40 protein-coding genes and 1 pseudogene are annotated in these 57,671 nt (G+C 69.3%); 15 read left to right on the top strand and 26 right to left on the bottom strand.

Features of this window, described 5'->3' with window-relative positions:
• Positions 1 to 364: 364 nt before the first annotated feature.
• From tkt to AC0ZLC_RS32075, 3 genes are all read left to right on the top strand, one after another.
• Positions 365 to 2,575: a transketolase gene (tkt, locus tag AC0ZLC_RS32065; RefSeq protein ID WP_476755450.1), complete on the top strand. Its 2,211-nt coding sequence runs from the start codon at positions 365 to 367 to the stop codon at positions 2,573 to 2,575.
• A 975-nt stretch (positions 2,576 to 3,550) separates the two neighbouring features.
• Positions 3,551 to 3,703, top strand: a complete 153-nt coding sequence (locus AC0ZLC_RS32070) for a hypothetical protein (RefSeq protein WP_476755451.1) — start codon at positions 3,551 to 3,553, stop codon at positions 3,701 to 3,703.
• Positions 3,700 to 4,392: a pyridoxamine 5'-phosphate oxidase family protein gene (locus AC0ZLC_RS32075; RefSeq protein WP_476755452.1), complete on the top strand. Its 693-nt coding sequence runs from the start codon at positions 3,700 to 3,702 to the stop codon at positions 4,390 to 4,392. The genes AC0ZLC_RS32070 and AC0ZLC_RS32075 overlap by 4 nt, the downstream gene beginning before the upstream one ends.
• Here the strand turns inward: AC0ZLC_RS32075 and AC0ZLC_RS32080 are convergent.
• A complete protein-coding gene (locus tag AC0ZLC_RS32080) occupies positions 4,318 to 4,962 on the bottom strand; it encodes a dihydrofolate reductase family protein (protein WP_476755453.1) in 645 nt (214 codons plus the stop codon). The two genes, AC0ZLC_RS32075 and AC0ZLC_RS32080, sit on opposite strands and share 75 nt — an antisense overlap.
• 352 nt (positions 4,963 to 5,314) lie before the next feature.
• Positions 5,315 to 6,955 (bottom strand): phosphoglucomutase (alpha-D-glucose-1,6-bisphosphate-dependent), encoded by a 1,641-nt coding sequence (pgm, locus tag AC0ZLC_RS32085; RefSeq protein WP_476755454.1) that lies wholly within the window; start codon positions 6,953 to 6,955, stop codon positions 5,315 to 5,317.
• 498 nt (positions 6,956 to 7,453) lie between these two features.
• Between pgm and AC0ZLC_RS32090 the strand changes: the two genes are divergently transcribed.
• Entirely contained in the window at positions 7,454 to 8,629 is a 1,176-nt protein-coding gene (locus AC0ZLC_RS32090; protein WP_476755455.1) for a spore photoproduct lyase family protein, read from the top strand.
• A 108-nt stretch (positions 8,630 to 8,737) separates the two neighbouring features.
• On the opposite strand, the gene AC0ZLC_RS32095 is transcribed toward AC0ZLC_RS32090, so the two are convergent.
• A complete protein-coding gene (locus tag AC0ZLC_RS32095; RefSeq protein ID WP_476755456.1) occupies positions 8,738 to 9,463 on the bottom strand; it encodes an acetoacetate decarboxylase family protein in 726 nt (241 codons plus the stop codon).
• A 447-nt stretch (positions 9,464 to 9,910) separates the two neighbouring features.
• Entirely contained in the window at positions 9,911 to 10,159 is a 249-nt protein-coding gene (locus AC0ZLC_RS32100) for a hypothetical protein (RefSeq protein ID WP_476755457.1), read from the bottom strand.
• Between the two features lie 296 nt (positions 10,160 to 10,455).
• On the opposite strand from AC0ZLC_RS32100, the gene AC0ZLC_RS32105 reads away from it, so the two are divergent.
• Both AC0ZLC_RS32105 and AC0ZLC_RS32110 read left to right on the top strand, forming a co-directional pair.
• On the top strand, positions 10,456 to 11,655 hold the full coding sequence (locus tag AC0ZLC_RS32105; protein ID WP_476755458.1) for a hypothetical protein: 1,200 nt from the start codon (positions 10,456 to 10,458) through the stop codon (positions 11,653 to 11,655).
• Positions 11,656 to 11,666: 11 nt separating this feature from the next.
• Positions 11,667 to 12,257, top strand: a complete 591-nt coding sequence (locus AC0ZLC_RS32110) for a hemerythrin domain-containing protein (RefSeq protein WP_476755459.1) — start codon at positions 11,667 to 11,669, stop codon at positions 12,255 to 12,257.
• Positions 12,258 to 12,397: 140 nt separating this feature from the next.
• Here AC0ZLC_RS32110 and AC0ZLC_RS32115 read toward each other — a convergent pair whose 3' ends face one another.
• From AC0ZLC_RS32115 to AC0ZLC_RS32160, 10 genes are all read right to left on the bottom strand, one after another.
• Positions 12,398 to 12,706, bottom strand: coding sequence for a hypothetical protein (locus AC0ZLC_RS32115; protein ID WP_476755460.1), 309 nt, complete (start codon positions 12,704 to 12,706; stop codon positions 12,398 to 12,400).
• On the bottom strand, positions 12,703 to 13,218 hold the full coding sequence (locus AC0ZLC_RS32120; RefSeq protein WP_476755461.1) for a hypothetical protein: 516 nt from the start codon (positions 13,216 to 13,218) through the stop codon (positions 12,703 to 12,705). Before AC0ZLC_RS32120 ends, AC0ZLC_RS32115 begins: the two co-directional genes overlap by 4 nt.
• A gap of 93 nt (positions 13,219 to 13,311) precedes the next feature.
• Positions 13,312 to 13,491, bottom strand: coding sequence for a DUF6480 family protein (locus AC0ZLC_RS32125; RefSeq protein ID WP_476755462.1), 180 nt, complete (start codon positions 13,489 to 13,491; stop codon positions 13,312 to 13,314).
• 167 nt (positions 13,492 to 13,658) lie between these two features.
• Positions 13,659 to 13,991 (bottom strand): putative quinol monooxygenase, encoded by a 333-nt coding sequence (locus tag AC0ZLC_RS32130; RefSeq protein WP_476755463.1) that lies wholly within the window; start codon positions 13,989 to 13,991, stop codon positions 13,659 to 13,661.
• A 283-nt stretch (positions 13,992 to 14,274) separates the two neighbouring features.
• Positions 14,275 to 15,354, bottom strand: a complete 1,080-nt coding sequence (locus tag AC0ZLC_RS32135; RefSeq protein ID WP_476755464.1) for an ABC transporter ATP-binding protein — start codon at positions 15,352 to 15,354, stop codon at positions 14,275 to 14,277.
• Between the two features lies 1 nt (position 15,355).
• Entirely contained in the window at positions 15,356 to 16,444 is a 1,089-nt protein-coding gene (locus tag AC0ZLC_RS32140) for an ABC transporter ATP-binding protein (RefSeq protein ID WP_476755465.1), read from the bottom strand.
• Entirely contained in the window at positions 16,441 to 17,286 is an 846-nt protein-coding gene (locus AC0ZLC_RS32145; RefSeq protein WP_476755466.1) for a carbohydrate ABC transporter permease, read from the bottom strand. Before AC0ZLC_RS32145 ends, AC0ZLC_RS32140 begins: the two co-directional genes overlap by 4 nt.
• The gene (locus AC0ZLC_RS32150; RefSeq protein ID WP_476755467.1) at positions 17,283 to 18,161 is read right to left on the bottom strand and encodes a carbohydrate ABC transporter permease; all 879 of its coding nucleotides are present in this window, start codon (positions 18,159 to 18,161) and stop codon (positions 17,283 to 17,285) included. Before AC0ZLC_RS32150 ends, AC0ZLC_RS32145 begins: the two co-directional genes overlap by 4 nt.
• Positions 18,162 to 18,241: 80 nt before the next feature.
• A complete protein-coding gene (locus tag AC0ZLC_RS32155; protein WP_476755468.1) occupies positions 18,242 to 19,843 on the bottom strand; it encodes an extracellular solute-binding protein in 1,602 nt (533 codons plus the stop codon).
• 18 nt (positions 19,844 to 19,861) lie between these two features.
• The gene (locus AC0ZLC_RS32160) at positions 19,862 to 20,887 is read right to left on the bottom strand and encodes an NAD(P)-dependent alcohol dehydrogenase (RefSeq protein WP_476755469.1); all 1,026 of its coding nucleotides are present in this window, start codon (positions 20,885 to 20,887) and stop codon (positions 19,862 to 19,864) included.
• 292 nt (positions 20,888 to 21,179) lie between these two features.
• Between AC0ZLC_RS32160 and AC0ZLC_RS32165 the strand changes: the two genes are divergently transcribed.
• On the top strand, positions 21,180 to 22,853 hold the full coding sequence (locus AC0ZLC_RS32165) for a sigma-54-dependent Fis family transcriptional regulator (RefSeq protein ID WP_476755470.1): 1,674 nt from the start codon (positions 21,180 to 21,182) through the stop codon (positions 22,851 to 22,853).
• A 39-nt stretch (positions 22,854 to 22,892) separates the two neighbouring features.
• Here AC0ZLC_RS32165 and AC0ZLC_RS32170 read toward each other — a convergent pair whose 3' ends face one another.
• Complete coding sequence (locus AC0ZLC_RS32170; protein WP_476755471.1) at positions 22,893 to 23,756, bottom strand: peptidoglycan-binding domain-containing protein; 864 nt, start codon at positions 23,754 to 23,756, stop codon at positions 22,893 to 22,895.
• A 795-nt stretch (positions 23,757 to 24,551) separates the two neighbouring features.
• On the opposite strand from AC0ZLC_RS32170, the gene AC0ZLC_RS32175 reads away from it, so the two are divergent.
• A complete protein-coding gene (locus AC0ZLC_RS32175) occupies positions 24,552 to 25,253 on the top strand; it encodes an SCO2400 family protein (RefSeq protein WP_476755472.1) in 702 nt (233 codons plus the stop codon).
• 80 nt (positions 25,254 to 25,333) lie between these two features.
• On the opposite strand, the gene AC0ZLC_RS32180 is transcribed toward AC0ZLC_RS32175, so the two are convergent.
• From AC0ZLC_RS32180 to AC0ZLC_RS32205, 6 genes are all read right to left on the bottom strand, one after another.
• Positions 25,334 to 26,209, bottom strand: a complete 876-nt coding sequence (locus AC0ZLC_RS32180; protein WP_476755473.1) for a potassium channel family protein — start codon at positions 26,207 to 26,209, stop codon at positions 25,334 to 25,336.
• Between the two features lie 125 nt (positions 26,210 to 26,334).
• The gene (locus AC0ZLC_RS32185) at positions 26,335 to 26,595 is read right to left on the bottom strand and encodes an integrin alpha (RefSeq protein WP_476755474.1); all 261 of its coding nucleotides are present in this window, start codon (positions 26,593 to 26,595) and stop codon (positions 26,335 to 26,337) included.
• Positions 26,596 to 26,754: 159 nt separating this feature from the next.
• Complete coding sequence (locus tag AC0ZLC_RS32190) at positions 26,755 to 30,573, bottom strand: non-ribosomal peptide synthetase (protein ID WP_476755475.1); 3,819 nt, start codon at positions 30,571 to 30,573, stop codon at positions 26,755 to 26,757.
• A 4-nt stretch (positions 30,574 to 30,577) separates the two neighbouring features.
• Positions 30,578 to 39,409 carry a non-ribosomal peptide synthetase gene (locus tag AC0ZLC_RS32195; RefSeq protein ID WP_476755476.1) on the bottom strand — a complete coding sequence of 2,944 codons (8,832 nt, stop codon included), beginning with the start codon at positions 39,407 to 39,409 and terminating at the stop codon, positions 30,578 to 30,580.
• 402 nt (positions 39,410 to 39,811) lie between these two features.
• Complete coding sequence (locus AC0ZLC_RS32200) at positions 39,812 to 40,027, bottom strand: MbtH family protein (protein WP_476755477.1); 216 nt, start codon at positions 40,025 to 40,027, stop codon at positions 39,812 to 39,814.
• 541 nt (positions 40,028 to 40,568) lie between these two features.
• Complete coding sequence (locus tag AC0ZLC_RS32205; RefSeq protein WP_476755478.1) at positions 40,569 to 41,966, bottom strand: glycoside hydrolase family 43 protein; 1,398 nt, start codon at positions 41,964 to 41,966, stop codon at positions 40,569 to 40,571.
• A gap of 383 nt (positions 41,967 to 42,349) precedes the next feature.
• Here AC0ZLC_RS32205 and AC0ZLC_RS32210 point away from each other — a divergent pair, with 383 nt between their 5' ends.
• Positions 42,350 to 43,495, top strand: a complete 1,146-nt coding sequence (locus AC0ZLC_RS32210) for an alkane 1-monooxygenase (protein ID WP_476755479.1) — start codon at positions 42,350 to 42,352, stop codon at positions 43,493 to 43,495.
• 287 nt (positions 43,496 to 43,782) lie between these two features.
• Here the strand turns inward: AC0ZLC_RS32210 and AC0ZLC_RS32215 are convergent.
• Positions 43,783 to 43,914, bottom strand: a pseudogene (locus tag AC0ZLC_RS32215) (RNA polymerase subunit sigma-24); the annotation flags it as partial.
• Positions 43,915 to 44,565: 651 nt separating this feature from the next.
• Here AC0ZLC_RS32215 and AC0ZLC_RS32220 point away from each other — a divergent pair.
• A complete protein-coding gene (locus AC0ZLC_RS32220) occupies positions 44,566 to 47,415 on the top strand; it encodes a PQQ-dependent sugar dehydrogenase (protein WP_476755480.1) in 2,850 nt (949 codons plus the stop codon).
• A 16-nt stretch (positions 47,416 to 47,431) separates the two neighbouring features.
• Positions 47,432 to 49,207, top strand: coding sequence for a ThuA domain-containing protein (locus AC0ZLC_RS32225; RefSeq protein ID WP_476755481.1), 1,776 nt, complete (start codon positions 47,432 to 47,434; stop codon positions 49,205 to 49,207).
• Between the two features lie 390 nt (positions 49,208 to 49,597).
• Here AC0ZLC_RS32225 and AC0ZLC_RS32230 read toward each other — a convergent pair whose 3' ends face one another.
• On the bottom strand, positions 49,598 to 50,476 hold the full coding sequence (locus tag AC0ZLC_RS32230; RefSeq protein ID WP_476755482.1) for a helix-turn-helix transcriptional regulator: 879 nt from the start codon (positions 50,474 to 50,476) through the stop codon (positions 49,598 to 49,600).
• Between the two features lie 218 nt (positions 50,477 to 50,694).
• A complete protein-coding gene (locus AC0ZLC_RS32235; protein WP_476755483.1) occupies positions 50,695 to 51,456 on the bottom strand; it encodes an SDR family oxidoreductase in 762 nt (253 codons plus the stop codon).
• Positions 51,457 to 51,725: 269 nt separating this feature from the next.
• Here AC0ZLC_RS32235 and AC0ZLC_RS32240 point away from each other — a divergent pair, with 269 nt between their 5' ends.
• On the top strand, positions 51,726 to 52,340 hold the full coding sequence (locus AC0ZLC_RS32240; protein WP_476755484.1) for a flavodoxin family protein: 615 nt from the start codon (positions 51,726 to 51,728) through the stop codon (positions 52,338 to 52,340).
• Positions 52,337 to 53,410: an NAD(P)H-dependent flavin oxidoreductase gene (locus AC0ZLC_RS32245; RefSeq protein ID WP_476755485.1), complete on the top strand. Its 1,074-nt coding sequence runs from the start codon at positions 52,337 to 52,339 to the stop codon at positions 53,408 to 53,410. The genes AC0ZLC_RS32240 and AC0ZLC_RS32245 overlap by 4 nt, the downstream gene beginning before the upstream one ends.
• A gap of 277 nt (positions 53,411 to 53,687) precedes the next feature.
• Here AC0ZLC_RS32245 and AC0ZLC_RS32250 read toward each other — a convergent pair whose 3' ends face one another.
• Positions 53,688 to 54,326 carry a response regulator transcription factor gene (locus tag AC0ZLC_RS32250; protein WP_476755486.1) on the bottom strand — a complete coding sequence of 213 codons (639 nt, stop codon included), beginning with the start codon at positions 54,324 to 54,326 and terminating at the stop codon, positions 53,688 to 53,690.
• Positions 54,323 to 55,426: a sensor histidine kinase gene (locus AC0ZLC_RS32255; protein WP_476755487.1), complete on the bottom strand. Its 1,104-nt coding sequence runs from the start codon at positions 55,424 to 55,426 to the stop codon at positions 54,323 to 54,325. The genes AC0ZLC_RS32250 and AC0ZLC_RS32255 overlap by 4 nt, the downstream gene beginning before the upstream one ends.
• 222 nt (positions 55,427 to 55,648) lie before the next feature.
• On the opposite strand from AC0ZLC_RS32255, the gene AC0ZLC_RS32260 reads away from it, so the two are divergent.
• Together AC0ZLC_RS32260 and AC0ZLC_RS32265 are read left to right on the top strand one after the other, a co-directional pair.
• Positions 55,649 to 56,929 carry a tannase/feruloyl esterase family alpha/beta hydrolase gene (locus tag AC0ZLC_RS32260; protein WP_476755488.1) on the top strand — a complete coding sequence of 427 codons (1,281 nt, stop codon included), beginning with the start codon at positions 55,649 to 55,651 and terminating at the stop codon, positions 56,927 to 56,929.
• A gap of 52 nt (positions 56,930 to 56,981) precedes the next feature.
• Positions 56,982 to 57,557 (top strand): hypothetical protein, encoded by a 576-nt coding sequence (locus AC0ZLC_RS32265; RefSeq protein ID WP_476755489.1) that lies wholly within the window; start codon positions 56,982 to 56,984, stop codon positions 57,555 to 57,557.
• Positions 57,558 to 57,671 lie beyond the last annotated feature (114 nt).

Raw genomic sequence — 57,671 nt, forward strand, 5'->3', positions numbered from 1 at the left:
CCCACCCCCACACACACCCAACCCAAACCCCCACCCCCCACCCGAGACACCCCCCATCAGCCAATCCGAAGACTGACCGGCTCGCCTGTCGGCCGATAACTAGTCGAAGAAGAGCAAACGACAACAAAGGATGCACAACGAACGACCCGGACGGCCGTGCCCCGGAGCCGGCGGGCCTCCGCGGGCACGAGGCCTGTTTGCCCGCGTGCCCATGGGTACTCGGAGAGGGCACGCCGACAAGGCATGGCTGTACATCGTGATCTTGACCGTCGGTTGCACGACCGACCGAGGTTGGTCAGGTCCGGCTGCCGCGACGCCTACCACGACAACCGCTGAGCGGAACCGATTCGTCAGGAGCATCTGCATGGCAGGCAAGGAGTCGAGCATCCAGCGGAAGAGGTCGGTGCCCGGGCCGCTGGCGGAGCGGGCCGGCTGGGACGCGGTGGACCTGCGCGCGGTCGACACCGCGCGGCTGCTGGCGGCCGATGCGGTCCAGAGGGCAGGCAACGGCCATCCCGGGACAGCGATGAGCCTGGCCCCGCTCGCGTACCTGCTCTTCCAGAACGTCATGCGTCACGACCCGAACGACGACCAGTGGCTGGGGCGCGACCGGTTCGTCCTCTCCTGCGGACACTCGAGCCTGACGCTGTACATCCAGCTCTACCTCTCCGGGTACGGGCTGGAACTCCCCGACCTGGAGTCGTACCGGACCTGGGACTCGGCCACCCCCGGCCACCCGGAGTACCGTCACACCCGCGGCGTGGAGATCACAACCGGCCCGCTGGGCCAGGGTCTGGCGAGCGCCGTGGGCATGGCGATGGCCGCGCGCCGTGAACGCGGTCTGCTGGATCCCGACGCCGCGCCGGGCGCCAGCCCGTTCGACCACCACGTCTACGTGATCGCCTCGGACGGCGACATGATGGAAGGCGTCACCTCCGAGGCCGCCTCACTGGCCGGCCATCAGGAGCTGGGCAACCTGATCACGTTCTACGACTCCAACCACATCTCCATCGAGGACGACACCGACGTCTCCTTCAGCGAGGACGTTCCCGCCCGGTACGCCGCCTACGGCTGGCACGTGCAGACCGTGGACTGGACGCGCACCGGCTCGTACGTCGAGGACGTCGACGCGGTACTGGCCGCCGTCGAGGAGGCCAGGCGCGAGACCGGCCGCCCGTCGCTGATCATGCTGCGCACCCTGATCGGCTGGCCCGCGCCGAACAAGCAGAACACCGGGAAGGCGCACGGCTCGGCACTGGGCGACGACGAGGTCGCTGCCACCAAGCAGGTGCTCGGCTTCGCCCCGGAGCGCACCTTCACCGTGGAGGACGACGTGCTGCGCCGGGCCCGCGCGGTGGCCGACCGGGGCCGTGAAGCGCATGCGGAGTGGGAGCGCGGCTTCGCCGCGTGGCGGGAGTCTCACCCGGACCGTGCCGCGCTGCTCGACCGGCTCCAGGCGCAGGAGCTGCCCGAGGGCTGGGCCGACGCTCTGCCGACGTTCCCGCCCGACGCGAAGGGCATGGCCACCCGAAAGGCGTCCGGCCAGGTCCTCAGCGCACTGGCGCCGGTGCTGCCGGAGCTGTGGGGCGGCTCGGCGGACCTGGCCGAGAGCAACAACACGACCATGGACGGCGAGCCCTCCTTCGTCCCCGCCGACCGGCAGACCAAGGAGTGGAAGGGCGGCCCGTACGGCCGCACACTGCACTTCGGCATCCGCGAGCACGCGATGGGTTCCATCCTCAACGGCATCGCCCTGCAGAGCCTGACCCGCCCCTACGGCGGCACCTTCCTCACGTTCTCGGACTACATGCGCCCCGCCGTACGCCTGGCCGCGCTGATGAAGCTGCCCGCCATCTACGTCTGGACCCACGACTCCATCGGTCTGGGCGAGGACGGCCCCACCCACCAGCCCGTGGAACACCTGGCGGCCCTGCGCGCCATCCCCGGCCTGGACGTGGTGCGCCCCGCCGACGCGAACGAGACCGCAGTCTGCTGGCACACCGTCCTGGAACACACGGACCGGCCCGCCGGTCTGATCCTCACCCGGCAGAACCTGCCCGTCCTCGACCGCGACACCGGAGAGTACGCCCCCGCGCACGGCGCGGCCCGAGGCGCATACGTCCTGGCCGACACGGCGGACGGCGCCGCGCCGGACGTCATCCTGATCGCGACAGGTTCCGAGGTCCAGATCGCCCTGGACGCCCGCGAACTGCTGGCGGCCGACGATCTCGCGGTGCGGGTGGTGTCGATGCCGTGCCGCGAGTGGTTCGCCGCCCAGCCCCTCTCCTACCAGGACGAGGTCCTGCCACCGTCCGTACGCGCACGGGTCAGCGTCGAGGCCGCGGTCGGACAGGGTTGGCGCGAGGTGGTCGGCGACGCAGGACGGATCGTGAGCCTGGAGCACTACGGCGCCTCCGCCGACTACCAGCGCCTGTACGCCGAGTTCGGGATCACGCCGCAGGCGGTCGCCGAAGCCGCCCACGACAGCGTGCGCGACACCCGCCAGGCACCACGTCCCGGCGGCCACCAGCGCACCTCCGCCCCCACCGACGGCGGCACCGGCGACCACCCCTGACGGCCCGCCTCACGGCCGGTTCGGCGGGACACGCCCGCCTGGCGGGCATCCGAGGACCCACACCGACAGAATGAGCGGACGCCCGGCACCCGCGCGCAAAGGGAATTCGACTTTCCGCCTGGCCGGGGTGTGCCACCACCCCGGGGGACTCGGTCGAATACACCAAAAAAGCCGGTGCGCTACCACCTCGGAGGGGAGACCGCCGCCATGCGGGCGGACAGCGTGACCGAGACGACGACCAGGCTCGTCGTCTTGTTTCAGGATGACCGCGCAAAGTGCGGCGAAGCCCCCGGCCTACGAGCGGTCCAGGTGACGGCCGGCGTTCCAAGCAGGCCACCCCGCGATGCCGGCGGGGCTCATGGACCAGTGGGGTACCGCGACCTCTGTGCTGTCGATCTCCTCCTCCCGGCATCCACTTCGGTGACGACGCAGTCGCCCTCGCACTGACCCGGCACGTCAACGAAGCGGGCAACGACCTCAAGCGCGGCCGCCCCGACCGGTTTGGACACTTCGCGTCCCTGCCTGTTGCGGAGGCTGAGGCCGTCACAGCGAACTGCGCCAGGAACTGCAGGCAGCACCGCCGGCTTTGACCGGCAGTCAGCCGCCGGCCGGTTCAAGGTGGCTGGCGGCGCGCCGGTCCGGGTCGTCGACGCCGAATCTCGTGCCAGGGCTCGCCGCGCGTCAGCCGAAGCGGAGTCTCGACCGGGTTGCTCGGCCCGCGGCCGGCCCGGTCAAGGGCGCTTCTAGGATGGTCGGTGGTTCGCTCGGGTTTCGCTTGTGGTTTGTGGCCCAGGTGTTTGTAGTAGGTATCGGCGCCCTTCGAAGGGCAAGACGGGGAGGATGTTGCGCATGGCCCACGCCCCACCGGTTGTCCGTCCACGCCACTGTCTCCCACCAGAGCATCCCCGGTCAGCGAGGCACGTCGGCGCAGGTTCTGTACGAAGCCGGACCCTGGAACCGGCACGAGGCATTCCTGTGCTGCCCGCCCACCACGGTGGCCACAGCCTGGAAGGCCTCCTGTACCAGGGCACACCACGGGCCCACATCCGCCACGAACCGATCGCCACTCCCGTCCTCACCGCCCCCTTCACGCCGGCCAGGCCCAGTCAGGAGAACGACTCGCTGTGACGTACCACGATGCCATCCCCTCACAGGGCGAGCGACGACTGCAGACCCGACTCGGCACCGGCGAACGCGCCGAAACTTTCTACGACCGACAGGTCCACGCACACCTCACCGACGCCATGCGTGACTTCATCCGTCGCCAGTCCATGGTCTTCCTGTCCACCGCCGACGCCCAAGGCCACTGCGACGCCAGCTTCCGCGCCGGCCCCCCGGGTTTCGTCACCGTCCTGGACGACCACACCCTGACCTACCCCGAGTACCGCGGCAACGGTGTCCTGGCCAGTGCCGGAAACGTCACCGAGAACCCGCACATCGGTCTGCTCTTCATGGACTTCACCCACGACCACATCGGGCTGCACGTCAACGGCTCGGCCCGGCTCCTCACCGACGAGGAACTGCGTACCGTCCACCCTGAGATACCCGCAGACACCGCCCCCGGGCGCCAACCCGCGCTATGGACGCTCATCACCCTCCACGAGGCCTATGTGCACTGCTCCAAACACATCCCGCATCTCGAACCCGCCCCCCGCACCCTGAAACTCGCGCGCACACGCCCCAAGGACGCCGACTATTTCACCGAAACCCCCGGGGTGGAGGTCGAGGCACACTCCCCCGCGTCACCTCCGCCAGAACAGGTGGTGCGTCACGCCGCTCGGGCTGGGCACGGTCTCCAGGTGGAACCGGTCGAGTAGCTCATCCGGGGACTGCCAGAGTTGTAGTCCGAACCCGAGCGTCACCGGCGAGACCGCGACATGCATGGTGTCGACGAGGTCAGCATCGAGGAACTGCCGGATGGTGGTGACCCCGCCGCCGAGTCGGACGTCCTTGCCCTGCGACGCTTCGCGCGCCCGTTCGAGGACGGTGGCCGGGTCGCCGTCGACGAAGTGGAACGTGGTGTCGGAGAGCGTGAACGACGGACGCCTGTGGTGGGTCATGACGAACACCGGTGTGTGGAACGGGGGTTCCTCGCCCCACCAACCGCGCCACTCATGGTCCTGCCAGGGCCCGCGCTGGGGCCCGAACTTGTTGCGGCCCATGATCTCGGCCCCGATGTTGCGTGCGAAGTCGCGCGTGAAGTAGTCGTCGAGTCCCCTGCTTCCTCCGGGATCCGTGCGCATGGGCCAGCTCGCCGTGGCTCCGGCCCAGGCGAACAGCCTCCCGGGATCGACGTGGCCGAACGGTTGCTCGAGACTCTGGTCGGCACCGGCACCGATCCCGTCACTCGAGACCCCGAAGTTCATGACTCTCAGTAGTTGATCCATGCGGTTCCTCGTCAGGTCTGTCGCGTCATCGTGTGGCCGGGCGGCCGCATACCCATACGTCGAATGGGACGCGGCCGGATCGACAGCGGCCCGCAGGTTTTCCAGGCGTGTCAGGAAGTGGCCCCTGTTGGCAGTGTGCCCGTGGCGGACACGGACGGCATCAAGGTGGCCGTGGCAGCCATTAACGGGCGTCGCAACGGACGGGCAGCCTCGACCGAAACCCCAGCCGCCTTCTGAGTGCATGACGTCGGAAGACAGCGGCGTCGGCCTCCGCCATGTGCAGGGATCCGGACGACGTCGGCGAAAGGCTCCATCAGGCTGAGCAGGGTCCCTTGCCTCAGTCAGGCGAGCGTCAGGCGCTCAATGCCGCCAGCACCATGGATTTGGCTTCCTCCTGGATCCGGCTCAGGTGGTCCGGGCCGAGGAAGGACTCCGCGTAGATCTTGTAGACGTCCTCGGTGCCCGAAGGGCGGGCCGCGAACCAGGCGTTCTCGGTGGCGACCTTCACTCCGCCGAGGGCGGCGCCGTTGCCCGGGGCTTCGGTGAGGACCGTGGTCACCGGCTCGCCGGCCAGGGTGTCCGCGGTGACCTGGCGCGGGGACAGCTTGGCGAGCAGTGCCTTCTCCTCGCGGGAGGCCGGGGCGTCGATGCGCGCGTAGGCGGGGGCGCCGAAGCGGTCGGTGAGCTGCGCGTAGTGCTGCGAGGGCGTCTTGCCGGTCACGGCTGTGATCTCGGAGGCGAGGAGGGCCAGGATGATGCCGTCCTTGTCGGTGGTCCACACCGAGCCGTCGCGGCGCAGGAAGGACGCACCGGCGGACTCCTCGCCGCCGAAGCCGAGTGTGGCGTCGACCAGTCCGTCCACGAACCATTTGAACCCCACGGGGACCTCGACCAGTTGCCTGCCGACGTCCGCCGCGACCCGGTCGATCATGCTGGACGACACCAGGGTCTTGCCGATCCCGGCGCCCGCCGGCCACTGTTCCCGGTGCGCGAACAGGTACGAGATCGCCACTGCGAGGTAGTGGTTGGGGTTCATCAGTCCCCCGTCCGGTGTGACGATGCCGTGCCGGTCGGCGTCGGCGTCGTTGCCGGTGGCGATGTCGAACCGGTCACGCTGCTCGATGAGCGAGGCCATGGCGTACGGCGAGGAGCAGTCCATGCGGATCTTGCCGTCCCAGTCCAGCGTCATGAAGCGCCAGGTGGGGTCGGTGAGCGGGTTCACCACCGTCAGGTCGAGCCTGTGCTGTTCGGCGATGCGGCCCCAGTAGGCGACCGAGGCGCCGCCCAGGGGATCCGCGCCGATCCGTACGCCGGCGGTCCGGATCGCCTCGAGGTCCAGCACGTTCGGCAGGTCGGTCACATAGGTGCCGAGGAAGTCGTGGCGGCCGGTGCCGGGTGCGGCCAGGGCTCGGGCGTAGGGGATGCGCCGTACGTCCTTCAGTCCCGCGGTGATGATCTCGTTGGCGCGGTCCTGGATCCAGGAGGTCGCCTCGGAGCCGGCAGGGCCGCCGCTGGGAGGGTTGTACTTGAAGCCGCCGTCGGCCGGCGGGTTGTGCGAAGGGGTGATGACGACACCGTCGGCGAGGCCGGACGTACGGTTCCGGTTGTGGGTGAGGATGGCGTGCGAGACCGCCGGAGTGGGCGTGTAGCCGTCGGCCCGGTCGATGAGAACGGTCACGTCGTTGGCCGCGAACACCTCCAGTGCCGTGATCCGCGCGGGCTCGGACAGGGCGTGGGTGTCCGCGCCGAGGAAGAGAGGGCCGGTGGTGGCCTGGGCGGCGCGGTACTCGCAGATGGCCTGGCTGGTGGCTGCGATGTGGTCTTCGTTGAACGCCGTTGCGAGGGAGGAGCCTCGGTGTCCCGAGGTACCGAAAGACACGCGTTGCCCGGGATCGGCCGGGTCGGGGTGCAGCGCGTAGTACGCCGTGACCAGACGCGCCACATCGACAAGGTCCCCGGGGCCGGCAATCTGCCCTGCTCGCGCGTCCTGCATCTGTCCGCTCCTCCGCAAAGTCGACTGCTGGGTACCGCCCCATTCTTCCCTGCCCAGCCCGCCCGGACCCACACCGAACGGCCATCGCGGGTACACATCCTGGACTGATACGGCGCCGACGCGTCGGCAGCGGTCGCCCCATCGACGACGGACTCGACCTGCCGCTCCCCTGCCCGGTGTGTCGTGAGCGGGACAGGGGCCTGTCCCCGGGCGGCCGCCGGCTGGACACGCTCGGCCTGCTGCTCCTCCCCCTCCCCCGGTCTCGCCCTGCTCCTGGCGGCCGCCGGCTGGACACTCCTCGTCAGCGGCGGCGGCAGCGCGGGCCGGTCCATCGAGGCGGGCGGCAGGTCCGCCTACGGGGCGGCAAGCTCGCGCGCGCCGTCCGCGCACCCGTACAGCCCCACCCCCGCGCTCCCGCACCCCCGTACAGTGGAAGGGGCGTTTTCGTCCCTGTTGTGACCGTTCACCTCCCGCACCATCCACCTCTCGGGAGCGCTCATGCCCCACCCGTCCACCTCCCCGGACGAGGACTCCGGCACCCTGTTCGGGCTCGACGCCCTGGCTCCCGCCCCCGCGCCGGGCGGCGGCGCCCCGGGTTTCAGGGACTCCCCCGCCGCGCGGCGTCTGCTGCCCGTACGGGAGATCCACGCCGAGCCCGCGGCGGTCGCATCCGCGCGCGGTCGGCAGATCCTCGCCCGCTTCCCCCAGGCGCAGGTCGTCGAGGTGGACTCCCACTGGCGCATCCCCGGCCTGCACGGCAACGAGGGCAACGTGGCACGCTGGGTGCGGATCAAGGGCGAGACGCTCGTGCTCGGGGAGCGCAGGTCGCCGAGCACGCGCCCGAACGGCCGCTCCGCCGACTGGATCGCCCCGGGCGCCTCCAACGGCTGCGCGATGGCCTGCGCCTACTGCTACGTGCCCCGCCGCAAGGGCTACGCCAACCCGATCACCGTCTTCACCAACATCGAGCAGATCATCGCCCACATCGGTCGGCACATCGCCCGCCAAGGCCCCAAACGCGAGCCCAACCAATGTGATCCCACCGCGTGGGTGTACGACATCGGCGAGAACGGCGACTGCTCGGTGGACGCCCTGATCTGCGACAACACCGCCGACCTCGTCCACGCCTTCCGGCAGTGGCCCACCGCCAAGGCGTCGTTCGCGACCAAATTCGTCAACCCCGACCTGCTGGCCCTCGACCCGCGCGGACGCACCCGCATCCGCATGTCGGTGATGCCTCCGCAGGACTCCCGGCTGCTGGACGTACGCACCTCACCCGTCGCCGAACGCATCGCCGCCGCCGCCGACTTCCTGGACGCCGGCTACGAGGTCCACTTCAACCTCTCCCCCGTCGTGGTACGCCCCGGCTGGGAGGAGGCCTGGACACAGCTCCTGACGCACCTCGACGACGTGCTGCCGGCCCGGGTGAAGCAGCAGGCCGCCGCCGAAGTGATCATGCTGACGCACAACCGGGAGCTGCACGAGGTCAACCTCGGCTGGCACCCCCAGGCCGAGGACGTCCTGTGGCGGCCGGAGCTGCAGGAGACCAAACGGTCCCAGAACGGCGCACTGAACGTGCGCTACGCGGGCCCCGTCAAGGCACAGGCGGTGAATCGGCTGCGTGAACTCATCGCCGCCCGCACCCCATGGCTGCGCATCCGCTACGCCTTCTGAAACCAGCTGCGCCTCAACCGCTACGCATTCCGAGCCTACGGAAGACCTGCACCCTGCGGCCCGGCTGAAGACGAAGCCCACGTTGGTGACGTACTCGTACGTCCGGCGTCACCGGCGGTCGGCCGGTGGCAGACGGACCTCCAGCCGGGTCAGGAGGAGGGCGGTGTGCCGGCCGGCGGGAAAGAGGGCGCGCAGGGGCGGTGGAGCGTCGACGCGGACGTCGACGTGGGCACGGCGCGCCAGGCCCCGCGCGCCCACGCGGGTGAGGAGGAGGGTGCCGCCGGGGCCGAGCTGGGCCAGCGGCAGCAGCCCGGGCACATACACCGGCATGGGGATCCAGCCGGTGCCGCCCACGCGGAGTTCGATGCGCCACCCGTCGCCGACCGCCGCACTCCGGGCGCCGCAGCCGCCCGCGCCCACCTGCCGCGGCTCGTGGGTGAAGCGGGCCAGGGTCTTGGGAAGGGCCCAGTTCTCCCGGCCGGCGGCCAGGCCGGCGGGGGAGCTCACGGCCATGAAAGGCACGGTGGCGAACAGGGCCCCGGCCCGCCGGTAGACCACCACCGCGGTGACCTCGTCGTAGGGGCCCACCGGTGTCGCCTCGTAGCGGATCAGCGCGCCCACCACCATGACCGGGGTGGCGTTCACGCGGACCCGGGCCGCAACCACCTTCTCCAGGGCAGCGCGGGCACCGACGCCGGGACGCACGGCCCAGCACAGGGCCCGGGCACGCACCTCCCACGGGGCCGGTGCCCGGCTGCCCGGCGACGCGGGCCGCTCCCGCGCGCTCAAAGCGATACCCGGGACGCCTGCGAGCCGGGCGAGAACACGGTGCATACGGACGACCTTCCTCCGTGGTTTGCGGTCTCGCAGCAGTTCACCTCCGCCGAGGTGCCGAAGTCGGCCAATGCGGCCAGTGCGGCCACCGAATGCTCCGGCGGCGGGTGCGTTGCCGAACGGTCTCCCGCCCTCCCGGACACGCACCGCGGGCGACCGGGCGCTCAGAGCGAAACACCGGGCTGCGGACTCGGCAGGCAGGCGGACCGGATGCGACCAGACAGGCGAACCGGGCGCAAGCCGAAGGCGGCGGGCACGGGCACGGGTCACGTGCGAGCGGGCGGACGGCTACCGGCGGCACGCGGGCCGGGTACGGACACGAACGGGCCGGCCGACCGGACTGCCGGCCCGGGCCGGGCGGCCTCAAGCTGCGGCCACGGGCGGGCCGGGCACGGGCGGGGCCGGCCCGGCCCGCGGGCATGGCGTGGGGATGGTCGTGCCGGACGGTCAGGCGCCGATCTTGGCGGCCATCGCCTCCAGCGCCGCCGCGACCTCGCGGATCTCGTGTTCCGAGGGGACCGCCGTGCCCAGCCGGTCGGCAAGGTCAGCGCGGGTGAGCAGGACAGCGGCCCCGCGGTAGGCGTCGGAGGCGAGCAAGGCGGACTCGACCACCTCGGCCCGCCCCTCCAGCAGGACGAGCGCGGCATCGTCGTCGTCTGAGCCGAGCAGCTCCCGGACATGACTTTCGCTGATCATCTTCGGATCACCCTTCCGCCCAACGGGGCCACCCGAGTACCCCGCTGGCCGCGATACACGTCGATCGGCCCCGACACAACCCCCCGTCGGATCGAGAGAGGGCCAGGCGGGGGCGGGCCGAGGGAGGGAACCGGCGGCCCGGGGTCGGCCGTGCGGGTGACGGCGGGCGTACACCGGGCGGGGCGGGTACGGAGTGCGGGCGCTCAGCGCCAAGTATGGCCGTCTTCCGCTTATGGAGTGAGATCTTGTCCGCCCTGGGTAACCGGGCGTACCCGCCACCGGCTGAGGAGACACAGGTGACCTTCAACCCCCTCGAACAGCGCGGTATCCCGCTCGACCGGCAGCTCAGGAACTGGCGTGAGCTGAACGTCAAGCCGATCGACCCCGACCACAGCGACCCGTACACCCGATGCCGCATCATCACGATGAACGGCATCGAGGTCGAAGCGATCATGTTCAGCCACCAACTGGCCCGCAACACGGTCGATCCGGAGGTCAAACGGCAGCTGGCGCAGACCCGCTACATCGAAGCACAGCAGCAGAAGGTGGTGAACTGGCTGCTGCCGGGCGTCTCGTCGGTCCTGGAGACGACGATCGCGTACGAGCAGGTCGCCGTCGACCTCACCGCCTGGATCGCCCGGATGGAACCCGACCCCTACCTGCGGCAGGCCTACCAGTTCGGGGTGCTGGAGGACTTCGACCACCTGTACCGGTACGCGAACCTGTACGAGATGATCGAGCACCGCAAGGCGGAGTCGATCGTCGACCAGCTCACCGAAGTCATGCCGGGCCGGCCCACCAGGTTCCACCACCGTCACCCGGTCGACAACGTGCGCGAGGCCTACGCCAAGGACGAGACGGACCCGCTGTCGAAGCTGCACGCGCTGACGGTCATGTCGGCCGAGCAGCAGACGATGAACTTCTACATGAACACAGGCCCCACCTACATGGAGCCGATCGCCCGCCAGCTCTACCAGGAGATCGGCCTCATCGAGGAGGAACACGTCACCCACTACGAGTCGCTCGTCGACCCCGGTGAGACGTGGTGGGAGCAGCTGGTCAACCACGAGTACAACGAGTGCTACCTGTACTACTCCTTCATGGAGCAGGAGAGCGACCCCCGCATCAAGGCGATCTGGGAACTGCACCTGAACATGGAGCTGGAACACCTGCACCAGGCCTGCGACCTGATGCGCCGTCATGACGGGCGGGACCCGGCCTCGGTGCTGGCGCCGGAGCTGCCGAACGTGCTCACCTTCGAGCCGAACAAGGCGTATCTGCGCGAGCTGCTGGACACGCAGATCGATCTGACGACGCTCGGCGCGGGCTACGTCCGGGAGGCGCACGAGCGGTTCGAGAAGATGCAGGAGCAGATCCACGGTGGCGAGGCGCCGCCCAGTGACCGGGTCATGACCGAGCATCAGGAGATGTTCGGCCGCGAGTACCGCGTGCAGACCGAGGGCGAGCACCCCGACCCTGCCCAGCGAGAGAAGTGAGGGATTCTGCCATGACGCAGCTTCACACTCCCCAGGCCGGTGACGACGGCGCGCCGGACGACGACGTGGTGGCCCTGCTGACACGCCAGCACGGCGACATCCGCAACCTCTTCGACGAGGTCGAAGCGGCCGGCGGTGACGCCCGCCAGGAGGCCTTCCACCGGCTGGTCCGCCTGCTGGCCGTGCACGAGACGGCGGAGGAGGAGGTCGTGCACCCCTTCGTGCGCCGCAACGTGACGGGCGGGGACGAGATCGTGGACGCCCGTCTCGGTGAGGAACGTGCCGCCAAGGAAACCCTCAGCACACTGGACGAGACCGACACCCGCGACCCGAAGTTCATGCCTCAGTTCCTGGCTCTGCGCGCCGATGTCCAGGAACACGCTCGGGCCGAGGAACGCTACGAGTTCCCCCACATCCGCCGCAGCACCGACGCGGCCTCGCTCGCCGCGCTGGCCAAGGGCGTCAAGGCTGCCGAAGCCATGGCACCCACCCGTCCGCGCCCGGGCGTGGAGTCCGCGAAGGCCAACATGGCGCTGGGCCCCGTAGCCGCATTGATGGACCGCACCCGCGACGCGGTACGCAAGGCCATGGGCGACGGCTGAGGCCCTCCTGCCGGTCGGCGGCCGCGGTGCAGCCCGGCCGTCGACCGGCAAGTGGCCGAGCGAGCGTGCTTCATGTCCCGTTCCTACCTCGCCCGGCGAGGTCACCGGGGGCAGGCGGAAGAGGACCTCGCGGCCGTCCTTCAAGGCCGGGGGTCCGTGCGGTGCCAGCGGGGGCGTGCGTCGCCGCCGCGGTGTCCCGCGACGGAGGCGCAGCGTGGGCATTGGCGTCGCACCCGGTCCGCAGCGCCCCCGGACTGCGGGAAGGTGTCCTGCCAGGTGACGTGGGGGAAGCGGATTAGCTGGGAGCGGCTGAGGGACAGTCCGCAGACGGTCTGGTTCATGCCCTGCCCCCAGGCGTGGACCTCTCCAGCGGGCAGTCGACGCCGCCCCTCCTCCTCGTCGATCCACTGGCCGGAGGCGGCGACCGCGTATTGCCTGACGCGGCTCATGCCGAGCGCGGCGGAGGACCGACTCCGGTGTGGCGGCCCGGCACCATCGCTGCGTGACGCTGACCAGGTCCCGGGCCTGAGCGGGCGGCCAGGGCATCGGCAACGGCGCCGGTGGCGAACGCGTAGACGGTCTTGTGCAGCACGTCCACGAGCAGCTCTGCCCGCGGCCAGGTCTGCGGCGGAGCGCCGACGCCGGTGGCGTTCTCCAGTATCTGGTCGGCGGTCAGGCGTACGACTGTGAACTTGCCCGAGGACAGGGGCCCACGCAGACCGGCGTGGGCCATGACCGACCGCAGGATGCCCATGGCAGCGGCCTGGCCCACATGCATGGCCCAGTTCGAAGCGACCGGTGCTGCCCCTTCCGGCATGCCCGCCAGCCGCTTCATGGTCCGGCCCGGGACGTACGAGTCGGGCCGCCCGGTGAGGCGCTGCTCCGCCTTCTCCCCGAGTGTCATCGCTGCCGCACCGACGGCCCCTGCGATCAGTCCCTGCCACAAAGCCTGCTTCATCATGCGCGCCGGGTACCCGGGTCCTGCCACTCATCACCCGGACCTGCGAAGAGTCCCAGCGGTCTGGGTTCCCCGGCTTGTCAGGACCCGCGGCTCTCAGAAGGAGATGATGCGGGCGATGAAGTAGGCAGCCACGATCACAGCCCCGGCGACGATGAGGAAGATCCAGATCCTCGGGTGTTCCCATGGACCGCCGTCAGCCCGCTCCTGATGGGCTTCGGCGGTGGAACCTTCTGCCGGTGGTGTCTCTTCGGGAGGGACGAGCGGTTCCGTCATACTTCAACCCTCCTCCACGCACGGGCCACGCGCACCCGCTGCGCCTCCCTGAGAGGGCTGCTCGGCGCTGCTGGGCTGCGCCGATGTCGGCTGGTCACAGATGACAGCGTGCTGCGCACCCCGACGGCGCCCAGGACATCGCAGGCGAGCTGCTCCGTCAGGCAGAGCTACCGCTGTTCGGGAACCGCCATCTCCCCGAGGAGTGACCAGTCGTCCTGCGGAACGGTCGCGTTCACGATGCGCGGTGTCTCCAGCAGATGGGGCGGCAGCGTCTGCTGCGCAGCCTTGAAGTGTGCGGACTGCACATGGGTGACCCCGGCCTCGTCGTCGCGGAAGGCCTCGATGAGGACGTACTCGGTCGGCTCCTCAACGCTGCGCGACCAGTCGAACCACAGGCAGCCGGGCTCGGCGCGCGTGGCCCGGGTGAAGTCGGCGGCGATCTCGGGCCAGCGGTCGGCGTGCTCGGGACGGACTCGGAACTTGGCGGTGATGAAGATCATGGGATTCCTTCACTGAAGTCTGTGTGTCTCGCATCTGACAGGTGTCGCGTACGGCACGGGCAGGGACGACGAGGCGATCTCTATTGCGGGCAGCCGGGCCTCTGCCTTCTTTCCGGCCGCGCCATCAGGACTCATGGCGAGACGATGGTACGAGTCCGGCTTGCCGTCCCCGGCTTACGGACCGCCCCGACACCGGAGCGTCGTGGTATTTCGCCCCACCGGCCCGCGGCCCCCCGACGCGCGCCGGTGGGGCGGCCGGGGGCGCGGGCATGCCCGGAGGTCGTCACGACCGGAGTACCAACTGGCCGTCCGCGTACGGAAGTACCTTGGCGCGCGGCAGGTGCACGAGGACCTCCTCGCCGACCGGAACTCCATCCTCCCGCGGCGTCTTGGCCCTGATGAGCTGCCCGGCGACCTCCACCTCGAGCACGCGCTGCGCGCCGTGGTCGCTGACTCCCCGCAGGCGGCCGGGGAAGGTGTTGGGGCCGGGGTCCGCGACGACCCTGACGTATTCGGGCCGGACGCCGACCTGGACGCCGGTCGTGCTGTAGGGGATGTCCCAGGCAACGGACAGCGTCCGGCCACCCAGCTCGAAGAGCCCGTCGTTGCGGTCGACGGTCAGGAAGTTCATCGCCGGTGAGCCGATGAAGTAGCCGACGTAGGTGGAGGAGGGCGCCTCGAAGAGCTGCTCCGGGGTGCCCTGCTGCACGGCACGGCCGTCCTTCATGACCAGCAACTCCTGCGCGAAACTCATGGCCTCGTACTGGTCGTGGGTCACATAGATCACCGTGGGCTGGAACTGTTCGGTGATCTGACGGATCTTGCGCCGCAGCGAGTGCTTGAGCTGCGGGTCTATAACGGTCAGCGGCTCGTCCATCAGGACGGCCGCCACGTCGTCACGGACCAGGCCGCGGCCGAGCGAGATCAGCTGCTTGTCGTCGGCGGTGAGGCCGCGGGCAGGCTGGCGCAGCCGGTCGTGCAGGTCCAGGGCCTCGGCGACCTGCCGCACCTTGGCGTCTATCCTCGTCCTGTCCCAGCGCCGGCACTGCAGCGGGAAAGCGAGGTTCTCGTAGACCGTCATCGACTTGTAGATGACGGGGAACTGGAACACCTGGGCGATGTTGCGCGCCTTCGTGGGCAGGGTGGTGACGTCGACGCCGTCGAACAGCACCTGTCCCCGGGATGGTCTGACCAGGCCGGACAGGATGTTCAGCAGCGTCGTCTTGCCGCAGCCCGAGGGGCCGACCAGCGCATAGGTCTTGCCGGACTCGAAGGTCAGTTCCAGCGGCTTGAGGGCCCACTGCTCCTCCTCGGCACCCGGCGCATACGCGTGCCCGATGTCGACGATGTCCAACTGGGCCATGTCAACGCCCTTCCACTGAAGCGAGCTCGTATGAGGGTGTCCGCACAAGGGTCCCCTGCTCGTCGAAGGCGAACAGCCGGTCGGGGCGGAGGCGAAGTTTGACCAGGTCGCCGAGGGCGACGTCGTGGATGCCCTGGACCTGTACGACGAAAGGGGTCCCGCCGACGACCACATGGACGAAGGTCTCGGAGCCGGAGATCTCGACGAAGGTGACCTCGGCCTCGACCCCGCTGGCAGCCAGGCTGACGTCGGTGGCGCGCAGGCCGAACTGGTAGGCACCGTCGGGCAGGTCGGTCAGATGCGCGGAGACGTCCGTGGCCTGCAAGCCGGCCCCCGTGACCTGGCCGCCCTCGGTCCGGCCCGCGAAGATGTTCATGGGCGGGTCGTTGATGATGGACGCCACCGTGGTGGTCGCCGGATGTTCGAAGACCTCCTGCGGGGTGCCGGTCTGGATGATCCGCCCCTCGTGCATGACCAGGACCACGTCCCCGAGCATCATCGCCTCGGCGGGTTCGGTGGTCGTGTAGATGACGATCGTGTCGCCCCGGTCCGAGAAGAGAGCCTTGAACTCGTCGCGCAGTTGTTCGCGCAACTTGTAGTCCAGGTTCGCCAACGGCTCGTCGAGCAGGAGGATGCCGGTACCGCGGGCCATGGCGCGAGCCATCGCGACGCGTTGCTGCTGGCCGCCGGAGAGTTGGGAGGGCTTGCGCTTCTCGAAGTCCGCAAGCCCCACGCTCGCCAGGCTCTGCCGGACCCGTTGCTGGATCTCGTGCCGTGACAGGCCGGCCCGCTTCAGCGGAAAGGCCACGTTGTCGAACACGTTGAGATGCGGGTAGTTGATGAACTGCTGGTAGACCATGGCGGTGTCGCGCCGCCACACCGGCGTCTTCAGGAAGTCGGCTCCCGCCAGGGTCAGCGAGCCGGAGTCCACTTTCTGCAGGCCCGCCAGGGCCCGCAGCAGCGTCGTCTTCCCGGCCATCGTCCGGCCGATGACGGTGTGGAGCCGTCCCGGCCGGAAGGTGGCGGACACGTTCTTGAGGTGGTGGACGCCGTCGAGGGTCAGGGACAGATCAGTTGCGCTGAGATTCATCGGACCGCTCCCGACAGGTTCCCCTTGGACAGTAGGCGCTCCACCCAGAGGGCGAGCAGGACCAGCGGTGCCACGCCGAAGAGCGCGGCGGCTGACAGCGTCCACCACGGTGGAATGGAGGAGTTGAGGGCGACGACCGCCTGGGGCAGGGTCTGGACCTCGGTGAAGGTCAGCCGGAAGGCGAAGAAGAAGTCGTTCCAGCCGAACACGGCGCAGAACATCGCGGCCACGGTCAACCCGGGCAGGGAGTTCGGCAGGATCGCCCGTACGAAGGTCTGGAACGGGGGGCAGCCGTCCAGCATCGCCATCTCGTCGATCTCCCGGGGGATGCCGTTGAAGAAGTCCACCATCACCCAGACCGCGATCGGCAGCAGCAGGGCGACCGTCACGATGACCAGGCCGGGGATGCTGTCCAGGAGGCCACCCCACTGCAGGAGGTAGAAGAAGGGGATGACCAGGACGACGGGCGGCATGATCCGTTGGGAGACGAAGAAGAAGACGATGTCGCTGTTCTTGATGAAGCCCAGCTTGAACCGGTACCGGGACAGCGCGTAGGCGGCCAGGGATCCCAGGGCAAGGCTGATGGCGGACGCGGCGATGGTGATGATCGCGCTGTTGATGAAGGGATCGATGACATCGATACCGCCGGCTCCGCCGAAGATGTTGCGCCAGCCGGTGAGGGTGGGCTTGTACTGCACCCAGGGGAGGTAGGTGGGACCGCCCTGGACGGCGTTGGCGTTCTTGAAACTGGTCGTCATCGCCCAGAGGAACGGTCCCGCGACGAAGCACGCCCACAGGGCGATCACGGTGTACTTGAATACGGGATAAAGGCGCGACCTCATGAGGCTCCCTTCAGTTTGAATGCCCTGGTGAGCAGGGCGGCGACGACCGTGAGCGTGACGGTCATCAGCACGAGGTAGGTCAGGGACATCGCCCCGCCGTAGCCGGTCTGCTGATCGCGGAGCCCCAGGATGTAGAGGTAGTAGCCCGGGGTCTCCGTGGAGGACCCCGGGCCGCCCGACGTCAGTACGTAGACGCTGTCGGACAGCTTGGAGGCCTCGATCAGCCGGATGATGACCGCCGCGACCGAGACCGGTGCCATCAGCGGGAAGGTCACCTTCCAGAAGGTGCGCCAGGTGCCGGCGCCGTCGATGGCGGCGGCCATGAACGGTTCCCTGGGAAGGCTGAGAAGGCCGGCCAGGAGCAACAGGAACATGAACGGCGTCCACTGCCAGACCTCGACGGTCATCAGCGCGATCAGCGCCGGACCGGACTCGGTGAGCCAGGGGATTCTCGTCAGGCCCAGCATCCCCAGCAGATCGTTGGCCGGTCCCAGTGACTCATGGAAGATCGTCTGCCAGATGGCGGCCATCACCACGGGCGTGGTCATCATGGGGACGAGGAAGAGCACCCGCCAGAATCTGCGACCGTGTACCCCGCGCCAGACGAGCAGGGCCATACCGAACCCGATGACGTACTGGATCAGGACCGTGCCGCCCGCCAGCAGGAGCAGCCGGGTGATGGAGGCCCAGAAGCGGCTGTCGTGCAGCATCGCCGTGTAGTTGGCGCCTCCGATGAAGTCCATCCGAGGGTTGCTGACGTTCCAGCCGGAGAAGCTGACACGGATGGTGAAAAGAAGCGGGAAGATGATGATCAGAAAGAGCGTGAGCAGTCCCGGCATCAGGAACATGCTCTTGTGCCGGCGCAGGCCGTCCATGGTTCTCCTTGCGGAAAGGGGCGGGCGCCCCCGGGTGACCGGCCATTCCGGTCCGGCCACCCGGGGCGTCCTGCAGTCGGTCAGGAGTTGTCCTCGAGCGCGACCACGTCGCGATAGGCGCTCTGGACCTTGTCCTTGCCGATCTCATCGGTGATCTTGGACCACTCCCTGGCCACGTCGTCCAGTGCCCGCTGGGGGGAGCTCTGTCCCGCCAGAGCCGCGGCGACACCGTTGGCCAGCGCGGACATGTACTGATTGACACCAGGAACGCGCAGGTCGAAGACGCGGTTGGTGCTCTTCTCCATGCCGGAGAGCGTGCGGACGTACGACTTGGCGACGTCCTTGGCCCAGCCCTGCTTCTCCCAGAACGCCGGGTCGAAGTGGGCGTTGCGGTAGGGGTTGACACCGAATCGGCCGATGGTCAGGTCGAGGGCGGTGTTGGCCTCGTTGCTGAAGAAGCAGAGGTAGTCGAAGGCCATCTGCTGGTGACGCGAGGCCTTGGCCACCGCCGAGGTCCATCCCCAGGTGAAGTACGGAGCCTGGTTCGCCTTCCTGTCCCACGACTTCGTCGTGCGGTTGTAGACCTCCGTGGAGCCCGGCAGCGGCGCCGCCTGGACCTTGTTGCGGATCCTGCTGTCAACCTGCTGGGCCTGGATGAAGGCGTCGTCCCAGGAGTAGGACATCAGCGTCTGGCCGCCTCCGAAGGAGAAGATCTCGTCTCCCAGGCCGAAGTTGGCGCCGCCGGGTGCCCAGGTCGACTTGGCCTCCACCATGTCGTCCAGGGCGCGGACGAAGCCCGGCGTGTTGATCAGCGGCTTCATGGTCTTGACGTCGAAGAAGACACCGCCCTCGACGTCCGGGTTCTTCACGTACGGCGCCGCCCGGCTGATGAACGCGGAGAAGGTCAGGTCGTCGCGCTTGGTCACCTCTGCACTGCCGTAGTTGGCCTTGCCGTCGCCGTCGAGGTCCCTGTCGCTGAAGAACTCGGCTGTCTCCTGGTACTCGGCCCACGTCCTGGGGACCTGAAGGTCCTTGCCCGTGGCCTTCCTGTACTCCGCCTGCCGCTCGGGGTCCTCCAGCACATCGGCGCGGACCTTGAGGTAGTGCCGGTCACCGTCCACCGGGTACTGCACGACCTTGCCGTTCCAGGTCGCCACGTCCATGTAGGCCTTGGTGACGTCCTTCATGCCGGGGCTGTTCAGGTACGTCTTCGGCACTGGGGCCAGATACGGGGCGATGTCGCCGATCCACAGGGACGGGTAGAACATGACGTCGTACGCCGGCTGGCCCGCCTGGAGCGGCGTGAGGATCTTCTGATGCAGCTCGCCGAAGGGGACGTTGACCACCTCGACCTTCCCGCCGGTGATGTCCTCGAACTGCTCGGCGTGCAGCTGGGTCGGTTCGCCGATGACGGGAACGGCGTGGCTGATGATCTTCAGCGTCTGTCCGGAGTAGTCCTTGCGGCTGATCGACTCGTAGCTGCACGGTCCGGGGACGTCCTTGGCCTTCGTCGCCGGGTAGTCGTTGCCGTACTTGTCGTAGCTGATCTGCGAGCCGGGCTTGAAGAGCGCGGTCTTGTCCTTGGGCTTTTGCTGTGCCTGGCTCTGGGCGGTGCATGCGGTGGCGGTCAGGGCCGCGACGGCGGTTACGGCGACCAGGGCTCTGTACGGTCTGCTGCGCATGGGGCTTCTCCTGCGGTGTCAGGGAATCAAGATCGCTCGGCCGCGTACGGCCCCGGTGTCCAGGTCGTCGAGGGCCTGCCGGAAGGAGGCGAGCGGGTATCGCCGGGTGTGCAGGGTGACCTTGTCCTGGGCGGCCAGGACCATCAGCTCGGAGAGGTCGTTGTAGGACCCCACGAGGTTGCCGATGAAGTTGATCTCCGTGGAGATGACGTCGATCGTCGGCACGTGGAGGTGGCCGCCGTAGCCGATGACGTAGTAGTTGCCGTTGCGGCGCAGGCAGGCCACGCCCGTCTCGACAGCACCCCCCTCACCGACGAAGTCCAGGACGGCCTCCGCGCCGTGACCGCCGGTGAGGTCCCGTACGCGGCCGACTTCGCTTCCGTCCGCGACGAGGGTGTGGTCCGCGCCCAGTTGTTCGGCCAGAGCCAGGGCTTCCGGACTGCGGTCGATGACGATCATCTCCACAGGCGACAGGGCCCGCAGCACCTGAATGCCGATGTGCCCGAGTCCGCCGGCGCCGATGACCAGGGCCTTGTCGCCCGGCCGCAGCGCTCGGGCCGCCTTGGCGACGGCGTGGTACGCCGTGAGCCCGGCGTCGGCCAGGGCCGCCACCGAGGCCGGCTCCAGGGACGGGGCGAGGGGCACGACGGAGCGGGCGCTGGTCTTGAGGTACTCGGCGTAGCCCCCGTCGGCGTCGATGCCGGGGAAGGCAGAGTTCATGCAGTGCACGTCGTCGCCGGCCCGGCAGGCGCGGCACAGACCGCAGGTCACCAGGGGATGCAGGATGACCGGGTCACCGACCTTGACGTTGGTGACGGCCTGCCCGACCTCCGCGACCCAGCCGGCGTTCTCGTGACCGATCGTGTACGGAAGGGTGACCCCGCTCTTCTCCTTCCACTGTCCTTCGAGGATGTGCAGATCGGTCCGGCAGACTCCGGCTCCCCCGATCTTCACGATCACATCCAGCGGACCGGTGATCTGTGGATCCGGCACGTCCATGAGCACGGGCGGCTCGTCGTACTCGATGACCTGCACGGCTTTCATAGCGGCTCCCTGCGAGTCGGCGGGTGGTGGTGCGCCGATTACACAGGCCGCCGCTCGCAGGTCGATGTCTCAGAATCCGTCCGCGAATGTCTCAATGTGATACACGCCGTAGGCGCCAGGCGGTCGAACTGGTCCAATCACTGCACCGAGGGATTGTGACGCGCGCAGTACGGGAGTGTTAATGCCCCGCCAACAACCCGGAAGCTCACTGAGAGCGGCCAAAGAGCTCTACCTGGAAGTCACCAAGGATCCAAGCGCCCGACCACTCGTGGTGGCCTCCTGGCATCGCTCGATGGAATACGAGGTGAAGCCGGGCAGCCTCGACGCCCCGTACCTGGACAACCCCAATCTGGACAGCCACCTCGCCAGGGCGGCGCTGCCGATCCTGGACCGGCTGCACGAGCAGCTCGCCGACGACCCCGTCTCCACGATGATCACAGACCGCAACGGTGTGGTCCTCTCTCGCAGGGTCTCCCATGAGGGGCTGACGACGAACCTCAACCGCGTGCACCTGGCACCGGGCCATGTGTTCGCCGAGCGCTACGTGGGCACCAACGGCATCGGGACCGCGCTGGCCAGCGGCCGCCCGGTCATGATCGCCGGAATGGACCACTACGTCGAGGCGCTGCGGGACTTCCGCTGCGCGGCCGTACCGATCCTGCATCCCACCCGGCGCACCCTGCTGGGGACCTTCAACCTCACCACCATCCGTCACGGCTCCGACGGCATGCTGATGGCCTTCGCCCGCTCGGTCGCGGCCCAGATCGAGGCCGAGATCGCGGCGATCACCTCGCGGCGCGAGCGGGCTCTTTTCCAGCACTACATGGACGCGTGCTCCTCTGCGCGCCCGGGACCCGTGCTGGCCCTCAACCGTGATGTCGTCATGATGAACGAGCAGCTCAGCGCGGCCGTGACCGGGCCGGATCACTATGCGCTGCTCGACCATGCCCGCGAGATCGCCGACCATCCCCGGCTGGAGGGGACCCGTAGCATCGCCCTGCCCTCGGGACGGGTCGCCGAACTCAGGGTCAGTCGCTGCCGGCGCGAGGACAGCGACGCGGGCGCCGTCCTCCGAGTCCGGCTGATCGGACGGCCCCAGCCCACACCTGCGGTTTCCGCCGCGCCCGCCCGCTCCAACCTGGGACTGGTGGGCTCGTCCCCGCACTGGCTGCGCGCCGTCGCCGACAGCGAAACAGCGTTCGTCACCGGGGCATGGCTTCATCTGCTGGGCGAAGCCGGCGTCGGCAAGAGAACGCTGGTCGAGGCCCTGCACCGAGCCCACGGCGCCGGACGTCTGCTGGAGCTGAGGCAGGCGCCACTGTCCGATGCACCGGCCGTCACCGAGCGCTGGCTGCATGACATCGAAGAGCTGCTCGCCGTGCCGTCCCACGTGCTAGTCCTGAGCGATGTCCACCTGCTGGGCGACCAGCTGCGGCAGCGGCTGACGAACCTGCTGGTGCGGCTGGACGGCAACGCGCCCGGGCAACTGGTCATGACCAGCCAGCCCTCACAGGTCGGCGCCGACGACCAGCTCGACCAGTGCTGTGGCGCCTCGGTGGTGGTGCCTCCCCTGCGTCATCGCTATGGGGACACCGAGCACCTGGCGCGGTTCTTCCTGCGCAAGTACCGGCCGAGCGGCGAGAGCTGGTTCTCCCCGAATGCGCTGACCATGCTGCAGCGATGTCCCTGGCCGGAGAACGTCCGGCAGCTCGAGTCGGTGATCCGGGGCCTGGCGCGGCGGCCTTCGGGCCGGATGATCCACATGGAGGACCTGCCGCCGGAATGCCGGGTGTCGTCGAACAAGGTCCTCACCACCATCGAGGCGCTGGAACGCGACGCCATTCTGCGTGGGTTGGTGGACCGCAACTCCAACGTCCAGCGCACCGCGCAGGACCTCGGGATCTCCCGCGCCACGATGTACCGCAAGATGCGCCGCTACGGGATCGTCCCGTCGAACCTGACGTGACGGGCCGTTCCGGCTGCAGACCGTGGCGTGCGGCGTCTGCTACTTGGTCCGCCGCATGAGGGCGAAACGTGTGTTGTCGCCGTAGACCCCGCTCTCGTCGCCGCGGACCCCGTACCGCTTCTGAAACAGGGTCACTGCCGCTCGGACCCCCGTGTCGTAGCGGCCGTCGATCGGGCCACCGTCGTAGATGTCCGGTACTTGCAGGAGACGTACCTGCAACTCGTAGACGCCGTGGCCGCTGTCGCCTTGGCGTAGGACGCCCGTGCCCGGGATTTCGGGGAGTGGCGGGTCCGGTGTGCCGGGCTGTGAGTGGTTCGTCCGCCCTGGAGCCTGGGGAGAGGGGCCCTTCGGCGCGGGAGTCACAGGCACTGGGGTTTCCATGCGCCCGGGAGGCGAAGAGGACGTCGCAGGCTCGGCGTTGTGGTCGGTCAGCAGCCAGGAGGCGAGGATCAACCCGCTGGCCGCGCCCAGCCCGAAGACTCCGGTGACGTGCAGGTTCCTGCGGCTGTTGGCTCGCCGCCGTCTGCCACCGGTCCTTCTTCCGTGTGCGCGGACAGGCGGAGCAGATCCCTCGGAGGGCGCGGTGGCGAGCTGCTCGGGTGGGAAGGCCGGACAGGAGGGGGAGTCCGACCAGGCGGTGCGCGGCCGGGAACTCCTGCTTTGCCCACTCTCCTGCCAGGGAGCCCGAGTGGGGAGAGCCACAGTCGGTGCGACTGCTTCCGGGCCCGGTCCGCCGGCCGTCGGCGGCCTTCCCACCGACGGCGGTGGGACGGCCTCCAGCCCTCTGGGCAACCCCGGTGTCTCCGCCACGACAGCCTGCGGGGTGTTGGCCCGGGGCGCGCCGCCGGTCGGCGGCAATTCAGCGGCAGTTGGCCGGCGGGGCCCCGGAGGCCCTGGCCGCATGCCCGACGACACACGTCTCACCGGCAGTGCCGGGCGGGATGCGGAGGAAGCGGGGGCCGAGGACGGGCGCAGGGCCGGCTGGGAAGAGCGGGCATCCCCGGTCGGGGAACCGTGCCCGCTTTGGGGTCGGGACGAACCCTCGGTGTGTTCCTGCGGCTCTTCGCGCAGGAGGTCGGCGCGTGCGGCATCCAAAGCGTCCAGCACGGCTTGGAAGGAGTCCCTGATCTCCTGCGCGATGTCAGGGTCTGAGGCGGGAGTCCGCTCAGGGTTGGCGTCGTCGGGACCCACCGCTGCCTCCTCAGCTTGTCCTGTTCCTGAAAGGCCGATGCTTCGTCAGCGGCGGTCAGGTACCAGGGGTCGGATGGTGACGAGGACCTCTGCACAGGGCGCCCAAGTGGCGGGAGCCCCACCTTCTTGTCTCGGAGGCAGATACGTAGGCCACGCGGCTTTGCCTCATCCCCGGCCGGGGTTGTAACCCACGCCTCATCCCATGCCAGGTTCTCGTCCTCTACGGGATCCGTCCGCAGGAGTGTGACGTCGTCCTGGTAGTCCGTCGACATCAGCCTCCGACGGAGTTACCTACCCCACTTTTCTGATCGCGGCTGAGCACTCATTCGATCCGCCCCGTTGACCCCGGTAACCGGTGACCCGCCCGCAGACCGGTAAGGAAGGGAGGTCCGCACATGTGGAAGATCGGTCCGAAACGAACCAAGTGGCGTCTCCCCTGCGCTGACTGCTGCCCGGCTTGGGGACACCTTCTCTCCCGTCGGCTCAAGGACTGAGATCGGTCGCTTCATGGACTACTGCATCCCGTGCAACCGCACGCTCAACGGCGCCGTAACCTGCCCGGAGTGTGGGGCATACGACCCTGACATGGCACAGCCGAGCGACCGGACGGACGGTGCTCCGGCCGTCGACGTCGCGATGTTGGAGGTCCGCTCCAGTGCGGGGCCGAGCTCCTCTCCATCCCCCCTTCCCGGGTCACCGGCGCCCTCACAAGACCTTCCGGAAGACGCCCGTCCGGCGCGGCGGAGAAAGTACGCCGTCCGGTCTCTTGCCGCAGCCGCCTTCACCCTCATCGGAGGCCTGGCCACCGCCTCGGTGCTTTCCCAGCCGACAGCCCCACGGGCAGCCTCGATCCCGGCACCGTCATCCCCCGACGAGCCAGGGGTCCCCGTCACCGATTCACCCGCTTCACCTGCTGCATCGGAGCGTGCGACCACGCACCCGGCCCGAAAAGGCGTCCGGGACCGAAACGGTGACGGAATCCGGCGTCCCGTTCCGACGGCGACTCGCAGCGAGTCACCGGCCTCCCGCCCTCCCGCCACCACCGGTGCGCCCCCGCCAGAGAAGGCCAAACCGACCCCTCGGACCTCCAGTAGCCGCCGTGGCTCGCCCTCGCGGACGGCAACCCCGTCCGCGACGCCCTCCGCCAGTCCTTCGGGCGGCGTCAGCACCTCTCCCTCCGTCAGTGGCTCACCGAGTGGCCGAAGTTGAGCCGGGGGCTGAGTCACCGGCCGGGCTGCCCTCTCCGTCGTCACCCGACGGAAAGGGCAGCCACTGGGGCTTCGTTCTCCTCAGTCGGACTCGCGCTGAGCGCCGTGGTCCTGAATGAACACGGCGAATGCGACCGAACCGGTTTTCTGCGGGGGTATGAATCGCTGCTCCAGGATGCGGGCGAGATCCTCCAGCGCGGTGCGCAGTATGTTCCCGCACAGCCGCACGTCGTCCCGTTCGGTGGTGACCGCCAGTTCGGCGAGTTCCTCCGCATAGCGGATGTTGTTGGCAAGGGACGTGTGCGCGTCGCCGTCGTGGAAGTAGTAGGACTCGGCGTACTGGAGGAAATCGACGGAGACGGTCGCCACGCCAGAGGCGAGGCTCTCGAGGATGGCCGCTCCGGCGGCGGAGTCCATTTGCCGCTTCGTGGGCCGGGTGCGCCGCAGGTGCGACAGGCGCAGGGCCAGCGCTCGGCGGCGGGCGAGGGCGGGGTAGATGCCGAGAACCCAGGTGACGGTGGCGGTCAGCAGGGCGAAGCCGACGATGGCTTCCATGGGGTGGAGAACGCGCACCCATCCGGTTTCCGGGGTGATGTCACCCAGGCCGAGGGTGGCCACGGTGACCATGGAGATGTAGAGCGCGTCCGGGAAACCGGCGTGTTCGGCCGGTTCGAGGCCGGTGCTGAAAGAGAAGGCGTCGGGCAGGTGCGGCCAGTAGATGAGCGCCCAGCCGACCGTGACGGTGGACGCCCACAGCGCCACGACCGTGACCATGGCGAGCGGTCCGGCCAGCCCGGCCGCGCGACGACGGCCCAGCCGTGAGGACAGTCGCCAGAACACCATCATGACGCGTCGGCTCAGTCCGCCGTCGCGTGTGGGATGCCAGAGCGTGTGAAAGACATCCCGCAGGCCGACCATGACGAGCCCGGCTCCTGCCAGCGTGACAAGCCACTTCATCGAGGTGTCTGATCCCTCTCCGGTCGGTGATCGAAGGCAGCTCGCCTGACGTGACGAGCCCTCTGACCCGTGCCCTGCCGTCTTTCGATCATGCTTTGGCCGTAGGCGGCATCTCGTCCGACCCGTCAGCGGCCGAAGACGTCGGCGAACCTGCGCCCGTCGACGACGGGGTAGCCGAAGTCCGTCGCGTTGAAGGCCGTGGCGTTCGTGCTGGTCAAGCCCGTGGTCGCGCCACGCAGGACCCAGGCCGCGCCGTCGTCGTATCCCTCGGGCAGGACGTCCTCGCCGAACGCGCCGACGGCCAGGTCCGCCCTGCCGTTGCCGTTGATGTCACGCAGCCGCAGCGAGGAACCGAAGTGGTCGCCCGCCTCGGCGGCGCCCGGCACACCCGGGGTGGCCTGGTGGAAGGACTGGGCGCCGTTCGTGGTCAGGCCCCCCGAACCGCCCTTCAGCAGGACGACGGCGGTCGCGGCCCGTAGGCTGCCCGGTCGGCCGGGCAGCCTACGGTGATCACGCCGGTCGGGTTCCGGGCATTCGGCGTCCGGTCAGTGCGCGAGTTCGCGGTTGATGACCTCGAATATCTCGGCCAGGGGTGCGGGCAGGTGCATTTCGTGGTGCGTGGCGTGCACGTCGTGCACCTGGATGTCGCCGAGGACGTACGGCCGCCACAGGTGGTCGTACATGTCGTCCTTGAGCGTCGCGTTGAAGAACAGCACGTCGCCGCGGTAGACCGGGGACTCGAACTTCATCATGACGGACATGTTGTTCGCCAGGACCTTCGACATGTCGTCCAGGAACTCGTCCTGGTTGTCGGTGCTGATGTACTGACCGAAGTATTCCTCCAACTCCTCCCGGTACTCCCACAGTTCCTTGCCTGCGTGGATGTCGGAGAACCCCTGCCCGCCGGGGTGCGAGTCGAGGATGGCCATCAGTGCGACCTCGTGCCCGCGCCGGTCGAGCGCTTCCGCCACGGCGTGCCCGACCGTGCCGCCGTAGGACCAGCCGATCAGGTGGTAGGGCCCCTCCGGCTGGACCTCGAGGATCTGGGCGACGTAGTCCTCGACCATCTCCTCCACCGACGCCGCGGGCACGTCCGTGCCGTTGGAGCCGCGGGCCTGCAGAGCATAGGCGGGCCGGTCCCGCAGGAACGTCGCGAAACTGAAGTACGCCCAGCCCAGTCCGCCCCCTCCGTGGAAGAACCACACCGGAGGCCTGCCCGTGCCGGGGTCGTGATTCACCGGCAGCACCACCCCGTACGGGTCGGCGACATCGTCGGGGATGGCACCGGTGAGCAGCAGCGCGGCCAGCTCCGCCACCGTGGGGAACTTGATGATGGTCCGCAGGGGCACGTTGACGGCGAACTGGTTGCGGATGCGGCTGCTGAGCCGGGTGGCGAGGAGCGAGTGCCCGCCGAGCGCGAAGAAGTTGTCCTCGACGCCGACCTTGTCCAGGCCGAGCAGCTCGGCGAAGATCGCGCACAGCTTCTCCTCGTGCGAGTTGCGCGGCTCCCGGCTGACCGTGACCGTGGTGTTCGCGTCCTGCGTCGGCAGAGCGAGCCGGTCCGTCTTGCCGTTCGGGGTCAGCGGGATCTCGGCGAGCGGGATCACAGCGGACGGCACCATGTAGTCCGGCAGACGTTCCCGCAGGTACGCGGACAGTTGGGCGGGCAGTGCCTGGGGGTCGGCCTGCGTGGCATCGGGCGCGGGCACCACGTACCCCACGATGCGCTTGTCGCCCTCGTGGTTCTCCAGCACCGCGGCCGCCGCCTGTGCGACGCCGGGGTGCCCGGCCAGTACGTGCTCGATCTCGCCCAACTCGATCCTGAACCCGCGGATCTTGACCTGGAAGTCGCTGCGCGCGATGTACTCGAGCCGACCGTGCCTGTCCCACCGCACCAGATCTCCGGTGCGGTACATCCGCGCGCCGGCCGGGCCGAAGGGGCAGGCGACGAACCGCTCGGCGGTCAGCTCCGGCCGGCCCTGGTATCCGCGGGCCAGTCCGTCGCCCGCGATGTACAGGTCGCCCTGCACACCGCGGGGAACCGGGCATAGCCGTGCGTCGAGCACGTACACCTGGGTGTTCCCGACCGGTGTCCCGATCGGCGGCACGCCCGCCCCCGCCGTCACGGGCGCCGTCGTCGACCAGATCGTCGTCTCGGTCGGGCCGTACCAGTTGCTCACCTCGGCGGCCTGCTCGGCCAGCGTCTCGGCCAGCCGTACCGGCAGTGCCTCACCGCCGACCATGATCCGCAGTCCCCGCAGGGCGTCCGGCCGGTGCGTCGTGAGCATCTGCCAGAACGCGGGGGTGGCCTGCGCCACGGTGACGTCGTGGCGGCTCATCAGCGCCGTCACGGCCGAAGGATCGGTGACGGTTTCCCTTCCCGCCACCACCACCGCCGCTCCGCGGATCAGCGGAAGGTACAACTCGGTGCCCGCGATGTCGAACGACACCGTGGTGTTGAACAGCATGCGGTCCGCGGACGACAGCGTGATCCGGCGCTGCGTCGTCGCCAGGTAGTTCGCCAGCGCGCGGTGCGGGATCGCCACGCCCTTGGGGGTTCCCGTGGAGCCCGATGTGTAGATCACGTAGGCGGTGTTCTCCGGCCGTACGAGCACCTCGGGCGCCGAATCCGGGTAGCCGTCCCGGTCCGCGTCGGTCAGCGCGTCGGTGTCGAGCACCAGTACCGGCTCGGCATGGTCGAGCACGTGGTCGATCCGCGAGCGCGGGTAGTCGGGGTCGATCGGGACGTAGGCCCCGCCGGCCTTCAGTACCGCCAGCAGCGCCACCACCAGCTCTGCGGACCGGGGCAGGCACACGGCGACCAGTGACTCCGGCCGAACCCCGCGCCCGACCAGCCAGTGCGCGAGCCTGTTCGACCGTGTGTCCAGCTCCTGGTAGGTGAGGGAGGTTTCCTCACCGATGACGGCGAGTGCCCCCGGTGTCGCCCGCGTCTGCTCGCGCACCGCTTCCACGAGGCCGGGTTCGAGCGTCGGTTCGGCGGTGTCGTTCACCTCGACCAGCAGCCGCTGCCGTTCCTGCTCACTCAGCACGTCGACGTCCCCGACGGACCTGTCCGGATCGGCGGCCACCTGCCGCAGCACACGCGCGAAACGCTCCGCCATGGCCTCGACCGTCTCCCGGTCGAACAGCCTCGTCGCGTACTGGATGTCACCGTAGAGCGCACCGGTGTCGTCGGTGTTCATGCTGAAGAACAGGTCGACCATGGTCTTCGTGGTGAGGGCCTGCTGCAGTTCCACGTCGAGCCCGGGGAAGTCCAGGGTGGGCTTCGCGAAGTTCTGCCAGCCGCACATCACCTGGAACAGCGGCCGGTACGCCGCGGAGCGGTCCGGGTTGATCGACTCGACCAGTACGTCGAACGGTGCGTCCTGGTGCTCGTAGGCCGCCAGCGCCTTGACGCGCACCTGGGTGAGCAGGTCGGTGAAGGAGGGGTCGCCGGAGAGGTCCACGCGCAGCACCAGATTGTTGACGAAGCAGCCGACCAGGTCGCCCAGGGCCTCGTCGGTCCGCCCGGCGATGGGGCTGCCGACCGGCACGTCGTCCCCGCCGCCGAGCTTGGACAGCAACACGGCCAGCCCGGTCTGTACGACCATGGACATGGTCATTCCGCGATCGGCGGCGAGCTTCTCCAGGCCGGACGTCACTCCCGGCTCCACGACGAAGCCGACCGTGTCGCCGTCCGTCGAGAACTCCGCGGTCCGCGGCCGGTCCAGTGGCAGCTTCAGCGGCTGCGGCACTCCTGCCAGCTCCTTGCGCCAGTACTCGAGCTGCGCCGCGCCCAGACTGCCCGGGTCCGCGAGGTCGCCGAGGACCTCGCGCTGCCACAGCGTGTACTCCTTGTACTGCACCGGCAGCGGCTCCCAGCCGGGCGCCCGGCCCTTGCGACGGGCGCCGTACGCCTCGGCGAGGTCTCGCACCATCAGCCCCGCGGAGGTGCCGTCCGTGGCGATGTGGTGGACGACCAGGACCAGGAGGTGTTCCTGCGGCGAGATGCGCAACAGGTGGGGGCGGAAGGGGATTTCGGCCGCGAGGTCGAACCCGTGCGCGACCGCCTCGTCGACGGCGCCGGCCACGGCCTCGGGAGCCACCTCGGCCACTTGGAACCGCAGTTGTGTCAGCGCTTCCGGCATCGGGAGGATCCGCTGGAAGGGCTCGCCCCCCTCGTCCACCACGTACGTGGTGCGCAGGCTCTCGTGCCGGTCGACCACGTCGTGGACCGCCGCGACGAGGGCCGCCTCGTCCAGTGTCCCGGTCAGCCGCAGCGCCGTCGGCATGTTCCAGGTCTCCTCACCGTCCAACTGGTGGAGGAACCAGTAGCGGCGTTGTACGTACGACAGCGGAATCATTGCTTCACTCCTTTACGAACATCTGGCGCAGGCTGGGGCGACGGGGAGCGGCCGGTGCCTGTGACCAGGGCGCGAGCTCGGCCACCGTCGGCAGGTCGAAGACCTTTCCGATCGGTATCTCGATCCCCAGCTCGGCCCGGGCGCGGCTGATGAGCCGGGTGGCGAGCAGGGAGTGCCCCCCGAGCTGGAAGAAGTCGTCGTCGAGACCGACCCGCTGCACCTCCAGCACCTCGGCGAACAGCTCGGTCAGGGCTTTTTCGCGCTCGGTGCGCGGGGCACGGTAGGCGGTGCCGGTGAACTCGGGCTCGGGCAGCGCGGCGCGGTCCAGCTTGCCGTTGGGCATCAGCGGCAGCCGGTCCAGCACCATGAAGTGGGACGGCACCATGAACTCGGGCAGCCGCTCGGCGACGAACCGGCGGAGCTTCTCGGATTCGGTCTCTCCGGACGCCACCACGTACGCGACGAGCTGCGTGCCGTTGCCCGCCGCCTGCCGGGCGACGACGACGGCCTGGGCGATCTCGGGGTGCGCGGTGAGTGCGGCCTCGACCTCGCCGGGCTCGACACGGTAGCCGCGCACCTTGACCTGCGCGTCCCCGCGGCCCACGTAGGTCAGTTGGCCCTCGCTCAGGCGGGCCAGGTCGCCGGTGCGGTACATGCGTGCGCCGGCCGGGCCGAACGGGTCGGCGACGAATCGCTCGGCGGTCAGGTCGGCGCGGCCGTGGTAGCCGCGGCCCACGGCCCCGGCGACGTACAGCTCACCGACCTGGCCCGGCGGCACCGGGTTGAGACCGGGACTGAGGACGTAGGCCCGCATGTTGCCGAGCGGGGTGCCGATGGGCGCGCTGCCCGTCCAGTCCCGTGTGTCGCCGTCGACGGTGAAGGCGGTGGCGTAGAACGACTCGCTCTGCCCGTAGGCGTTGACGATCCGTACCCCCGGGAAGGCGTTCTGCACCGCCTTCACGAGCGAGGGGGGCAGGGCCTCGCCCGCGAAGACGACGGTCTCCACGCTGGTGCCGGCGCGGATGCCGTCGACGAGTTCGGCGAAGGCGGACGGGACGGTGGAGATGACGCCGCCGCTCCAGCTCTTCCGTTCGCCCAGGACCAGGACGTCCCGGACCAGTTCGACGATGCCGCCGGTGGCGAGGGTCGTGAAGATCTCGAACACCGAGACGTCGAAGTTCACGGAAGTGCCCGCCAGGAGCCGTTTGCCCGGCTCCATGCCCACGCGGGGGGCGAGTTGCAACACGCCGTTGACCACGTTCGCATGGGTGATGGCGACGCCCTTGGGCGTGCCCGTGGAGCCGGAGGTGTACATCACGTACGCCAACTGCTCTGCGTGCACCGCCGGTTGGGGACCAGTGGCAGTCCCTGACAGGTCGAGCGCGTCGAGGAGGACACGGCGGGCGTCGTGTTCCGGCAGCGCCGCGACGGTCGTGGAGTGGGTCAGGACCAGGTGCGGCTGCGCCCGGTCGAGGATGGCCGCGAGGCGGTGGCTCGGGTAGTTGGGGTCGACCGGCAGATAGGCACCGCCGGCCTTCAGGACGGCGAGCAGGGCGATCACCAGGTCCGCCGACCGCGGCAGCGACACCGCCACCAGCGTCTCCCGGCGCACGCCGAGGCCGGCCAGTTCACGCGCCAGGCGGTCGGCCCGGGCGTTCACCTCGCGGTACGTGAGCGACTCCCCGTCGGCGATGACGGCGACCTCGTCCGGTGTCCGGGCCGCCTGTGCCTCGACGAGGCCGGTGATGGTGACGTCGGGAGTGGTGACGGCCGTGTCGTTGAAGTCGGCGAGGAGGCTGACGGACTCGGCCAACTCCGCGCTTTCGAGCTGAGCGACCGTCAGTTCGGGTGTGGCCGCCAGGCGTTCCAGGATGCGCACGAAGCGGGCCGCGTACGCCTGCACGGTGTCCCGGTCGAAGGCACCGGGTGTGTACTGCAGAAGGAACTGCAGGTGCGACTCGACCGCCGCCATCAGAGCCAGCGGGTAGTGGGTGCCGTTGTTCGGACGCAGGCCGGTGATGGCGATTCCGCCGGCGGCCTCGGTGGCGGCGCCGATGCCCTCCTGGTCGACCGGGTAGGACTCGAAGACGACCAGCGTGTCGAAGAGGGACGGCAGCCCGACGGACTGCTGGATCTCCGTGAGGCCGTAGTGGTGGTGCTCCAGAAGGCCGGCCTGCCTGCTCTGGAGGCGGGTGAGGACCTCGACGAAGGTGTCGCCGGGTGCGTACCGCACGCGCACGGGCAGGGTGTTGATGAACATCCCGACCATCGACTCGACGCCCGCCACCGCGGCCGGACGCCCCGACACGGTGGCCCCGAAGACCACGTCCTGGCGGCCGGTGAGCTGGCCGAGCAGCAGCGCCCAGGCGCCCTGGACCAGGGTGTTGACGGTGATGCCCCACTCGGAGGCCCGCCGGTTGAGTTCACCGGACACCTCCTGCGGGAGGGCGAACTCGATCTGGTCGAGGCCGTCGTCGGCCGCGGCTCCCGGCGCGAGCAGAGTCGCCTCCTCGACGCCGTCGAGTTCGGCCGCCCAGGCGCGTGCGGCCTCGTCCTGGTCCTGCCGTGCGCGCCAGGCCAGGAACTCGCCGAAACCGCGCGTGGCGGGCAGGCCGTCCCCGTCGCCGCGGGATGCGTAGAACAGCAGCAGGTCCTGCAGCAGCAGGGGCGTGGACCAGCCGTCGTACAGGGCATGGTGGACGGTCATCACGAGTTCGGACCGGCCGGGTTCCAGGACCACGAGGGCCAGCCGCATCAGCGGCGGGGTGTCCAGGTCGAAGTGGGCGGCCCGGTCCGCGGTGAGGAACTGCTCGAGCGCCGCGGTCCGTTCCGCCTCACCGTGTCCGCTCAGGTCGAGGTGGCGCCACGGCAGGTCAACTCCGTCCGCGGGTACCACCTGTACGAAACCGCCCCCTGCCTGGTTGACGAACGCCGCACGGAGGTTGGCGTAGCGCCCCAGCAGTGCCTGCCCGGCCCGACGCATCCGCTCGGGGTCCACGTCTCCGGCGAGATGGAACACCAGCTGTACGTGATAGGCGTCGAACGAGGGGCCCGCCAGCATCGAGTGGAAGAGGATCCCGGACTGCGCCGGGGTCACCGGCCACACCTCGGCGAGGTGGCCGAACCGGTCCTCCCAGGCGTCGATCTCCTGTTGGCTCACGTCGACCAGGGGCGCGTCCGTCGGCGTCATGCCGCCGGCGCCCGGTGTCGCGGCGTGCCGGGCCAGGGCGGTCAGCGCCTGGGTCCACAGCCCGGCCAGCTCGGTGACTTCGTCGCGGGAGAGCACACCGGTGGGGAAGCCGAAGTAGGCGGTCAGCTCCTCACCGCCCGGGGTGCTGGTGGCGACCGCGTTGATCTCCAGCGCCGACAGCACCGGCATGTCGGCGTCCGGTGCGGCGATCAGATCCTGCTGTGTGGTGTCGGGGGCCCAGCCCAGGCCGCGCAGTTCCTCTGGGATGTCCGCGCCGGACGTCCGGCCGAGGTAGTTGAACCCGATCTGGGGTTCCCGGTCCGCGGCCAGTGCGGCGGCGGTCCGCGGGTTCAGGTGGCGCAGCAGGCCGAAGCCGATGCCGTGGTCCGGGACCGCTCGCAGCTGCTCCTTGACGGCCTTGACGGCCCGGCCGGCGGCGGGGCCACCGTCGAACGCGTCCGCCACGTCGATGCCGGTCAGGTCCAGGCGCACCGGATACATCGCGGTGAACCATCCGATGGTTCGCGAGAGATCCGCGCCGGGCGCCACCTGCTCCTCCCGGCCGTGTCCCTCCAGCCGGACGAGCGCCGAGGCGGCGGGCACGCCCCGGTCCTGGCGCCAGCGCGCCAGCGCCAGGGCCAGCGCGGCCAGCAGCCCGTCGTCGACACCTCCGCCGAACACGGCGGGCACGGTGTCCAGCACGGCCTTGGTGACGTCGGCGGGCAGCTGGATGCGCACCGTGTCCACGGTGTCGGCGACATCCCGTGCCGGGTCCAGCTCCCGTGCTCCGAGCACCGGTTCGTCCTGGCGCAGTATCCGCTGCCACAGGGGCAGTTCCGCCGTCCGCCGCTCACTGACTGCCTCGTCGGCCAGGGCATGCGCCCACCGGCGCAGGGAGGTGCCCGCCTCTGCTGGTTCCGGGGTGCTGCCGTTGCGGACCTGCTGCCAGGCCGCGACCAGGTCGGGCACGAGGATCCGCCAGGACACCCCGTCCACGGCCAGGTGGTGCAGCACGATCAGCAGCCGGCCGGCGCCGGTGGCGGAGGTGAACCACACGAACTGCGCCATCACGCCGGCGTCCGGGTCCAGCCGGTCCGCGGCGGCATCGAGTTCGGCGTGCACATCGGCGTCTTCGTAGGGGACTTCGCGCAGCAGCGCGCCGGCGCGCACGCTGTCGGCGGGTTCGATCCGCAGGCCGGGCTCCAGCCGCACCAGCCGGGCGCGCAGCACGTCGTGCCGGTCCAGGACGGCCTGCAGGGTGGCGAGCAGCTGGGTACGGTCGATGCCGTGGGGCAGGGTCAGCATGCCGGACATGCAGAACCGGCCGAGGCCGCCGCCGAGCGCGAGCACGTGCTTGGCCGTGGGCATCAGCGGGGCCCATCCCGTGCCGCCGCCCGGCAGCTCCGCCAGGGTGACGCGTTCCGTCTCGCGTCCTGCGACCAGTTCCGCGAGCTGGGCGACCGTGGAGTGCTCGAAGATCTCCCGTGTGCTGATCTCTATGCCGCGTGCCCTGGCCCGCGCGACGATCTGGATGGAGCGGATGCTGTCCCCGCCGCTGGCGAAGAAGTCGTTGTCGACGCCGACGCTGTCCACGCCGAGCACCTCGGCGAACAGTGCGCTGAGGGTCTCCTCGACCTGGTTGCGCGGTGCCCGGCCGGTCGATGTCCGCGCGTCGTCCGGCGCGGGCAGCACCCGGTGGTTCAGTTTCCCGCTCGACGTCAGCGGCAGCTCCGAGAGCGGCACGAGTGCGTGGGGGACCATGTAGTCGGGCAGCCGCCCGCGCAGGTACCCGGGCAGCTCGACGAGCAGCGGGCCGAGCGATCTGGCCAGGGCGGGGGCGTTCGTCCGGATGCGCCCGCCGGCACCGCCGGCGACGAACGAGCCCGACACGCTCCGCCGCCCGGCCTGCTCGGGCAGGAGCACGGCGTCGAAGTAGCGCGGGTCCTGGCCCGACCAGGTGAGAACCGCGTCCCGGCCGTGCTCGCGCGCCCACGTGAGCAGTTCCTGCGGATCGACCGGCCTGCCGGGCAGGGGCGCCGGGTCGAGGAGACCCGTCCCGACGGTCAGGGCGGCCTCCTCGGTCAGGCGTGCGTTGGGTATCCCGGTCACCCGCACCGGGAGGCCCGCGCCGTCCGCGGAGTCGAGGTCGGCCAGGTCGAACACCTCTCGGCCCCACGACACGGACGGCACACCGGCCAGGTCGAGCAGGTCGGCCGGCTGCTTGTGCAGGATCACCTCGTAGCGGTGCCGGGTCAGTTCGTTCTGTGCCTGTCCGGGCTTCAGCCGGATGTCGACGGAGTCGGCTGTGGCCCGCTCGGTGAACCACTCCGGGGCGATCACCAGTTCCTGCTCGGCGAGCAGTGCCTTTTCCACCAGAGTCCGCAGTTCCTCGTGCGAGGCGTGGGGGTGCGCGGCATGCTGCACCGCGGTCTGGAAGAGACGGCAGGTCGCGGCGTTGCGGACGTCACCGACGATGATCCGGCCGCCCGGTGCGAGGAGGTCCATGGCCTGGCGCAGTACCTGGTCCAGGTACTCGGCGCTCGGGAAGTACTGGACCACAGAGTTGAGGAAGACGGTGTCGAAACCGCCCTGGGGCAGCCCGGACATGTCGTGGGCGGGCTGGGCGCTCAGACGGACCCGGTCGCCGTAGCCGGCCTGTTCGGCCTGTGCCCGGACCCGGTCGACCACGGGGGCCGAGATGTCGGTGCCCCAGTACTCCTCGACCTCACCGATGATCTTCCCGAGGAGCAGGCCGGAGCCTATGCCGATCTCCAGCACCCGCCCCGGCGCGAACTGCAGTACCTGGGCCACGGCCGCGTCCTGCCACTCCAGCATCTGCGCGCGCTCGATGGGCTCGCCGGTGTAGCTGGAGTTCCAGCCGCGGAAGTCGTCGCCCAGCCCGTCGTCGAACTCGGCGTAGTTGTCGTCGTAGATCTCGCGCCATTCGTCCACCTGGGCGTCGGCGTCGGCTGCCGCGGCATGGGGTTTGGGCACCACGTACCCCACGAGCTGGTTGCCGCCCTGCTGGTTCTCACGCACCACCACTGCCGCCTGCGCCACACCGGGGTGCGTCGTCAGCGCGTGCTCGATCTCACCCAGCTCGATGCGGAAGCCACGGATCTTGACCTGGAAGTCGGTCCGGCCGAGGTATTCGACCTGGCCGTCCCTGTTCCACCGCACCAGGTCTCCGGTGCGGTACATCCGGCTTCCCGGCTCCCCGAAGGGGCAGGCGACGAACCGGTTCGCGGTCAGCCCCCGCCGGCCGAGGTAGCCGCGGGCCAGGCCGGTGCCCGCGAGGTACAGCTCGCCCGCGACGCCGGGAGCGACCGGACGCAGCGCGGCATCCAGCACGTAGAGCCGGGTGTTCCACACCGGCGTGCCGATCGGCAGCCGGTCGGCGCCCGGCTCGTGCTGCTGGGCGGTGACCTCCACCGACGCCTCGGTGGGCCCGTAGAGGTTGTGCGCGGAACAGTTCGGCAGCAGGCCGGTGACCTTGTTGGCCAACTCGGCCGGGAACGCCTCGCCTCCAGCCTCCACCCAGCGCAGGCTGGAGCACCGTGCCGCCGCGGGTTCGGCCACGAACACCTCCAGCAGGGAGGGGACGAAGAAGGCTCCGGTCACTTCCTCCCGCCGGATCAGTTCGGCCAGGTACGCCGGGTCCCGCTGCCCGTCCGGGCGGGCGATCACCACGGCCGCGCCGGCCTGCAGCGGCGTGAAGGACTCCGGCACCGATGCGTCGAAGCTCGCCGAGGAGCTCACCAGGACCCGGTCCGCTGTACCGATGTCGAAGTACGCCCGCCGCCACGCCAGCATGTTCATGACCGACCGGTGGGCCACCTGCACACCCTTGGGGGCACCGGTGGAGCCGGAGGTGTAGATGACGTAGGCGGCGTTGTCCGGGGACAGTGACCGTTGCGGGTCGCTCTCCGGGTGTCCGGACACGTCCGGGAGCGCCTCGTCGAGCACCAGCAGCGGCTTCGCGTCGTCCAGCAGGTGGCGCACCCGGTCCTCGGGCAGCTCGGTGCCCACCGGCAGATAGGCCGCGCCCGTTTTGAGCACCGCGTAGACCGCCACAAGAAGATCCACCGAGCGAGGGATCCGCACCGCGATCAACTGCTCGGGGCCCGCCCCCCGTTCGATGAGGTGGTGCGCCAGCTGGTTGGCACGCCGGTTGAACTCCCCGTACGTCAGCCTCTCCTGCTCCCCGATCAGCGCGAGCCGGTCGGGGTCACGCTTCACCTGCGCCTCGAAGGCGTCCGGCAGCGTCTGCGCGGCCACCGGGTGCGCGGTGTCGTTGAGCTGCCGCACCAGCCGGTCCCGCTCGTCCGGCGCCAGCACCTCGACGGCGCCGACCGGCACCGACGGGTCCTCGACGACCTGCTCCAGGATGCGCACGAACCGGTCGACGAAGGTGACGGCGGTGGTGTGGTCGAACAGGTCCGCCGCGTACTCGAGCAAGCCGTGCGCGCCTCCGGACGCCTGCGGGACGATGTTGAAGAACAGGTCGAACTTGGCGGTGCCGGTCACCGCCGGGACGGGAGTGACCCGCAGACCCGGCATCTTTATCTCCGGCCACACGAACTGCCAGCCCAACACCGTCTGGAACAACGGCTGGTACGCGGTGGAGCGCTCCGGGTTGAGCTGCTCCACCAGCCGCTCGAACGGTATGTCCTGGTTGTCGTACGCGGCGAGGGCCTTGTCCCGCACCTGCGTCAGCAGGTCACCGAACGTGGGGTTCTTCGTCAGATCGGCGCGCAGCACCCAGGTGTTGACGAAGAAGCCGATCAGGTCGTCGAGTTGCTCATCGGCGCGCCCCTCGATCGGATTGCCGATCGGCACGTCCTCCCCCGCGCCCAGCTTGTTCAGCAGCACCGCCAGCGCGGCCTGGGCCACCATCGGTGCCGTGGCGCCGTGGTTGCCGGCCAGCTTCTGCATCCGGGACAGCAGCCCGGGGGCCAGCACGAAGGGGACCTCACCGCCGCGGTAGCTGGCCGAGGTCGGCCGCGGGCGGTCCAGCGGCAGGTGCAACGGCTGCGGTATCTCGGCCAGTTCCTTCTTCCAGTAGGCGAGTTGCGCCGCGGTGACGCTCTCCGGATCGTCGTCGTCCCCCAGGTACTGCTGCTGCCACAGCGTGTAGTCCTTGTACTGCACCGCGAGCGGCTCCCACTGCGGCGCATCGCCCCGGTGGCGGGCCGCGTACGCCGACATCAGGTCCCGCAGGAACGGCCCCATCGACGCCCCGTCCGCGGCGATGTGGTGGAAGACGAACACCAGGACGTACTCGTGCGCGGCGACCTGGAAGACGGTCGTGCGCAGGGGAAGCTCGGTCACCACGTCGAACGTCTCGCGCGCGGTCTCGCGCACCGCGGCGTCCACCGCGTCCGCGGCCACCCGGACCACCCGGAAGGGCAGGACCGCCTCCCGCACGGGCACGATGCGCTGCTCCCCCGTGCCGTCGGAGTTCTCGACGACCAGGGTGCGCAGGCTCTCGTGCCTCGTCGCGACATCCGTGACCGCCGCGGCCAGGGCCGTCGTGTCCAGCGTCCCCTCCAGGCGCAGCACGAACGGGACGTTGTAGGTCGCGGACGGGCCTTCCAGCTTGTGAAGGAACCACATCCGGCTCTGGGCGAAGGACAACGGGATCATCGACGGTTCTCCTGTACGGTCATCTGTCGCGGCTGCGGATGTTTCGACGGGGCCGGCTCAGTGATCTGCTCGCGCCGGCCGGGCGAGCGGTCGGATTGCGGAACACCGCTGTGACCTGCACGCCGGCGTCGACGGACTTCTTCCTTGGGTTGCGCGGTTCCCGTCCGTTCGCGGCCCCGGTGTGGCCGGGGCGGGGAGCGCGTTGCGGTCGAGCCTGCCGGTCGGGGGCGTGGGGAACTCGACCAGCGGCGTGCCCGCCAGGCGTAGGTGTACGAGCCCGTCGGCCGACTGTCGCGCGGGCCCGCCCCGGGGACGGCCGCGGGCGCCGGCCGTACGCCGCCGAGCGTGGGCGGTGTCGATCACGGGCGTGCGCGCCCCTTCGGTGTAGCGGTGCGGCTGTGCTCAGTCGACCGCCATGGCTTCCCGCAGACTCCGCGGACGCAGGTCGGTCCAGTTCTGCTCGACGTACGCTAGGCACTCGGTCCTGGTCGCCTCGCCGAAGACCACGCGCCAGCCCGCGGGTACCTCGGCGAACGCCGGCCACAGGGAGTGCTGTTCCTCGTCGTTGACCACGACGAGGAAGCGGCCGTTCTCGTCATCGAAGGGGTTCGCGCTCAACTGGCACCGTCCTGACCGTCACGAGATGACTCGGGATTGGGGAGATTCGCCGGGCCGGGTGCGAGACAGCACCTCGGCCGCGGGTCTGCCGTGCGGCGTTGTCCGGTCGACAGGACACTCGGCGTCGGTGGCGACCCCGGCGATGCACGTCACCGTAAGGACCCGGCCTTCGGCGCGACAAGGGCGGCGGGCTCGTCGGGGCCCTGGCCGTACCCCTGCATCGGCACCCGCTGGGATCCGCTGTACCCCACGCGGTTCCTGTGCCAGGATGCCGCCCCGGGTCGTGTGGTCGTGAGGAGGCCTGCCTGCGGGCTGCTCACGCCTCCCCTGGGCGGCGATGCACCTGCCTGCGCGACGGTGGGGCTGTCGTACGGTCGACTGCCCGCGGGGCCGGGCGCCGCCGCTGTCGACGCCCGGTGGGCATGGCGCACGGACGGCACGGTGTCACGTGCGCGGCACCTGATCGGCGACGGCTGCCGGACGACGGGCTCTGCCGGCCGCCAACTCGGGGCCCGTCGTCCCGTCTTGCGTGCGGGGAGGATCAGTATCCGACCGAGAACGTGGCGTCGGCTCGGTCGGTCACTGTGGAGACCGGGTCGATGCGCAGGACGTAGTCGGAGTGGCGGATGTAGCGGGTGGGCTGGTTGTGGGAGCGGAAGGAGGCCCAGGAAGCGTCGGCCAGACCGGCGGTCCGGTGGAAGGTGGCGTCCTGCGCGAAGCCACTGCTGCCGTCGTTGGTGTCGAGGCGCAGTTGGTAGTCGAAGTGCCGCAGGTAGCGGGTGGGGTAGTTGACCGACTGGAAGGAGATGCCGGTGGAATCGGCCAGCCCGGGGACGAGCTTCCACATGGAATCGGTGTACGGGTCGAAGGGGTAGGTGTCGATCCGTGCGGTGAGGTCGGCGTGGCGGACGTACCGGGCCGGGTAGTTGTACGACTTCAGCCGGTTCCAGGTGGGGGCACCCCACCGGGCGACCAGGTTCGCGTGCTCGGTACCGGTGATCGCGGCGATGGTGCAGTGCTTGGCGTTGACCGGGTGGGTGTAGAGCTTCTGGTCGACGGGGGTCCAGGTGCCGGCGGCGAGGTCGGTGGTCTGCCAGGCGTAGTAGACGCCGTTGGGGGTGTATGTGTCACCCCATAGGTACCACCTGACCGAGGTCAGGGACTTCACGAGCGTGGGGGCCTCGGTGCCGCCGTGGGCGACCGGTGTGCTGAAGGGCACGAAGCTTCCCGGGTCGAGCGAGGCGGACCGCGCACCCACGAGACTGCCATTCCTCTTGAAGTACAGGTAGTTGACGCCGTTCACACCCACTGCCATGTCACCGTCGATGACGTCGTAACCGGGGTCGAAGAAGACCTGGGGAGCGGAAACGGTGGTGAAGTCGCTGGTGTAGTTGACCATCAGCACGTTGTGGCCACTTGAATTCACGGCCGAATAGAGGATGGCGTACTGGGCGCGCGAGGCGTCCCAGAAGGCTTCCGGGGCCCAGCTGTGGGTGGCCAGGTCGTGCAGGTGGGGGCGGCGGTAGTTGGTGAAGGTGCGCAGGTCGGCGGAGTCCCAGACGTGGATGTACTGGCTGTTGTAGCTCCAGTCGGTGCCCTTGAGGTCGGTGGCCAGTACCACGAAGCCGCCGTCCCGCTTGCGCAGGATGAACGGGTCCCGCAGACCGCCGGCGCCTTGCGTCGGGGTGACGACGGGGTTGTTCTGGTTCAGCGGCATCCAGTTCAGGGAGTCCGTGCTGACGGCCAGGTGCAGACCGTAGTCGGCGCCGGTTCCCGCCGGTGATTCGGTGAAGTAGCCCATGACGTGGGCCGAGTCGGCCGCGTGGGCCGGCCGGGCACCCAGAGACAGGTCGGTGGCCAGGGCCAGGGAGGTGGCTGCCGCGGCGCCGAGGAACAGTCTGCGTGACGGCATGACCTGAGTGTGAGGATGTGCACTCATCAGCTCTCCAGGGGAGTGGGCGGGACAGGAATGGGAGCGGGCCGGGTGCGATTCGACGTGCCTTCCATTCGATATCTCGAACGCAGTTCGGATGGTCGGTCAGAAAGTAGGACCTCATCCGCGGGCCGTCAATGCCTTCAACGCGACCGGGCCCGAACTCGCCACGGCGAACAATTCCCCGCCTACGTGGCTCGGCGCGCCACCCTGCGGCGCGAGCAGCCGTTTGGATGGCACTGACGTATCGTCAGAACATTTACATTCAGCCCCCTTTGTCAGCGCGGAGCATGCCTGGCACCGTCTACGTTCACCAGCGCTCGCTTCCGCCGGTCAGGCACCGACCGACGCGGCGCGCGTCCCCCCAAGGAGTACGCCAGGAGACTCGGATGCAGCCAACGCCCAACAACGCGCGCCCATGGCGGGACCGGCAACGCTTCCTGTGGCTGCTAGCGCTGGCGGTGCCGACCCTGCCGTTCCAGGCCGGTTTCCTGACTGCGCAGACCAACGTCGGTGCGTTCTGGTGGTGGGGTCCCTGCTTCGCCTTTGTTCTGGTCCCGCTCATCGATCTTGCAATCGGTCGCGACAGCGCCAATCCGCCGGAGGAGGTCATGGCCGAGCTGGAGGCACAACGCTTCTACCGCTGGTGTACCTACCTGTATCTGCCTCTGCAGTTCGGTGCTCTGGTGTGGGCATGCGAGCAGTGGTCTGCAGGTCACCTGTCCGCCACTGAGAGTCTTGGCCTGGCGGTCACCACCGGAGTGGTTGCCGGGGTGGCCATCAACACCGCACATGAGCTCGGGCACAAGCGTGAGCAGTTGGAGCGACGATTGAGCCGGATGGCCCTGGCTCCCAGTTGGTACGGGCACTTCTATGTCGAGCACAATCACGGCCATCACATCCGGGTGGCCACTCCGGAGGATCCCGCGAGCAGCCGCATGGGTGAAAGCTTCTACCAGTTCCTGCCCAGAGCAGTGTGGGGCAGCCTTCGTTCCGCCTGGCAGCTGGAAGAGCGCCGGCTCAGTCGGCGAGGACGGCCGGTCTTCAGCAGGCACAACGAGATTCTCAGCGCCTGGACGATATCGGTGGTGCTGTTCGCCATGCTGACGCTGGTCTTCGGCTGGCGGGTATTGCCGTACCTGGTCCTGCAAGCCGTGCTCGGCTTCTGCCTCCTGGAGACGGTGAACTACCTCGAACACTACGGGCTTCTCCGGCAACGGCGGCCCGATGGCCGGTACGAGCGGGTAGCTCCTCAGCACAGTTGGAACAGCAACAACACGGTCAGCAACCTGTTCCTCTTCCAGCTCCAGCGGCACTCGGATCACCATGCCAACCCGCTGCGCCGGTACCAGACCCTGCGCCACTTCGACGAGGCGCCGCAGCTTCCCTCCGGCTACGCCTCGATGATGGTGCTTGCCTGGTTCCCTCCGCTGTGGCGCAGGGTGATGGATCCGCGGCTCAGGGCTCACTACAGGGGTGATGTGTCTCTGGCCAATGTCCGCCCACAGCAGCGTAGCCGCACGGTTCGGGCGTAAGACTGCAACAGTGGCGCGGGGCACTGAGCCCGCTTTCGGAACGGGGTCGAGCTGTTCCCGCAGAGCAGCTGCGGGCTCGTGACCTGAATCCCGCAGCGATCGTGTCCTGCACCACCGGACATGTCACAGTCCCGCGAGAGGTTGTCGGCATGTCCCTCCTGGCGTCGCATAACTCCAGAAGGACGCGAGGATCGGCGCAGGCCGGGCAGGACCCGGGGCGGCACCCGGCTCGCCCGGCGAGTCGATGCCGTCCAGCGTCGAACAGCCCCCAGCACGGAGTTGGTTTCCTGCAGTACTTGTCTGAGTTCCGGCGCGAGGCTCGAAGCGCGCGACGCCGAGGTCACCGCCGACGGTCGCTCCGAGCGCCTCCTCCTCGGCGGCGGGCGCAGGGGCTGCATGGCGGCCGCCGGCGGCGGCTCCCCGGTGCCCCGTCATGACCACCAGGGCACCGACATCCTTGTTCGACATGCCGTCCGCGCAGGCCAGGACAATCCGGCACCGCACCGCCCATGACTGAGGAGTCGAGCGACGCCTGACCCACCCCTCAAGCGCCGCCCGCTCATCCACCGACAGCACCAACTCGGCCTTCGGCCGGCCCGTACGAGCCATACCGCAAGCCTGCATATACAGAAGGAACTCCTGACTCAGAAGACTGGTACGTCTCTTGCATGACCTCGGCGACGATGTGCCCGTCCATGCAGCGGCGACGCATTCGCACCGCCACCCACGGCGACGTACGCCGGTACAGCACTTCGAACGATGCACGGGCGACGGGTTTTCTCCCTGACATGATCCGCGTCGCATGCAGATCTCCCTACCCCGGAAGCGCCGCCCCACGGAAGCGTATGGCCGTGCCTCGCCCAGGAGATCGCACTTTGTCCCTTGAGCGGAAAAAGAACGAAGATCTTGGACGAAAGGGGTTACAGGCTTGGACCAATCCCGCTAACTTCCCTGAAATGAACCGGTCATGAAACTCATGGGCCGGAGCTCGACGGCTCGACGGCGCGCGCCCGCACTCCCTCACGGCAGGACCTGTGGCCTGCCGCCACCCCCACCCCCGGGAGAACTCTGTGCGCACGAGACCGCGCGGACCCAGACGTGTCCGTCTCCTCCTGCCGGCCGTGGCCTGTGCCATCGGCCTGGCCCTGCCGATGAATTCGGCAGCCGCCGACACGGCGGACCCCGGTGGCCGGGCCGTGTCCGCAGCGGCCGACGAGTTCCAACAGGTCACCCTCGCCAAGGGCGTTGCCGAAACGGGTGAACCCATGACCCTTGCGGTGCTGCCGGACCGTTCGGTGCTTCACACGTCCCGGGACGGCACGCTCCGGTTAACCGACAGCGGGGGCACCACCAAGGTGGCGGGCACGCTCGACGTGTACAGCCACGACGAGGAGGGCCTGCAGGGCGTCGCCGTAGACCCGGGATTCAGCACCAACCGCTTCATCTACCTCTACTACGCACCCAAGTTGGGCACTCCGAGCGGCGACGCGCCGACGGACGGGGCGTCCGCCGACTTCGCGCGGTACGACGGAGTCAACCGGCTCTCCCGGTTCGTCCTGCGGAGCGACGCCACGCTGGACGTGGCCGGCGAGAAGAAGATCCTCGACGTGCCCGCCTCCCGCGGCCTGTGCTGCCACGTCGGCGGTGACATCGACTTCGACGCGGCGGGCAACCTGTACCTTTCCACCGGCGACGACACCAACCCTTTCGCTTCAGACGGCTACACGCCCATCGACGAGCGCTCCTCACGCAACCCGGCCTACGACGCCCAGCGTTCTGCGGGCAATACCAACGATCTGCGCGGAAAGGTTTTGCGCATCAAAGTCAGTTCGGACGGTACGTACACGATCCCGTCGGGCAACCTCTTCCCGCCCGGCACCGCCAAAACCCGGCCCGAGATCTACGCGATGGGCTTCCGCAACCCCTTCCGGATGAGCGTCGACAAGGTTACGGGCACCGTATACGTCGGCGACTACGGCCCCGACGCGGGCGCCGCCAGCGCCTCGCGAGGCCCGGCCGGGCAAGTCGAGTTCAACCGGATCACCAAAGCCGGCAACTTCGGCTGGCCGTACTGCACCGGCAAGAACGACGCATACGTCGACCATGACTTCGCCACCGGCACGGCAGGGGAGCGCTTCAACTGCGCCTCCCCGAGGAACACCTCACCCCGTAACACCGGCCTTACCGACCTGCCGCCCGGCCAGCCCGCCTGGATCCCCTACGACGGAGGGTCCGTACCGGAGTTCGGCAGCGGATCCGAATCACCCATGGGCGGCCCGGTCTACCGCTACGACGGGGGCTCGGCCTCCGAGGTGAAGTTCCCGCAGGAGTACGACGGCGACTTCTTCGCCGGTGAGTTCGGCCGCCGCTGGATCAAGCGCATCGAAGCGGCCGGCGACGGGACCGTACAGTCCATCAACCCCGTTTCCTGGCGCGGCACCCAGGTGATGGACATGGCCTTCGGCCCGGACGGCGCCCTCTACGTCCTTGACTACGGCACCGGCTACTTCAACGGCGACGAGAACTCCGCCCTGTACCGCATCGAGCACGTCACCGGCGGCCACGCCCCGGTGGCCCAGGCCGAGGCGAACGTCACCTCCGGAAAGGCACCCCTTTCCGTCACCTTCTCCTCCGCAGGCAGTTCCGACGCGGACGGTGACGCCCTCACTCACGCCTGGAACTTCGGCGACGGCACCACGTCCAACGCGGGCGACCCGTCGCACACCTACACGGCCAACGGCCAGTACACGGCCACGCTCAAGGTCACCGACACCACGGGCAAGACCGCCACGGCATCCGTTCAGATCACGGTCGGGAACACCGCACCCTCGGTACGCATCGACCTGCCCGGCGACGGCGCCATTTACGACGCCGGCGCCGCGATCCCGTTCAAGGTCACGGTGACCGACCCCGAGGACGGCACCATCGACTGCGCCAAGGTCAAGGTCACCTTCATCATCGGCCACGACAGTCACGGCCACCCGCAGACCTCGACGACCGGCTGCACCGGCACCCTACAGACGTCGGCCGACGGCGAGCACGACCCGAATGCCAACATCTTCGGTGTCATCGACGCCGAGTACACCGACATGGGTGCGAACGGCCAGCCGGCCCTCACCGCGCACGACCAGCACATCACCCAGCCCAGCCACCGGCAGGCCGAGCACTATGGGGACTCCTCAGGCGTCGAACCCGTCAGTCACGGTTCGGCCAACGGCGGCAGGACGGTCGGCTACATCGACGACGGAGACTGGATCTCCTTCAAGCCGTACACCCTCGGCAACAGCAAGACCTTCACCGCCCGCGTCTCCTCCGCCGGCGCCGGAGGCACCATCGAGGTCCGTGCCGGGTCCAGGACCGGCACCCTGCTCGGCACGGCGACCGTACCGGTGACTGGCGGCTGGGAGACCTTCCGGGACGTGACGGCAGACCTGAACGGCCAGCCGAGCGGCTCCACCACCCTGTACCTCCTCTTCAAGGGCGGCAGCGGCGCGCTCTTCGACGTGGACGAGTTCTCCTTCACCGTCACGGGCGGTCCGCGTTCGGGTCCGGTGAAGGGGGTCGGCGGGAAGTGCCTGCAGGTGAAGGACGCCGGCACGACAGACGGTACGCAGGTGCAGCTGTGGTCGTGCGACGGCTCGGCGGCACAGAAGTGGTCGGTCCCGGGTGACGGAACGCTGAAAGCACTGGGCAAGTGCCTGGACGTGTCCGGCGGCGCGAACGCGGACGGCACACGCATCCAGCTGTGGACCTGCAACGGAACCGGAGCACAGAAATGGTCCCCCCAGACGGACGGCACCGTCCGCAACCCCCAGTCCGCCAAATGCCTGGACGCCTCCGGCGACACCTGGAACGACGGCACACCCGTCCACCTGTGGACCTGCCACACCGGACCCAACCAGAAATGGACCCTGCCCTAGAAGGGAGGTGACGCAGATGCGCACCCATCTCAAAGCGGTCCTGGGCCTGTTCGCCGGCGCCGCGCTCTGTTCCGCTCCGCAGGCCACGGCCCTGCCTGCGACGTCCGCCGACACCGTCCCCGCCGTCAGCACGAGCGCGCACACGGAGGCCGCCGCCCAGGTGGCCGCCGACCCGGCGTACAAGATCCTCGTGTTCTCCCGGACCGCCGGTTTCCGCCACTCCTCGATCGACGAGGGTGTCGCGGCGCTGCGGGAACTCGGCGCGGCGCACAACTTCACCGTGGACGCCACCGAGGACCCGCAGGCTTTCACCACGGCCAACCTCGAACAGTACAAAGCGGTCGTCTTCCTGTCGACGACGGGCGACGTCCTGGGCACTGCCCAGCAGACGGCCTTCGAGAGTTACGTCCAGGGTGGCGGCGGGTACGTCGGCGTCCATGCCGCGGCCGACACGGAGTACGACTGGCCCTTCTACGAGGGGCTGGCCGGCGCCCTCTTCCGATCCCACCCGGCCGTGCAGTCCGCCACCGTCGACGTCGAGGACCGGGCGCACGACGCCACCGCCCACCTGGGCGGCGCCTGGCAGCGCACCGACGAGTGGTACGACTACCGCACCAACCCCCGCACCACGGCCCACGTACTGGCCTCGCTCGACGAGTCCAGCTACTCGGGGGGTTCCATGAGCGGGGACCACCCGATCGCCTGGTGCAAGGACTACCGGGGCGGCCGGGCCTTCTACACCGGGGGCGGCCACACCGAGGCGTCCTACGCCGAGGCCGCGTTCCGCCGGCACCTGCTCGGCGGCATCCGCTGGGCTGCGGGGATGACGCACGCGGACTGCCGCCCGGAGACCGGTTACACGTCCCTGTTCGACGACTCCGGCACAACTGGCTGGCAGCAGGCGGGACCGGGCGGGTTCGCCCTGGCCGACGGCACCCTCACCTCCCACGGTGGACTCGGCATGCTCTGGTACTCCGCCGAGGAGTTCACCGGTGACTACTCACTCAAGCTGGACTGGAAGGCGAGCGGCGACGACAATTCCGGTGTCTTCCTGGGGTTCCCGGCCTCCTCGGACCCGTGGTCGGCGGTGAACAACGGTTACGAGATCCAGATCGACGCGACCGACACCGCCGACCGCACCACGGGGTCCGTCTACGGGTTCCGGTCCGCCGACATCGCCGCGCGAGACGCCGCGCTGAATCCGCTGGGGCAGTGGAACACGTATGACCTCCGCGTCACCGGGGAGCGGCTGGAGGTCTTCCTCAACGGCAGGAAGATCAACGATTTCACCAGCACCGACCCGGCACGGAGCCTGAAGCAGGGCCACATCGGTATCCAGAACCACGGGGACGGCGACGAGGTGGCCTTCCGCAACATCCGCATCCAGCGAGCGACCCAGCCCCCGGGTCCGCGTTCGGGTCCGGTGAAGGGGGTCGGCGGGAAGTGCCTGCAGGTGAAGGACGCCGGCACGACAGACGGTACGCAGGTGCAGCTGTGGTCGTGCGACGGCTCGGCGGCACAGAAGTGGTCGGTCCCGGGTGACGGAACGCTGAAAGCACTGGGCAAGTGCCTGGACGTGTCCGGCGGCGCGAACGCGGACGGCACACGCATCCAGCTGTGGACCTGCAACGGAACCGGAGCACAGAAATGGTCCCCCCAGACGGACGGCACCGTCCGCAACCCCCAGTCCGCCAAATGCCTGGACGCCTCCGGCGACACCTGGAACGACGGCACACCCGTCCACCTGTGGACCTGCCACACCGGACCCAACCAGAAATGGACCCTGCCCTGATCTCCTGATCCGAGAAATGAGATGAGTTCCATCCGGGGACGTCCGAACGCCGACCGGACCTGGGAGGACGGGCGCGGTCAACCCCCGGACCGGCGAGAGACATCATCGACCGAATCGCAGTGTCGCGTGCACCGCGCCTCCGAGAGATGAGTGGATGTCAGAACGTTGACAATATGTTTCACATTGCCAACAAGGCCAGTTGATCGAGACAATGAAGGAGTCGCCGGGCAGTACATCCACGGCAGCAGGGGTCCCCCCGTTTACCCCTGTCTGCGTACGCCCGGCGGCCCCTCAAGGCAGAGACCCCTACTGTTCAGCAGAAGTCGCCCCGAAGATCGTCTGCAAGGGTCGGAATCAGAGCAGGCTTGAGGCGAGGCTGCTCCTTGCCCGTCAATCGGTCGATGGATGAACACCGGTGGTTGTGGGGGCGGTCCACGCAAGCAGCATGTTGAGGCTCTCGTGGGATGAGGTGTCCGGCTGGGCTGCATACGTGATCAGTGCCTGGTCGGGGTCGTCGGCAGCGCGCAGGGTCTCGTAGGTCAGTTCCAGGTCGCCGACCAACGGGTGGTGAAACCTCTTGATGCCCGACGTCTTGTCCTGGACCGGGTGTTCGGCCCACCAGCGGCGGAAGTCCTCGCTCTTCAACGACAGCTCCCCGATCAAATGTGCCAATCGCGGGTCGCTGGGGTGGTTCCGTCCAGCCTCCAGGTGGAGGTAGGCCACGTTCTCGCGGGCGCAGGAGGCCCAGTCCGCGTACAGCTCGCGGGACGCCGGGTCGAGGAAGGTGATCCGGGCGATGTTGCGCTCGGCCGGGTCCACGGCGGCGTAGTCGCCGAAGAGAGCGACCGCTGCCGGGTTCCAGGCCAGGATGTCCATGCGCTGGCCCATCACCATTGCCGGCACGTCCTTCAGCTCGTCCAGCAGCCGCTGGAGCATCGGTCGCACGCGCTGTCGGCTGACCTGGTGTCTGCGCGCCGGACGGGCGGTGCGCCGCGGTCGGGCCAGCTCGTGCAGGTGCCGGCTCTCGTCGTCGTTCAGCCGCAGTGCGCGGGCGAGGGCGTCGAGCACGGCGTCCGAGGGGTTGGACACGCGGCCCTGTTCCATCCGGGTGTAGTAGTCGACGCTGACCCCGGCGAGCTGGGCGATCTCCTCGCGGCGCAGGCCGGCGACCCGGCGCGTGCCGCCGAAATCCGGCAGGGCCACATCCTTCGGATGCAGGCGGGCGCGGCGGGTCCGGAGGAAGTCGCTCAGGCTGGTCGCGGTGTTCATACGACGATTGTGGCTGATCGCGGCGGTGTGCTGCCTGGCCCTGCTGGGGCCAGGGAGCACATCCACTGGTCCGGAGGCAGGGACGGCGGTCACCGGGCCGCCGTCGACGGTTCCGCTGTCCTGTGGCTCGGTGGCGATGACCACGCGGGGGCTGTCAGAGTGCCATCCGACGAGGCGCCGCATCCCCCATGGCAGCCCCGGCGGGTGATCGGGAAATGTCAGGCCTGGCGGGTCGGCAGGACGATCGACTGGCGCAGGTTGACGTGCTGGCGACGGCTGACGGTGTACGCGATGAGGTCGGCGATGTCCTCGGCGGTGAGGGCCGGGATCGCGGTGAACATCCCGCCGAGCTGCTCGCGCAGTTCAGGGTTGTCGATGTGCCCAGCGAGTTCGGTGTCGGTCAGGCCCGGCTCGATGGTGCTGACCCGGACGTCGCGCGGACCCAGCTCGGTGCGCAGTGCGGCGGACAGCTGGGTGAGGGCGGCCTTTGTTGCCCCGTACACGGCGTAGTCGGGGAAGAGGACGTGGGAGGCGATGGAGGAGACGTTGACCAGGTCGGCGGTGTGGCCGTCTGCGGCGGCCGCGGTGAGGTCGGGGGTGAACGCGCGGATGACGCGCAGGGCGCCGGTGAGGTTGGTGTCGATCATGCGGGACCACTCGTCGAGCCGGCCCTCGGCGAGGGGATTGGGCAGCATCACGCCGGCGTTGTTGACCACCAGGTCGACCCGGCCGTAGGCATCGTGGACGGCCTTGGCGGCGGCGTCGACGGAGGCCTGGTCGGTGACGTCGGCGGTGACGGCGAGGGCCTGGCCTCCAGCGGAGGTGAGCTCGGCGGCCAGCGCGTCCAGCCGGTCGGTGCGCCGGGCGAGCAGGGCGACGCGGGCGCCACCCGCTGCGAGCAGGCGGGCGGTGGCCGCGCCCATGCCGCTGGCCGCTCCAGTGACGACGGCGGTTCGGGCGGCGAGGGTGGGGTAGCTCATGGGGTGCTCCTGGGTCTGCTGCGCGGGCCGGTGCGGTGCGCGGATGCGGACCACTCTGCGCCCGGTCGGGGCGGCCGACCAGAGCCTGCCGCTCCCTGGGAAGGCCAGTACCACCCTGGGCCGGGCGGCCGGTCTACGCAGCGGATGGAAAGCGCCGGCATGGAGATGGCAGGCAGCCGCTCGGTGACGGGTAGCGAATAGTGGACCAGTCGTCTAGTGTGGAACGTGTCGATGCGCTTTCACGCATCACAGAGCGAAGGGACCCCCTCATGTCCGTGCCACTTTCCGTCGCTATTGCTCACCACAGCGGCTACGGCCACACAAGGCGTCAGGCCGATGCCGTCGCGGCCGGCGTCGATTCAGTCCCCGGCGTGCGCGCCGACCTGCGGGACGTAGCCACTCTGGACGACAGCCTCTGGGCAGCTCTTGAGGACGCTGACGCGATCATCTTCGGCTCGCCCACCTACATGGGGTCCACTTCCGCCGTCTTCCAGCAGTTCGCGGAGGCCAGCGGCAAAGTGTGGGCCGAGCAGGGCTGGCAGGGCAAGCTCGCGGCCGGCTTCACGAACTCCGCCGGCATCAACGGCAACAAGGACAACGCCCTGCTCTCCTTGGCCGTCCTTGCCGCACAGCATGGCATGATCTGGGTTTCGCTCGGGCTGCTTCCCGGCTGGGCCTACACCTCCACCGGCAGCCCGGACGACCTCAACCGTCTCGGCGGCTTCGTCGGTGCCATGGCCCAGTCCTCCTCCGATCTCGGCCCCGGCCAAGCCCCCACCGACTCGGACCTGCGCACCGCCCACCACCTCGGCGCCCGCGTCGCCCGCACCGCGCTCCAGTTCTCCCACGGCCGCGAGGCCGCCGCCCTGGCGGTGACCGCATGAGCGGCCCGAACAGACTCGGCGACCTGCTGGGCATCGATCACCCCATCGTCCAGGGCCCCTTCGGCGGCGGACTCTCCTCCGTCGCCCTGGCTGCCGCCGTCAGTGAGGGCGGCGGCCTCGGCTCCTACGGCGCGCACATACTCACCCCCGAAGCGATCACAGGACTGGTCAGCGAACTGAAGGCCGCCACGAGCCGTCCGTTCGCCGTGAACCTCTGGGTACCGCTGGAGGGCGAGCGCTCCACACTGCCGGACAACGACGTCTTCACCGCCCACACCGAGCGGCTCCGGCCCTACTACGACGAACTCGGCGCGGTCGCCCCCGCCTACGAGGACGTCACAGCCCTGCCCGACTTCGACGACCAGATCGACGCGCTCCTCGCAGCCGCCCCGCCCGTCATCAGCTTCGTCATGGGCATCCCGCCTCGGCGAGTCATCAAGGAGGCGCGCCGCCGGGGCATCGTCCTGATAGGTACGGCGACGACAGTGGACGAGGCCATTGCTGTGCAGGACGCGGGCCTCGATGCGATCGTGGCCTCTGGCAGTGACGCGGGCGGGCACCGCGGGGCGTTCCTCGCACCCGTACGGGAGTCGCTTGTCGGCACCTTCTCGCTGGTACCGCAGATCGCCGACGCCGTGACCGTGCCCGTCATCGCCGCCGGGGGCATCGCCGACGGCCGCGGCATCCGGGCCGCCCTTGCCCTCGGCGCCGACGCCGTGCAGATCGGCACCGCCTTCCTCGCCACCCGGGAATCCGGCGCGAGCGAACCGCACAAGCGTCAGCTCGGGACCCCAGCGGCCCGCACAACCGTCCTCACCCGGCTCTTCTCCGGCCGCACCGCCCGCGGCATACCCAACCAGTTCGTCCGCGACATGGCCGCCTACGAGGACACCGTGCCCCCGTACCCCGTCCAGAACACCCTGATGCAGCCCATCCGTCAGGCCGCCACCATCCAGAGCAGGCCGGAGTACATGAATCTGTGGGCCGGACAGACGGCGGCACTGGCCGGCGACGACTTGAGTGCAAGCGAGTACCTGGCCCACCTGGTCCAGGAACTCCGCAGTTACTGAGGTTTTCAGGGGGGGTCGGTGGTGCGAGGGTCAGGCCGGTGGCGGTGTGGATCCGCGTGGTTCCGTTCCCAACTGACGCAGCTACGGTAAAGATCAGGGAACAAGGGTGGCTCCCGCTGCGACAACGCGAGCCACCCTTCGCGTTGCCGGTTCGGCGGGACAGTGCCAGTGGGCCATCAGCCGACTTGGAAGGTGGGGCTTCGGCGAGCACGGGTAGGCGCCGTCGCTTGGCGAGACCCGAATTCGTGCGGGCACGTCCGCATCCCGGGCGGCCGGGTCAGATGAGCCCGTTGTCCCTGGCGTAGAGGGCGGCCTGGGTGCGGTCGCGCAGACCCAGTCGGCTCAGGACACGGGAGATGTGGTTCTTCACGGTGCCCTCGCTGAGGTAGAGGCGGGATGCGATCTCCTTGTTCGTGGCACCTGCCGAGATGAGGCGGAGCACTTCGGTCTCCCGGGGCGTGAGCAGCTCGGGGGCGGTGCGCCCCGCCGCCAGGTTGGCGATGACCGTCTGGTCGAACTGGGCCACCCCCGCGTGGGCCAGACGCACGGCCTGTGCCAGCTCGGCGGCGGGCAGGTTCTTGAGGAGGTAACCCACCGCGCCGGCCTTCAGCGCCCGGGCGACGTACGCGTCGTCGTTGAATGTCGTCAGCATCACGATCTTGCACGCGGGCAGGCTGCGGCGGAGCAGCCCTGTGGCGGCCACGCCGTCGATCCCGGGCATCCGGAGGTCCATCAGCACCACGTCGGGTCGGCAGGCCGGGGCCGTTTCGACCGCCTCGGCGCCGTCACGTGCGCTGCCCGCCACCTCGATGCCCGGCTGGATGCCGAGGAGTGCGGTGATGCCTTCCCTTACGAGATCTTGGTCGTCGACGACGAAGACCCGTACGTCCGCGTCCGCGTTCCCGTTCTCGATCACCACGGGACTCCGACCGTGAGGACCGTGCCGCCGGACGAGCTGTTGATGGCCATGCTTCCCTCGGCGAGGCGGACCCGTTCGCGCAGTCCCGTCAGTCCGAACCCCTCGTCAGCCGTATTGAACCCGGTGCCGTTGTCGACCACTTGGAGGCGGGCTCCGCGCTCGTCGTAGGCGATGCTCACCCCGATCTCTGTGGCTCCGGAATGCCGGCAGGCGTTGGTCAGCCCCTCCTGCGCGGCCCGGTACAGCACCAGCAGCGGCCTGCGCTCGGCGCCCGACATCTCGAGGGAGATGCGGCGGCTCCCCCCGTCCAGGTGGTGGACGAGGTCGGCGAGCGCCCGGGAGAGGCCGGCCGGTTCGGACTCCAAATCGGGCCCCAAGGTGCGCACGGATGCCCGTACCTCGTCCAGAGCGCGGTTTGCCGACCAGCGGGCATGCGACACCGCCTGCGCCGAATTCTGCGGATCGAGGGAAGCGAAGGCCTCGGCCTTCTCCAACTGGATCCCGATCGCGGTGAGATGGTGGCCGAGGCTGTCGTGGATCTCGCGGGCCAGCCGGTTGCGTTCGCGTGCTGCGGACAGCTCGGCGATCTGGGCGAGGGTGCCCTCCAACCGGGCGCGGGCCTGCTGCTCGCGGACGGCCACCGCGGCCATTGCGAGAGCCAGGACGACCCCTAGGGCGAACATCAGCAGGTCCGAGATGTACTCGGCCCGCACCTGCCAGTGCGGAACCCACAGGGTGAACGCGCCCGCCAGCGCCGCCACGCAGCCGACGCCGAGGCTGATGGCGACGGTGGGTCCGTACGCGAAGAAGGCCAGGAACGGCACGAGGACGAACAGCACGCGCGACAGTCCGGACTCGTCGACGACCGCGACCGCGCAGAGCAGCAGCACCCTGAGGGCGAACACCACGCCTGGCGCGATCCGCCGGCCCATCCACTCCCGCCGGTCACGCACGTCCAGGGCCACCAAGGCGCCGAGGAGAGCCGCGTATACAGCGGTCCGGGCTCCCGGGCCCGGACCGATCACAGCGTAGTAGACACCCCCGAACAGTACGGCGCCGTACAAGACGGCGGGTATCCAGGGAACGGGCCGCGACATCGGACCTCCTCAAAGGCTCACGAAGGCTCGAAGGCTCTCTTTCCCTCGGAGAGTACGCGCCCCGTGCCGCGATCCGGCATCCGCTCGAGAACCCGGCGCACATTGTGGCCGGAGGTCATGTGACCTCTGGCCACAGCCGATGAGGCCATCTCGCACTTACCCACAATGACCTGCTGTTTCTAGATTTCGAGGCGTCCCATTCCCTATCGAGAAGAGGGCCTCGTGCTTCGCCATCTCGCCATCGCACCGTTGCTGCTCGCGACCTCCCTGACCGTTCCGGCGGGCATCACCCAGGAGGACCGCTGCTCCGGCATTCGGGTCCCGGGAGCCGCGTACTCCATCCCCAGCTGCCTGACCGATCTGACGACCACGGGAACCACCCCGACCGGGCACACCGACAAGGACGACTGGAAGGGACTGGTGGCGGAGAACACCGTCACACCCTCCGGGATTCCCGGGATCCAGATCGACGGCTACTTCCCCGACACCTCCACCGCCAACACCAACCACGGCTGGAACCACGACAGCCAGTTCGTCATCCGGCTGCCCAAGCACTGGAACGGAGGGCTCGTCGTGGCCGGCCCGCCCGGGACCCGCGAGCAGTACGCCAACGACCCGATCATCAGCGATCAGGTGCTCGCCAGGGGCTACGCCTACGCCGCGACCGACAAGGGCAACACCAGCGACGAGCTCTACAAGGACGGCGACCGCCCCGGCGACGCGATCACGGAATGGCACCGTCGGATGGCGCAGCTCACCGTGGCAGCGAAGAAGGTCGCCAGACAGCACTACGGGCGCATGCCCCGCGTCACGTACGCCGCCGGGCTCTCCGCGGGCGGATACCTCGTCCGCTGGCAGCTCGAGCACCACCCCAAGCTCTACACGGGCGGCATCGACTGGAACGCCCTCACCTTCACCAAGGAAGGCAGCCTGCTCACCACACTCCCGCCGGCGCTGCGCGCCTTCCCCCGCCTCGCCAAGGGCGACCAGGCGGCGCGCGACGAGATCATCGCAGCAGGCTATCCGAAGGATTCCGAAAAGCAGTGGGGCTACCAGTACCACAACCAATGGGACCTCCTGCAGCGCGTCGTCCGCGAGGAGGTCGACCCCGGCTACGACGGCGCCCAGCAGGCAGGCACCCCATTCTGCCCATCAGGAACCGGCCCCGGCTGCGACACGGACTACGACTTCGCCTCGCGTCCGGAGTCGGTGCACCGGACGGTCGAGCGGATCTCGCTGACCGGGAAGATCCAGCGCCCGCTGATCAGCATCCAGGGCACGCTCGACGCGCTGACCCCTCCGGCCACCTTCGGTGACGTGTACGACCGGATGGTCACCGACGCAGGCCGCGCCAGCCTGCACCGCTACGTACACATCCACGGAGGCACCCACACCGACGGGCTCGTCGCGATCGACAAGAAGGCGTACAAGCCGATGCTGCCCTCCTTCGTCGCGGCGTTCGCCGAACTGGAGACCTGGACGCAGCCCAATATCCGCTCGTAGCCCCGCCCGGCCTGACTTCTTTTCGGCGTCATCCACGACATCTGGAGGAAGCATGTCATCGAAGTCCCTTTACAGGCTCGGCGGTTGGGCGGGCGTCGGGTGCGCGGCCGTCCTCCTGCTCAACGCCGCTCGGCGCGGCTCCCTGATCCCCGACGACCTGGCCGTCACCCACGCCCTCGCACCCCTGGCGGAGGCCTTCGGACTCTTCCTGGTCACCGGGCTCTTCCTCGCCGACCGGCGCCTCACGGGCAGCCTTGGGGCAGTCGGATACGCCCTGAACGAGCTCGGGATGGCCGGCCTGTTGGGCGTGGAGTTCATTCTCAACCTGGTTTTCCCCGAGTTGGAGAAGCCGCAGATCACCACTCTTCTCAACGGCCTGACCGGTACCGTCTTCACCTTCTCGTCGATACTTTTCCTAGTCGGCGCCGCCACCCTCGGGGCGGCACTCTGGAAGTCCGGCGGGGCCTCCCGCCCGGCGCTCGCGGCCTACGTCCTCGGCGCCGTTCCAGTGGCCCTGCGCGGTGTCCTGCCCATCGCCGTGTTCCCTCTCGGTCTGCTGCTGATGGCCGTCGGCGTCGGCATGCTAGGTCTCACCCTGGTCCGACGTGCCCCCGCGTTCGAAGCCTAGGAACCGCAGGCGCCGGCCCGTCTCCCCACGCGTATCGCGCGCGGGAGGCAGGCCGGCGCCTGCGATACGGTCCGGAGGCAGAGGCTGGCGACGGCTGCGCTCCGGACGGCCACG

It is taken from the genome of Streptomyces sp. GLSS-08 (genome assembly GCF_056387915.1).

Bases quoted from the DNA above. Each gene is read 5' to 3' on its own strand.
- AC0ZLC_RS32080 (WP_476755453.1), bottom strand. From the start codon at position 4,962: ATGGATCAACTACTGAGAGTCATGAACTTCGGGGTCTCGAGTGACGGG.
- AC0ZLC_RS32205 (WP_476755478.1), bottom strand. From the start codon at position 41,966: ATGAGTGCACATCCTCACACTCAGGTCATGCCGTCACGCAGACTGTTC.
- AC0ZLC_RS32180 (WP_476755473.1), bottom strand. From the start codon at position 26,209: ATGAAGTGGCTTGTCACGCTGGCAGGAGCCGGGCTCGTCATGGTCGGC.
- AC0ZLC_RS32150 (WP_476755467.1), bottom strand. From the start codon at position 18,161: ATGGACGGCCTGCGCCGGCACAAGAGCATGTTCCTGATGCCGGGACTG.
- AC0ZLC_RS32170 (WP_476755471.1), bottom strand. From the start codon at position 23,756: ATGCGGCCAGGGCCTCCGGGGCCCCGCCGGCCAACTGCCGCTGAATTG.
- AC0ZLC_RS32095 (WP_476755456.1), bottom strand. From the start codon at position 9,463: ATGCACCGTGTTCTCGCCCGGCTCGCAGGCGTCCCGGGTATCGCTTTG.
- AC0ZLC_RS32230 (WP_476755482.1), bottom strand. From the start codon at position 50,476: ATGAACACCGCGACCAGCCTGAGCGACTTCCTCCGGACCCGCCGCGCC.
- AC0ZLC_RS32145 (WP_476755466.1), bottom strand. From the start codon at position 17,286: ATGAGGTCGCGCCTTTATCCCGTATTCAAGTACACCGTGATCGCCCTG.
- AC0ZLC_RS32165 (WP_476755470.1), top strand. From the start codon at position 21,180: ATGGAATACGAGGTGAAGCCGGGCAGCCTCGACGCCCCGTACCTGGAC.
- AC0ZLC_RS32090 (WP_476755455.1), top strand. From the start codon at position 7,454: ATGCCCCACCCGTCCACCTCCCCGGACGAGGACTCCGGCACCCTGTTC.
- AC0ZLC_RS32240 (WP_476755484.1), top strand. From the start codon at position 51,726: ATGTCCGTGCCACTTTCCGTCGCTATTGCTCACCACAGCGGCTACGGC.
- AC0ZLC_RS32110 (WP_476755459.1), top strand. From the start codon at position 11,667: ATGACGCAGCTTCACACTCCCCAGGCCGGTGACGACGGCGCGCCGGAC.
- AC0ZLC_RS32115 (WP_476755460.1), bottom strand. From the start codon at position 12,706: ATGAGCCGCGTCAGGCAATACGCGGTCGCCGCCTCCGGCCAGTGGATC.
- AC0ZLC_RS32245 (WP_476755485.1), top strand. From the start codon at position 52,337: ATGAGCGGCCCGAACAGACTCGGCGACCTGCTGGGCATCGATCACCCC.
- AC0ZLC_RS32190 (WP_476755475.1), bottom strand. From the start codon at position 30,573: ATGATTCCGCTGTCGTACGTACAACGCCGCTACTGGTTCCTCCACCAG.
- AC0ZLC_RS32120 (WP_476755461.1), bottom strand. From the start codon at position 13,218: ATGATGAAGCAGGCTTTGTGGCAGGGACTGATCGCAGGGGCCGTCGGT.
- AC0ZLC_RS32155 (WP_476755468.1), bottom strand. From the start codon at position 19,843: ATGCGCAGCAGACCGTACAGAGCCCTGGTCGCCGTAACCGCCGTCGCG.
- AC0ZLC_RS32210 (WP_476755479.1), top strand. From the start codon at position 42,350: ATGCAGCCAACGCCCAACAACGCGCGCCCATGGCGGGACCGGCAACGC.
- AC0ZLC_RS32175 (WP_476755472.1), top strand. From the start codon at position 24,552: ATGGACTACTGCATCCCGTGCAACCGCACGCTCAACGGCGCCGTAACC.
- AC0ZLC_RS32125 (WP_476755462.1), bottom strand. From the start codon at position 13,491: ATGACGGAACCGCTCGTCCCTCCCGAAGAGACACCACCGGCAGAAGGT.
- AC0ZLC_RS32235 (WP_476755483.1), bottom strand. From the start codon at position 51,456: ATGAGCTACCCCACCCTCGCCGCCCGAACCGCCGTCGTCACTGGAGCG.
- AC0ZLC_RS32195 (WP_476755476.1), bottom strand. From the start codon at position 39,409: ATGATCCCGTTGTCCTTCGCCCAGAGCCGGATGTGGTTCCTTCACAAG.
- AC0ZLC_RS32265 (WP_476755489.1), top strand. From the start codon at position 56,982: ATGTCATCGAAGTCCCTTTACAGGCTCGGCGGTTGGGCGGGCGTCGGG.
- AC0ZLC_RS32135 (WP_476755464.1), bottom strand. From the start codon at position 15,354: ATGGCCCAGTTGGACATCGTCGACATCGGGCACGCGTATGCGCCGGGT.
- tkt (WP_476755450.1), top strand. From the start codon at position 365: ATGGCAGGCAAGGAGTCGAGCATCCAGCGGAAGAGGTCGGTGCCCGGG.
- AC0ZLC_RS32140 (WP_476755465.1), bottom strand. From the start codon at position 16,444: ATGAATCTCAGCGCAACTGATCTGTCCCTGACCCTCGACGGCGTCCAC.
- pgm (WP_476755454.1), bottom strand. From the start codon at position 6,955: ATGCAGGACGCGCGAGCAGGGCAGATTGCCGGCCCCGGGGACCTTGTC.
- AC0ZLC_RS32100 (WP_476755457.1), bottom strand. From the start codon at position 10,159: ATGATCAGCGAAAGTCATGTCCGGGAGCTGCTCGGCTCAGACGACGAC.
- AC0ZLC_RS32160 (WP_476755469.1), bottom strand. From the start codon at position 20,887: ATGAAAGCCGTGCAGGTCATCGAGTACGACGAGCCGCCCGTGCTCATG.
- AC0ZLC_RS32130 (WP_476755463.1), bottom strand. From the start codon at position 13,991: ATGATCTTCATCACCGCCAAGTTCCGAGTCCGTCCCGAGCACGCCGAC.
- AC0ZLC_RS32225 (WP_476755481.1), top strand. From the start codon at position 47,432: ATGCGCACCCATCTCAAAGCGGTCCTGGGCCTGTTCGCCGGCGCCGCG.
- AC0ZLC_RS32255 (WP_476755487.1), bottom strand. From the start codon at position 55,426: ATGTCGCGGCCCGTTCCCTGGATACCCGCCGTCTTGTACGGCGCCGTA.